Source organism: Rhodococcus yananensis (genome assembly GCF_020515525.1).
In the GTDB taxonomy this organism is placed as follows: domain Bacteria; phylum Actinomycetota; class Actinomycetes; order Mycobacteriales; family Mycobacteriaceae; genus Rhodococcus; species Rhodococcus yananensis.
Genome location: NZ_JAIYEP010000001.1, coordinates 115,343 through 166,343 on the forward strand (window position 1 = coordinate 115,343; position 51,001 = coordinate 166,343).

Here is a 51,001-nt window from a genome sequence, read left to right on the forward strand (position 1 = left end):
TTCCAGCACAGGCGGGTCGCGGCGGACGGTGTGGCCCCCCGTACCGGTACACCTCGGCGTCGACCTTGTTGCCGAACAATCCGTAGTAGGTGTCGAGGCCGAGCAGCCGGTCGTGGGCGACGAACGCCGCGACGGCGGCGAGACCCGCGACCACGAGCCACCACCGCGGGTGGTCGTGGCGGGGTCGGGGTTCGCCTTCCGGTCGCATCAACGACGAACCTATGCGCAGCATCCGGTTACCGGCGCGTTGTGACCGTCGCTCGTGTCGACAATCGCCGCGTCGGCGCGCACTCTGGACGCATGCGTGTCACCGAACCCGCGCCACCGCCGACCGGCCTGCGCCGCCACCTCCTGCGAGCGCCGATCCATCTGTACCGCCGACATCTCGGTGCTCTGCTGGGCCGCCGGTTCCTGCATCTCGAGCATCGGGGTCGCAAGAGCGGACAGTGGCGGCACGTCGTGCTCGAGGTGGTGAACCACGACGACACCCGCGACGGTTTCGTCGTGGCCGTCGGGTTCGGTCCGACGACGGACTGGTACCGGAACCTGAAGGCGGATCCGCACGCGTTCGTCGAATCGGGCCGGGAACGGGTCGCGGTCACCGCCGAGTTCCTCGGTGAGGGCGAGGGCGCGGACTTCATGGCGCACTATGCGTCGGAGCATCGCCGCACGGCGGCCAAGCTGTGCGCGGTGATGGGTTTCGAGGTCGACGGCAGCGACGCCGATTTCCGCGAGGCCGGACGTCGTATCCGGTTCGTCCGGTTGCGCCGGGCCTGAGCCGCGTTCAGGTCGGGTCGGTGAGGGCCTCGAACTGGCGGGTGAGATCGCGGAGGAACGATTCCAGGACGAGTTCGAAACTGTCCTCGTCGATCTCGGCGGCGTGCCGGCGCAGGCGGTGCGCCTGGGACAGGTGCGGATAGCGCTCGTCGTAGGTGCTGCGGTCGTCGACGAATCCTCCGGCGAACGACGCGATGGCCGACCCGAGCACGAGGTACTTGATCGACGCACCGATCAGCGTGGCGGTGCGCGGCGGCCACCCCGCGCGGGTCAACCCGCCGTGCACGGCGTCGGCGTGCACGAGCGCGAGCGGCCGGTCGCCGGGTGCGGAGGCGAGGAACGGAACCATGTTGGGATGCGCGGCCAGGGACGCCCGATACGAGCGGGCCCACGACCGGAGGGCGCCGCACCAGTCGTCGCCGGCGAAGCCGCTGACGTCGACGGCCGAGCCGATGTCGTCGGCGATGTCGTCGAGCAGTTCGTCCTTGTTCGCGTAGTGGCTGTACAACGACGGTGCCCGCACACCGAGTTCGCCGGCGATCATGCGCATCGACACGGCGGCGAAGCCGTGATCGTCGATCAGGCGCAGGGTCGTGTCCTTGATGGACTGCCGGGTCAACAGGGGTGTGCGTGGACGGGCCACCGTGGCTCCTCGGGTCGAATGCTGGACAGCCTAACACTGTCAGGTTACTGTTCTGTGGAGCGATCCCGGCTGATTCTCCGGGCTTCCGCACCCTCCCACCTGTGACAGAAGGCCAGCATGAACCTGAAGCTCACCGACGAGGAGCGCGCATTCCGCGACGAACTGCGCGACTTCTACACCACCGAATTCCCCGCGGAACTGCGCGCGAAGGTCGCCTCCGGGCAACACCTGACCAAGGACGACATCGTCCGCAGTCAACAGACCCTCAACGCCCACGGTCTCGCCGTGCCGAACTGGCCGGTCGAATGGGGCGGTAAGGACTGGACGCCGATCCAGCGCAACATCTGGCTCACCGAGATGCAGCTCGCCTCCGTGCCCGATCCGCTGCCGTTCAACGCCACCATGATCGGCCCGGTGATCGCCCAGTTCGCGTCGCAGGAGATGAAGGAACGCTTCCTGCCCGCGACCGCCAACCTCGATATCTGGTGGTGCCAAGGGTTCTCCGAGCCGGAGGCCGGCTCCGACCTAGCGTCGCTCAAGACCCGTGCCGTTCGCGACGGCGACCACTACGTGGTCAACGGCCAGAAGACGTGGACGACGCTCGGTCAGCACGCCGACTGGATCTTCTGCCTCGTGCGCACCAACCCCGACGCACCGAAGAAGCAGGCCGGAATCTCGATGCTCCTCATCGACATGACGACCCCCGGCATCACCGTCCGCCCGATCAAGCTCATCGACGGCAGCTACGAGGTCAACGAGGTCTTCTTCGAGGACGTCCGCGTGCCCGCGGAGAACCTCGTCGGCGAGGAGAACGCCGGCTGGTCCTACGCGAAGTTCCTGCTCGGCAACGAACGCACCGGCATCACCCGCGTCGGCGCCACGAAGGTCGAGCTGGCCCGCGCCAAGGAACTCGCCGCAACCACCCGCCTCGGTAGCGGCACCCTCCTCGAGGACCCGCTGTTCGCCGCGCGCCTGGCCGAACTCGAGAACGAGCTGATCGCGCTCGAACTCACGCAGCTGCGCGTCGTCGCGGGCTCCGCGGACGGCAAGCCGAACCCGGCATCGTCGCTGCTCAAGATGCGCGGCTCCGAACTACAGCAGGCCGCGACGGAACTGCTCGTCGACATCGCCGGACCGGACTCGCTGCCCTCCGGCGCCGCCGGCATCGACACGCCGGACTGGGCGCAACTGACCGCCCCGTCGTATCTCAACAAGCGCAAGGTCACCATCTACGGCGGTTCGAGCGAGGTACAGCGCACGATCATCGCCTCCTCGATTCTCGGACTGTGAGGTCTCAGGACAATGAACTTCGAACTCGACACCGAACAGGAACTGCTCCGTAAGACGGTGCGCGACGTGCTCGCCGATGCCTACGACGTCGAGAGCCGTAACCGCGTCGCGGAGAGCGATCTCGGCTTCGACCCCGGTGTGTGGACGCAGCTCGCCGAACTGGGTGTGCTCGGACTGCCGTTCGCGGAGGAACACGGCGGTATGGGTGCCGGACCGATCGAGGTCATGGCGGTCATGACCGAGATCGGTGCCGCACTCGCACCCGAACCCGTCCTCGCCGCCGTCCACCTCCCCGGCGGTCTCGTCGCGGAGGTCGGCACCGACGAGCAGCGCACCGACCTGCTGTCGCGTCTCTCCGCGGGCGAACTGTTCATGGCGTTCGCCCACGACGAACCGGGCAGCCGGTGGCCGCACACCGACGTCACCACCGTCGCCGCGCGCAGTGGCGACACCTGGACCGTCTCCGGACGGAAGAATCCGGTGCTGCACGGTGATTGCGCGCAGACGTTGGTCGTCTCGGCGCAGCTGCCGGAGGGCGGCATCGGGCTGTTCCTCGTCGATACCGCCGCCGACGGCGTCACCCGCACCGCGTACCGCACCCACGACGACCGCCGTGGCGCACAGATCATCCTCGACGGTGCCGCGGCCGTGCCGCTGGGTGCGCCCACCGACGCATCGGACGCGATCGCGGCGGCGCACGTGCGTGCGCAGGCCGCGCTGTGTGCGGAGGCGGTCGGTGCCGTGGACCGCACGGTGCGGCTGACGGCCGACTACCTGAAGCAGCGCAAGCAGTTCGGGGTTCCGCTGAAGACCTTCCAGGCCCTGACCCACCGCGCCGCCGACATGTACGTGCTGTACGAGCTGGCGTCGAGCATGAGCATGTACGCGAGCATGGCGCTGGCCGACGGCATCGTCGACCCGGTCGTCGCGTCCCGGGCGAAGCTGCAGGTGGACCGCTCGGCGCGGAAGGTGAGCCAGGAAGCGGTGCAGTTGCACGGCGGAATCGGTGTCACCGCCGAACATTCCGTCGGGCACTATCTGAGCCGGCTCACCGCGATCGAGCACACCCTCGGCACCGCGGACGACCATCTGCGTGTCCTCGCCGGTGGCGTCGCCGACCACGGACGTGTGGAGATCGCCGGGATGTGAGCCTCACCCGGTGATACCCGACATCCGGAGTACGAACACCGCCTCGGGTCCGATGATCTCGCCGACGAGTTCCAGGAACCGGTCGACGAACGCGGACCCGTGGGCGGGTTCACCGGGTTCGCCGAGATCGTCGGGTTCCCCCGGATCGAGATGATGGGCGAGTTCGTGCAGCACGACGAGTTCGCGGAACGCCCACGCATCGCCACCGTCGCGCTCCGGCAGTGCGATGGTGGCGCTGTCGTGTTCGTAGTGGGCGGCCGTGTGCCCGGCGCGCGCCCGGACGCGCACGGGAATCGTCGCGCGCGGCCAACGTTGCCGCACCCAGTTCAGGGTCAACACCGCGTCGACGTAACGCTGCGCCGCGTCGATCGAGCCGAACCGCCGCTCGACCGGCAACGTCACGTGCGATCCGCCGACCTCCACGACACGGCTGTCGCCGAGATCGGCGACGTCGAACATGCGGCGCACGAGGGTCTCCGCCTCGTAGACGGCGGTTCTGCGGGTGTCCCGGGCGCGTTTCACGACGTGAGCCTGCCCCGTGCGGCGGGCAACTCCGGCGAGTTCGACAGGCGCGCGCGTCGGCCGGCGCGGTCACCGGCGTGGCGGGCGTCGGTCGATCGGGCGACACCGGTGCGGTTGCCCCGCCACGTTCCGCGCGCCCGCGAGGTGCTGCGGTAGAAGTCGCGCAGTTCCATCTCCTTGTCCCGCAGTGCCAGTGCCGTTCCCGGTGAGGAGTTCTCGGCCTCCTTCTCGACCTCGGTGCGGGCCTCGGCGAGTCGCGCGCCGATCCGGGTCGCGAACGCCGACTGGAACTCGAGTCGGGCGGTGACCGCCGCGACGGGCTTCCGGACACGGGCACGCACCTGCCTGCCCCCACGCCGTTCGAGCACGGTGCGCACCGTCGTCTCCTGTCGGTAGGTGCCCGACCTCAGGTACGCGTCGGATGCGCGCACCATCTGCACGAGCAACGACGAGTACAGGGCCTCGCACACGTCGATGTCGTCACCGAACCCGAACGCGTGCACGACGGTGGAGGTGCTGGTGATGTCGCACTGCACGTCGTTGGCGTGCGCGATCGCGACGAACAGTTGCGCGTACGTACGCAGACCCTTCTTCCCGGCCTCACCGATGGTGATCAGCCGCTGCACCGGTCTCGCGCGGCGTTCGCGGGCGGCGGTGTGGGCGCGGGCCACGGCGAGATCCACCGACGCGGTGGTCGCGAGACGCTGCGCGGCCGTGAGGAACGCGTCGGCCTCGTGCGGGTTGTCGGTCGACTCGGCCTGGCGGAGGAGACCGCCGATCCGTGTCAGCATCCTGTCCGAACTCACGGATCGAGGGTAGTGCCTTCGCCGTACCCCGCGAGCCGACGCAGCTGCGCCGCCGACGCCGCGGACATGTCGGACGGCACCCCGAACCCGTCCAGCATCGCGGCGGTGGCACCCATCTCGTCGGCTCGTCGCGCCGCGTGCGTGATCGTCGCGTCGATGATCGGTAACACCGATGTCTCGTCGAGCCCGGCGAGTTCTCTGCCGATGTCGTCGACCGACCAGTCGCCGACACCCCGCGCCCGCGCGGCGGTGACGGCCTCGACGATGGCCGACGCCATGCCCTTGTAGAAGACGCTGCGCAGCAGTTTGCGTTCGGCGGCGGCTCCGGCCGGGGCGTCGAGAACGTCGACGTGCGCACCGAACCGCCCGAGGATCTCGGCGAACCGCGCGGCGTGCGGACCGCTCGCGATCATCGGTACCCCGATACTCCGACCGGGCACCCGCGCCATGATCGACACGTCGACGAAATCGGCACCGGTCGCGGTGACCTCCGCGTCGAGATCCCGCATGGCCTGCGGTTCGGCGGTGTTGAGGTCGGCCCACAGCAGCCCCGGCCGCAGGGCGTCCTTCGCGGCGTCGACGGCGGCGGCCGCGTTGCGGGCGGTGACGACGCTCAACACCACGTCGGCGGCGGCGGTCACGGCCCGTTCGTCGGTGCAGCGCACCGCCGGGGAGGGCGCGACCAGCGCCGGATCGAGGTCGTAGGTGTACACCTGCGCGCCGGCGGCGACGAGGCGTCCGGTGAAGTCCATTCCGGTCTCGCCGAGGCCGAGAACACCGAAGACCGGGGGTGCGGGGATGCCCTGCGCGCTCACGACGATGCGCTCCTGATCTCGGCAGCGGTGACGGATGTCGACGCTACCCGCGACACGGTCGCGGCCGCCGGTGATCCGAACGGCGTGATCGCCCGGAATTCCTGCGCGAGCGCCGGGTACGCGGCACGATCTGGGGATGGACACTGCGGTCGACTTCATCACCGATGTCAACGATCGGTTCTGGTACGCGGTCATCGCACTGCTGATCGGATCCGGTCTGTACTACACGATCCGATCGCGGTTCATCCAGATCCGGCTCGTCCCCGACATGTTCCGTTCGATCACCGAGAAGGCCGAGGACCTCCCGGACGGACAGAAGGGGATCTCGGCGTTCCGGGCCTTCTCGATCTCCGCGGCCTCCCGGGTGGGCACCGGCAACGTCGCGGGTGTCGCCATCGCGATCAGCCTGGGCGGGCCCGGCGCAGTGTTCTGGATGTGGGTGATGGCGTTGATCGGTGCGAGCACCGCCTTCGTCGAATCGACGCTCGCGCAGTTGTACAAGGTGCGCGACAAGGGCGCGTTCCGGGGCGGACCGGCCTACTACATGCAGTACGGGCTGGGGAAACGCTGGATGGGCATGGTCTTCGCGGTGATCATCACGATCACCTACGGGTTCGTGTTCAACGCCGTGCAGACCAACTCGATCGTCGATGCCGTCGCGAGTTCGGTGGGCGAGAAGACGACGACCCTGCAGGTCGTGCTCGGTGTCGTCGTGTCGGTGCTCGTCGCTGCCGTCATCTTCGGTGGGGTGCGGCGTATCTCGGGTGTGTCGCAGGTGGTGGTTCCGGTGATGGCGGGCGCGTATCTCGTCATCGGCCTGATCGTGGTGATCCTCAACATCGGTGAGGTGCCCGGCATGTTCCGCCTGGTGTTCGAGAACGCGTTCGGGCTCGAGGAGGTCGCGGGCGGCGGTATCGGTGCGGCGTTCATGAACGGCATCCGTCGCGGACTGTTCTCCAACGAGGCCGGTATGGGGTCCGCGCCGAACGCGGGCGCGACCGCCGCGGTCACCCACCCCGTCAAGCAGGGATTGGTGCAGAGTCTCGGCGTCTACTTCGACACGTGGCTGGTCTGTTCGATCACCGCGTTCATCATCCTGCTCTCCGACCCCGTGTTCGGATCGGGGATCGACGGTGCCGCACTCACCCAGAACGCCCTGGCGATGCAGTTGGGCGACTGGACCGTGCACTTCCTGGCGGTCCTCATCTTCTTCCTCGCCTTCACCTCGGTGATCGGCAACTACTACTACAGCGAATCCAACATGGAGTTCCTCACCGGGTCACGCCGGGTGCTGCCGTACCTGCGTTCGCTCGTGGTGGTGTGCGTGTTCCTCGGCGCCGTCGGGTCTGTGCCGCTGGTGTGGGCGCTCGCCGATCTCGCCATGGGGGTGATGGCCACCGTCAACCTGATCGCGTTGATCCCGCTGTCGGGTATCGCCTACGCGATGTTCCACAACTACACCGCGCAGCGGAAACAGGGCCGCGACCCGGTGTTCCGCCGCGGGGACGTGCCGGGGGTGCGCGGCATCCAGGAGTGGGGGGACGACGACGCCACTCTCACCGCGCCCCCGCGCTGACCGTCCGCGGCATCACCCGCCGTGTAGATTCCCCTACCGCACGCCAGTGACTCGGCTCCGGAAAGGACTCTCCATGGCCTCGGTGACCTTCGACAAGGCGACGTGCCTGTTCCCGGGCTCGGGGACGCCCGCGGTCGACGCCCTGGACCTCGAGATCGAGGACGGTGAGTTCCTCGTCCTGGTCGGGCCGTCCGGGTGCGGCAAGTCCACGTCGCTGCGGATGCTCGCCGGACTCGAGCAGGTGCACAGCGGCCGGATCCTCATCGGCGATCGCGACGTGACCGGGCAGGACCCGAAGGAACGCGACATCGCGATGGTGTTCCAGAACTACGCCCTCTACCCGCACATGTCGGTGGCCGAGAACATGGGGTTCGCGCTCAAACTCGCGAAGACCCCGAAGGCGGAGATCCGGGAACGGGTCACCGAGGTCGCGAAGATGCTCGACCTCGAGCAGTACCTCGACCGCAAGCCGAAGGCACTGTCCGGTGGCCAGCGGCAACGTGTCGCGATGGGTCGCGCGATCGTGCGGCAACCCCAGGTGTTCCTGATGGACGAGCCGCTGTCGAATCTCGACGCGAAACTGCGCGTGCAGACACGCACGCAGATCGCGCAACTGCAGCGACGACTCGCGACGACCACCGTGTACGTCACGCACGACCAGGTCGAGGCCATGACGATGGGCGACCGCGTCGCCGTCCTCGCGAAGGGCCTGCTGCAGCAGTGCGCCTCCCCGCGGGTTCTCTACAACCGTCCCGCGAACGTGTTCGTCGCCGGGTTCATGGGGTCGCCGGCGATGAATCTGTTCACCCTCCCCGTGGTCGACCGCGGCGTCATGGTCGGTGACGTGCACGTCCCCGTGCCGCGCGACGTCCTCGGGCAGGTCACCGAATCGGAGGTCGTGCTCGGTATCCGCCCCGAGCACCTCGAGATCGCCGACCGCGGTCTTCCGGTGGACGTACAGGTGGTCGAGGAACTGGGTTCCGACGCCTACGTCTACGGTGGTGCCGTGATCGGTGGGCGACCCCAGGAGATCGTCGCCCGCAGCGACTGGCGCACCCCGCCCCAGAAGGGCGACCGCCTGCACCTGGTGTTCGACCCCGATCAGGTGCACGTCTTCAAGGCCTCCGACGGTCTGCGGATCGGCTGAGCCGGTTCGTGCACCGGCTGCGGCTCGTGCACCGGCTGCGGCTCGTGCATCGGCTGCGCCGGGGGACACAGAACCGATCAAGGATGGGCGGAATGCCGACTTTCGACGGTGGTCCGTGCCACAGTAGGTGCCGATGTCGACGGCACATGGCCGATCGACAACCGGAGTTCGCTCACTGACAGGGAGTAGTTCATGGTTCTGAATTCGAAGGCGGTGCGCCGGGCCGCGATCGCCGCGTCCTCGGCGGCGCTGCTGGTGCTGACCGCGTGCGGCTCGGACGACGGTGGTTCCGACAACGGCTCCGAGGCGACCGGCGCAGCAGGTGAGGGCCGCGGTCCCATCACCATCGTCGAGGGCCAGGACCCCCTCAACGCCGCGCTCGAGAACATCATCGCCGACTGGAACGCCGATCACCCCGACGAGCAGGTCACGTTCAAGCCGCTCGCGAAGGAAGCGAACGACCAGTACGACGATATCGCCCAGCGCATGCAGGCGAAGAGCGACGAGTACGACCTCATCGCCGTCGACGTCACCAACACCGCGGAGTTCGCGGCCAACGGCTGGCTGACGCCCCTCGAGGGCGACTTCGCGATCGACACGTCGGGCCTGCTGCCCGCGACCGTCGAGTCGGGTACCTACAACGGCACCCTGTACGCGGCCCCGAAGAACACCAACGCCGCGTTCCTCTACTACCGCACCGACCTCGTCGACCAGGCGCCCGCCACGTGGGACGAACTGCAGGCGGAGTGCCCGAAGGCGGAAGAGGCCGGCATCGACTGCTACATCGGTCAGTTCAAGAACTACGAGGGTCTGACGGTCAACGTCACCGAGATCGTCAACGCCTTCGGCGGTGGCTTCGTCGCGGAGGACGGACTGACCCCGGACATCACCGACCAGACCGGTGAGGGACTGCAGTTCATCGTCGACCGGTTCGCCGACGGCACCATCCCGGCGGCCGCGCAGACCTACACCGAAGGCGAGTCGCAGGCCGCGTTCGGCAACGGTGATGCGCTGTTCCTGCGCACGTGGCCCGGTTTCTACACCGACGGCGAGTCCTCGTCGATCGCCGGCAACTACGGCATCGCCGTCCTGCCGGGTGTCGACGGCCCGGGTGTCTCGACGCTCGGTGGCTACAACGTCGGCATCAGCGCGTTCTCGGATGCGCCGGCGACCGCCCGTGACTTCCTCGAGTTCATGCAGACCCGCCAGTCGCAGACCTACTACGCCGAGGTCGGCGGCGCGCCGGTCCTCGCCGAGGTGTACGACGACCCGCAGATCCTCGAGCAGTTCCCGTACTTCTCGACGCTGAAGGAGGCGTTGGAGAACGCGAAGCCGCGTCCGTCCTCGCCGTACTACTCCAACGTGTCGAAGGCGATCTCCGACAACTCGTACGCGGCGATCCGGGGTGAGAAGACCGTCGAGCAGGCGCTCACGGACATCCAGGCCGGCATCGAAACCGCAGGTAACTGATCCACAGGGAGCAGTAGATGGCAGACCCGCAGGTCGGAACGACGGCGGATCCGTCACACGACACCGCGGTCGGGACCACAGGTCCCGGCCGCGGCCGTGTGGGCGGACGGCACCGTGCACCCGAAGCACCCGAGCCGACGGCGGTGCCGGTGAAGCGACGCCGGAAGGTCCCGGTGTGGGTGTTCATCGCGCCGTCGATGATCGTGCTGGCCGTGATCATCCTGTATCCGCTCGGCAGAGCGGTGTGGATGTCGCTGTACGGCGACGGGAGGACCCTCGACCCCGAGACCGGCCTGTTCGTCACCGGCGGGTTCGTCGGAATCGAGAACTACACCCGCTGGATCACCCAGACCTGCGGGACCGCCACCGGCGCGATCCCCTGCCCGCCCGGCACCCTGGGATCCCAGTTCTGGGAGTCGGTGGGCAACACCTTCTTCTTCGCGGTGGTGACCGTGTCGCTCGAGACCGTCATCGGACTCGGCATGGCCCTGGTCATGGCGAAGTCGTTCCGCGGCCGGGGACTGCTCCGCGCGTCGGTACTGGTGCCCTGGGCCATCCCCACCGCCGTCACCGCGAAACTGTGGTTCTTCATCTTCGCCAACGACGGCGTGGCCAACAAGCTGCTCGGCACCGACATCCTGTGGACCGCCGACCCGTGGCCGGCCCGGTTCGCGATCATCGTCGCCGACGTGTGGAAGACGGCGCCGTTCATGGCCCTGCTGATCCTCGCCGGACTCCAGATGATCCCGTCCGACGTCTACGAGGCAGCGAAGGTCGACGGTGCCAACGCCTGGCAGCGGTTCAAGATGATCACCCTGCCGCTCGTCAAACCCGCGCTGATGGTTGCGATCCTGTTCCGTACCATGGACGCGCTGCGCATGTACGACCTGCCGGCGATCATGATGGGCTCCAACCCGGCGACGTCCACCATCTCCGTGCTCGTCGTCGACCAGATGCGTCAGGGCGTGAACTCGGCGTCCGCGCTGTCGACGATCACGTTCCTCATCATCTTCGCGGTCGCGTTCGTGCTGGTGCGTTTCCTCGGCGCCAACGCGGTCAGCACCCAGGAGAAGCAGCGAAAGGGGGACATCGCGTGACGGTCACCGAGACGAAGCAGGCGCCGTCGGCGCCGCCCGCCCGCGCAGCCCGCAGCGGGTCGCGGTGGCGGACGGTGGGCACCTACCTCGGGGTCGCCCTGATCGTGGTGTGGGGTCTCGCTCCCTGCTACTGGATGATCGTGACGGCTCTGCGCGACCCGTCCGACACGTTCAGCACCGCGCTGTGGCCGGAGAACCCGACGCTGCAGAACTTCGCGGACGCGCTCGACCCCGACGCCAAGGTCAACTTCTCGCGGGCGCTGCTCAACAGCGTCATCATCGCCGGGGCCACCACGGTGATCGCGCTGCTCATCGGCGTGTTCACGGCGTACGCGCTCTCACGGTTCGACTTCCGCGGCAAGTACTTCGTCACCGGCATCATCCTGGGCGCGTCGATGTTCCCGGTGGTCGCGCTCGTCACGCCGCTGTTCCAGCTGTTCACCGACATCGGCTGGATCGGTAGCTACCAGGCGCTGATCATCCCGAACATCTCGTTCGTGCTGCCGCTGACCGTGTACACGCTCACGTCGTTCTTCTCCGATCTGCCGTGGGAACTCGAGGAGGCGGCCCGCATGGACGGGGCCACCCGTGGGCAGGCGTTCCGGCTGGTGATGCTGCCGCTCGCGGCGCCCGCACTGTTCACCACCGCGATCCTCGCGTTCATCGCGACGGTCAACGAGTACCTGCTGATGTCGCAGCTGTCCAACGAGAAGACGGCCCCGGTGACGGTTGCGATGGCGCGGTTCACCGGCACCGATCCGCTGGTTGTGCCGTATGCGTCGATCATGGCCGGCGGCACCCTCGTGATGGTGCCGTTGGTGATCATGGTGCTGATCTTCCAGCGTCGCATCATCGCGGGTCTGACGGCGGGCGGCGTGAAATCGTGACCAGGCTCCCCCGGCGGCAGCGACTCGAGATGCTGCTCGGCTTCCTCACCGTGTTCGCGGCGATGGCGCTGGTCGGCGCGGTCGCGGAGTTGCTGTCGCCGCAGCCGGGCATCGTGCCCGCGCTGGTGTTGCTCGGGTTCGCGGTGGCGTGGGGATTCGCGTTCCGGGCGTGGCGACGCGCCGGCACCTGAGCAGGCCGAGTCCGGTGACCGTGTCGTGTGCTGCGGCACAGTTGCCGCGAACTCGTACCATACTTGCGTCGGGGTTGTGAGAATTTCCCCGACCGGAACCCGGAGAAGTGAAACCCGGAGAAAGTGGTACGAGTGAGTTCCCCCGAATCGTCGACGCCTCGAAACGACCCCGCGGTCGGTGGCGGGAAGCCCCGTCGTCGCATCGTGACGTACGCGGCCCTCGTCGTGGTGGCCCTGCTCGTGCTCGTACCGCTGGGGGTGTTCGCCGGCGCGTACATCTCGGCGGAGGTGCCGCGCCCGGCCGACATGACCGCCAACCAGATCTCCATCCTGTACGCGGACGACGGCACCACCGAGATCGGCAGGGTCGTGCCTCCCGAGGGCAATCGCGTCGAGGTCGATCTCGACGAGGTACCCGAACACGTCCGCAACGCGGTGTTGTCGGCGGAGGACCGCAACTTCTACAGCAACCCCGGTTTCTCGGTGTCCGGGTTCGCGCGTGCCGCGCGCGACAACGTCATGGGCAAGGACACCGCCGGTGGCGGGTCCACCATCACCCAGCAGTACGTCAAGAACGTGCTCGTCGGTTCGGAACGCACCCTCACCCGCAAGATGCGCGAGCTCGTCATCTCGACGAAGATGGCGCGGGAATGGTCGAAGGAGGAGATCCTCCAGGCGTACCTCAACACCATCTACTTCGGTCGCGGCGCCTACGGGATCGCCGCTGCGGCGCAGGCCTACTTCGGTAAGCCCGTCGGTGACCTGACGGTGTCGGAGGGAGCGGTGCTCGCCGGAGTCATCCAGACACCGTCGTCCCTCGACCCCGAGTACAACCGGCCCGCGATCGAGGCCCGCTGGAACTACGTCCTCGACGGGATGGTCGAGATGGGTGTCCTCGACGACTCGACCCGCGCCGACCAGGTGTTCCCCGAGACGGTGCCGTCCGATCAGCTGGCTCTCGCGAGCGAGGCGACGGGACCCGAAGGACTGATCCGAACGCAGGTGGTGCGGGAACTGTCGGCGGCGGGTGTCAGCGAGCAGGCTCTCAACACCGAGGGGTTGCGCATCACCACGACGATCGACCCGGTGGCGCAGCAGGCCGCCGTCGACGCCGCGCGCGGCAATCTCGAGGGTGAACCGGAGGAATTGCGGACCGCGGTCGTCTCGATCGATCCGCGGTCCGGTGCGGTGCGCGCGTACTACGGCGGTGAGGAGGGTGCCGGGTTCGATTACGCGCAGGCACCGCTGCAGACCGGTTCGTCGTTCAAGGTGTTCGGTCTGGTCGCGGCGTTGCAGCAGGGGATCGGCCTGAACGCGAAGTTCGACAGTTCCCCGGTGCGGATCGGGAACCTGACCATCGGCAACGTCGAGGGTGAATCGTGCGGTACGTGCACCATCGCGGAGGCGCTGAAGCGGTCGCTGAACACGAGTTTCTATCGGCTGATGCTGTCGATGGACAACGGTCCGTCGAAGATCGCCGATGCCGCACACGAGGCGGGTATCCCGTTGGAGATCCCCGGTGTCGAGGGCACGTCGCTGACCGAGGAGAACGGGATCCCCGAGGGCGGCATCGTCCTGGGGCAGTACCAGTCGCGGGTTCTCGACATGGCGTCGGCGTACGCGACGCTCGCCGCGTCGGGCATGTACCACCAGCCGTACTTCGTGCAGAAGGTCACCACCGCAGACGGCACCGTGCTGCTCGACCGTGGCACGCCGGTCGGTGAGCAGCGTCTCGACGCGGCGGTCGCCGACAACGTCACCCAGGCGATGATGCCGATCGCCGCGTACTCGCGCGGTCACGCGCTGGCCGGAGGTCGCCCGTCGGCCGCGAAGACCGGAACCACGCAGCTCGGCGAGACCGGCCTGAACAAGGACGCGTGGATGGTGGGGTACACCCCGTCGCTGTCGACGGCGGTGTGGATCGGCACGGCGGATGCGGGTGCGATCACGAACCTGTGGGGTGGGTCGATCTACGGATCGGGGCTGCCCGCCGACATCTGGAAGGACACGATGGACGGTGCGCTCGAGGGCACCGACGTCGAGAGCTTCCCGTGGCCGGACCCGATCGGTGGTCAGGCCGGTGTGCCGTCCGATCCGGGAATCACGACGACGACCACCGGGCCCGCCGTCCCGGAGCTGAGACTCCCGGACTTCGGTGACCTGCCGAACCTCACGATCCCGGCGCCCCCCGTCGATCTTCCCCGGAACATCCCGGATCAGATCCAGGTGTTGCCGGGGTTCACGATCGAGATCCCGGGGTTCTGAGCACGGCGGTGTGCAACACGGAGATCGCGTAGTCGACGACGTCGTCGACCGTCATCTCGTCGGGGCGTGCGGTCCGGTCGATCGCGAGTGATTCGACCATCGACCACCACGCGCGCATCCGCATCGTCGTGGTGGCGTCGACGGTGACGCCGGCCGCGGCCGCGGTGCGGTCGACCATCGTGGTCTTCACCGTGTCGTGGATGGTGCGGATCTCGGGATCGGCACCGAACCCGCCGTGGAAGAAGGCCTGATAGTTGTCGGTGTGGCGGTCGACGAACGACACGAAGGCGTGCAGCACCGAACGCAGGGGTTCGGGATCGTCGGGTGCGGGGATCGCGGCGCGCAGCATTCGACGGGAGGCGGCGCCCACCACGGCGACGTAGAAGTCCTGTTTCGTGGGGAAGTACCGGAACAACAGGCCGCGGGAGATCCCGGCGATCTCGGCGACCCGGTCGACCGACAGGGCGTGGATGGGCCGGGATGCGAGTTCCTGCAGTCCGATCGCGACGAGTTGACGTCGCCGTTCCTCCGGTGGGAGGCGGCGTCGGCGGTCGGGGTCTTGTCGCGCGGTACTCACACCGCTAGTCTAACTGAGCATTGCTCAATTACGGGTCGGAGGGATCCATGGATTTCGGACAGACCGAGCGGAGCCGCGAACTCCTCGAACGGCTGCGCACATTCATCGCCACCGAGGTCACACCGCTCGAGCAGCGCATCCGCGCAGCGCGCAGCGAGACCCCGGAACAGCGCCGCGACGTCGCGGCCGCCGACCTGTGGTCGGTGTCGCCGGAATATCGGGAGCTCCAGCGCAAGGCCCGCGATCAGGGTCTGTGGAATCTCTTCCTGCCCGACGCCGAACTCGGTGCAGGACTCACCAACGTCGAGTACGCGCCGCTCGCCGAGGAGATGGGGCGGTCGCCGTTCGCGTCCGCGGTGTTCAACTGCGACGCCCCCGACACCGGCAACATGGAAGTGCTGTACCACTACGGCAGCGAGGCGCAGAAGCAGAAGTGGCTGCGTCCCCTGCTCGACGGTGAGATCCGCTCCGCGTTCTGCATGACCGAACCCGGTGTCGCCTCCTCCGACGCGACCAACATGGCCGCCACCGCCGTCGTCGACGGCGACGAGGTCGTCCTCAACGGCCGCAAGTGGTGGAGCACCGGCATCGGTCACCCCGACTGCCGCATCCTGATCTTCATGGGCCTGACCGACCCGGACGCCCACAGGTACCGGCGACACTCGATGGTCCTCGTCCCCATCGACACCCCCGGCGTCGAGGTCGAACGGATGCTCTCGACCATGGGCTTCTACGACGAACCCGGCGGGCACGGAGAGGTGTCGTTCACCGACGTGCGGCTGCCCCTCGACGCCGTCATCGCCGGCCCCGGACGCGGCTTCGAGATCGCCCAGGGCCGGCTCGGTCCGGGGCGCATCCACCACTGCATGCGTCTCGTCGGGCTCGCCGAGCACGCCCTCGAACTCGCGTGCCGTCGCGGGCTGGAGCGCACGGCCTTCGGGAAGCGGCTCATCGACCTCGGCGGCAACCGGGAACGCATCGCCGATGCGCGCATCGCGATCAACCAACTGCGCCTGCTCGTCCTCAACGCCGCGTGGCTCCTCGACACCCAGGGGCTCGCCGGGGCACGGTCGGCGGTGTCGGAGATCAAGGTCGCCGCGCCCCGCGTCGCCCAGCAGGTCGTCGACTTCGCCATCCAGATCCACGGCGGCGCAGGCATGTCCGGTGATTTCCCGCTCGCCGGTGCCTGGACCGCCGCGCGCGCGCTGCGTCTCGCCGACGGACCGGACGAGGTGCACCAGGGACTCGTCGCCCGATTCGAACTCGCGAAGTACACGGAGGCCGTCAAGTGAGCGACCTGCCCGACAACGCCCGCGCCGTCCGCGACGAGGACGCCTTCGACGTCGCCGCGGTCGCCGCGTGGTTGCACGACCACGCCGGCATCGACGGGGTCCCCGAGGTTCGTCAGTTCTCCGGCGGCGCCTCCAATCTCACGTACCTGCTGCGCTATCCCGATCGCGATCTCGTGCTGCGACGTCCGCCGGCGGGAGCGAAACCGTCGTCCGGGCACGACATGTCGCGCGAGTACCGGATCCAGTCACTACTGTCCACCGCCTACCCGCACGTGCCCGCCATGATCGGGTTGTGCACCGACCCCTCGGTGCTGGGCAGCGACTTCTACGTGATGGAACGTGTGCGCGGAACCATCCTGCGCGGCGACGCCGCAGCGGCACACGAACTCACCCCCGAGCAGGTCCGCACCCTGTGCACGCGCATCGTCGATCTGCTCGTCGAACTGCACGGTGTGGACACCGCCGCAACGGGACTCGACGAGTTCAGTCGCGGCAGCGGCTACGTCGCGCGGCAGGTCGCGGGCTGGACGGCCCGCTACGCGAAGGCCCGCACCGACAATGTGCCCGACTTCGCGCGGGTCACCCGGTGGCTCGACGGGACACAGCCCGCCGACGTCGCCTCCGTGCTCGTGCACGGCGATTTCCGGCTCGACAACGTCGTGCTCGACGAGAACGATCCGCTGACACCCGTCGCGGTGCTGGACTGGGAACTCGCGACCGTCGGGGACCCGCTGATGGATCTCGGCTCGTCCCTCGCCTACTGGGTGCAGGCCGACGACGATCCGATGCTGCTCGCCACGAAGCGTCAGCCGTCGGACCTGCCGGGGATGCTCACCCGACGGGAGATCGTCGACTACTACGCGGCGAAGACCGGCCTGTCGGTGGACAACTGGGGATTCTACGAGGTGTTCGGGCTGTTCCGCCTCGCCGTCATCGCCCAGCAGATCTACTACCGCTACCACCACGGACAGACGACCAACCCCGCGTTCAAGGACTTCTGGATGGTCGTCGGATACCTCGACAGCCGGTGCAACGCGCTGATCGACCGTTACGAGAAGGAGAACCGATGAGCCGGCCCACGCGCCAGAGGATCCTCATCACCGGTGCCAGCTCCGGGCTCGGTGCCGAGATGGCACGTCAGTTCGCCGCGCGCGGACACGATCTCGCGCTCGCGGCACGTCGCACCGACCGCCTGGAAGAGTTGCGCACCGAACTGATGGGCGCGAACCCCGGTATCACGGTCTCGGTGCGGGCACTCGATGTCAACGACCACGACGCCGTCTTCCGCGTCTTCCGTGAATTCGACGAGGAACTCGGGGGTCTGGACCGGATCATCGTCAACGCCGGACTCGGCAAGGGGCAGCCGCTGGGTACCGGATACTTCCGGGCCAACGCGCAGACCGCGAACACCAACTTCCTCGGTGCCCTCGCTCAGAGCGAGGCCGCGCTGGAACTGATGCGCCCGCGGAATGCCGGTCACCTCGTGTTGATCTCGTCGATGAGCGCGATCCGCGGTATGCGGGGCAACATCACCACCTATGCGGCGTCGAAGGCGGCGGTCGCGTCGCTCGGTGAGGGCATGCGTTCCGATCTCGCCGACACCGGCATCACCGTCAGCACGATCTTCCCCGGCTACATCCGCTCGGAGATCAACGAGAAGGTGAAGAAGGTCCCGTTCATCGTCGACACCGAAACCGGCTGTCGCGCGCTGGTGGCGGCGATCGAGAAGGAGCCGGCGAAGGCGTATGTGCCGGGCTGGCCGTGGATTCCGTTGGCCTACGCGATGAAGGTGCTGCCGCTGTCGCTGGTCCGCCGCATCTCCTGACGCACCCGCGCGCACTTCTGGTAGTTCCCACTACCAGAAGTGCGCACGGCTCGGGTGCGGGAAGGTTACTTCTCGGCGCCGATGATGAACGCCTCGAGCTCGGCGCGGGCCTTGTCGTCGGCCATCTGGACCGGCGGGGACTTCATCAGGTACGCGGAGGCCGGGAGGATCGGGCCGCCGAGACCGCGGTCCTTGGCGATCTTCGCGGCGCGGATCGCGTCGATGATGATGCCGGCGGAGTTCGGGGAGTCCCACACCTCGAGCTTGTACTCGAGGTTCAGCGGTGCGTCACCGAACGCGCGACCCTCGAGCCGGACGTACGCCCACTTGCGGTCGTCGAGCCACTCGACGTAGTCGGACGGGCCGATGTGGACGTTGCGGTCGTGAACCTTGCCGGACAGCGGGCCCTCGAGGTTGGAGGTGACGGCCTGGGTCTTCGACACCTTCTTCGACTCCAGACGCTCACGCTCGAGCATGTTCTTGAAGTCCATGTTGCCGCCGACGTTCAGCTGGTAGGTGCGGTCGAGCACGACACCGCGATCCTCGAACAGCTTCGCCATGACGCGGTGCGTGATGGTCGCGCCGACCTGCGACTTGATGTCGTCGCCGACGATCGGGATGCCGGCCGCGCGGAACTTCTCGGCCCACTCGGGGTCGGAGGCGATGAACACCGGCAGTGCGTTGACGAAGGCGACGCCGGCGTCGATGGCGCACTGGGCGTAGAACTTGTCGGCCTCGTCGGAGCCGACCGGCAGGTAGGAGACGAGGACGTCGACCCGGGCGTCCTTCAGGGCCTGCACGACGTCGACGGGCTCGGCGTCGGACAGCTCGATGGTCTGGCTGTAGTACTTGCCGATGCCGTCGAGGGTGTGTCCGCGCTGCACGGTCACACCGGTCGGCGGAACATCCGCGATCTTGATGGTGTTGTTCTCGCTGGCGTTGATCGCCTCGGAGAGATCGAAGCCGACCTTCTTCGCATCGACGTCGAACGCGGCGACGAACTTGACGTCGCGGACGTGGTACCTACCGAACTCGACGTGCATCAGGCCGGGGACGGTCGAGCTCGCGTCCGCGTCCTTGTAGTACTCGACGCCCTGGACCAGGGACGAGGCACAGTTTCCCACGCCCACAATGGCCACGCGTACAGCGGTGTCGGTGCTGTTCTCACCCATGGTCGGGTTCTCCTTCTTTCCTGCTTGCTGCTGACGACTGCTCGGCGGCGATGAGTTCGTTGAGCCAACGCACTTCGCGTTCGCTGGACTCGAGCCCGAGCTGATGTAGCTGTCGGGTGTACCGGTCCAGCGTGCCGCTGGCCCTCCCGATCGCGTCGCGGAGGCCTTCTCGGCGTTCCTCGACCTGGCGCCGCCTGCCTTCCAGGATCCGCATCCGCGCTTCGGCGGGGGTGCGGCTGAAGAAGGCGAGGTGGACACCGAATCCGTCATCGGTGTAGTTCTGCGGTCCGGTGTCGGCGACGAGTTCGGCGAACCGTTCGCGACCGGCGGCGGTGAGCTGATAGACGCGTCGTGCCCGGCGTTTGACCGGGCCCGGAGCACCCGAATCCTCCTCGATCAGGCCGTCGGACTGCATCCGACGCAGCGTCGGGTACAGCGAGCCGTACGAGAAGGCGCGGAACGCGCCGAGCAGGCCGGTGAGGCGCTTGCGGAGCTCGTAGCCGTGCATGGGTGACTCGAGCAGCAGCCCGAGAATTGCCAGCTCGAGCAAGTGGGCCACCTCCCGGACAATCGAACCCAACCGAATGATACGACGACAGACTATATCGCATCGATATATACGACCGTACGCTCATCCGATACATCGCGTGGGTGGCGCCGCGAAACCGCAGGTGAGCGAGTGGCGGGGGTGGTTCGGCGTCGTGTGGGGCTTCGGCGACCGGAGGCGGCGGCCTACCGTGCGGGGCCGGTATCGGTCGCCGACGTGTCCGCCCCGGACGCGGGTCCGGTCGTCACGGTCGCCACCGTCGGCGCCGACGTCGATCCGGCGGGCGGTGTTCCGCGGGCGGGCAGTACGAGCCACACGACCGCCGCGGCCGCGACGAGCGTCACACCCGCGACGGTGATCCGCAGCAGACGGGAACCGGACGGCCGATCCGCGGCGGCGGCGGTGCCCGCTGCGGGTACATCGCGGACGAGTTCGGCGAGTTCGCGCAACGTCGTCGCTGATCGGGCGCGTGCGTGGAGGTCGCGATGATCGGCGGTGGTGAGGTGGCCGTCGGCGTGGGCGGCGTCGAGGCGCGCACAGGTGTGCGCACGGTCGCTGTCGCGCACTCGGGTCTGCGGCGTGTGTCGGCGGGCCACGCACGAAGGGTAGTTCGTCCCGGATGTGCCCGTATCGACGGTGTCCGGGGGCACGCACCACTCACGTTCCGATGCGGCGCACGTACTCTGGACCCGTGCGAACTCAGCGGCAGGTGGTGGACTACGCGTTGCAGCGACGGTCGCTGCTCGCCGAGGTCTACTCGGGGCGACGCGGCGTGGCGGAGGTCTGCGACGCCGGTCCCTATCTGCTGCGAGCCGCGAAGTTCCACGGTCGGGGCAGCGATGTCGTGTGCCCCATCTGCCGCAGGGAGCAACTGACCATCGTGTCCTGGGTGTTCGGAGACAAACTCGGTCCGGTGTCCGGATCGGCGCGGACACCCGAGGAACTCGTGCGCCTGGCAGCCGGTCAGGAGGAGTTCTCGGTGCACGTGGTCGAGGTGTGCCGCACCTGCCGTTGGAACCACCTGGTGCAGTCGTATGTCCTCGGTGCGCAACCCGCACCGAAACGTCCCCGTCGTCGTTCGGCGGGAACGGATCGACGCACTGCGAGCGAGTGAACGGACACCGGGCGTGATCACGACGTTCCAGTGGAGTTCACACGTGTACGAGACCGAACGACCGGGTCGTCGAGTACCCGTCCACCGACGGATTTCGAGGATGCGGCGTAACGCGTCGCGCAACCATTTGGAGAAACGTACGTGAGTTCCCCCGACAACGAGCCCGACGAGAACCGGCCGGTGCCCCCTCGCGGGGACGGCCCGGCGGCGGGAGTGCCGCCGCGGCGTCCCGCACCCGGCGACGCTCCAGACCGGGGTCGCCCGCTTCCGCCCCCGGCGGGAGGGCAGGGACGGCCCGGTCCTTCGCAGATGCGTCCCGGGCCGCAGGGTCGGCCGGCGCAGCCGGGTCCGCAGCAGGGTGGCCGACCGCCGATGCCCCCGCAGCGCGGGCCCGTGCCGCCCCCGCAGCAGGGCCGCCCGATGCCGCAGGGCAGGCCCGGTCAGCCGGGGCAGCCGGAACGTCAGGGGCGCCCCGGACCGCCGCCGGGTCGGCCGGGGGATTCACCCTCGCAGCAGCCACGCCCGCAGGGCCGGCCACCGCAGGGTCAGCCACCGCAGGGCCGGCCTCCGCAGGGGCGCTCCCCGCAGGTCCCGCCCGCCGATCGTCGTCCGGGGGCCGCCGGCGCCGACGCCACTCGCCGCATCTCGCACAGCCCCGCCCCCGGATCGGTGTCCGCGGGAGACCAGGCCACGCCCGCCCGTCCGGTGCCCGACCGGCCCGCGACCGCCTCGGCGACCGGTGGTCCGCCGACGAAACCGCCGACCGGCGGTGGAAACGGGAGCGGAAGCGGAAGCAGCGGCGGCGGAAGGAAGAAGCCGTCGCGGTGGCGCACCGTCCGCAGGGTGTGTTACGCGCTGGTCGGTATCGGCATCGTCGTGCCGATCCTGGGTTTCATGCTCGCGTACATCGTGCAGGACGTGCCGAGGCCCGGTGAGCTCGTCACCAACCAGGCGGCGACCATCTACAACTCCGACGGATCGACCGTCATCACCAAGGTGATCCCACCCGAGGGCAACCGCACCGAGGTGGACCTGCAGCAGATCCCCGAACACGTCCGCAACGCGGTGCTGGCCGCCGAGGACCGCGATTTCTACACCAATCCGGGCTTCTCGGTCACCGGATTCGCACGTGCCGCCCGCGACAACATCCTCGGCCGCGACAGCGCCGGTGGTGGTTCGACCATCACACAGCAGTACGTGAAGGTCGCGGTGGTCGGTTCGGAGCGCACGCTCACCCGCAAGATCCGCGAACTCGTGCTGTCCACGAAGATGGCGAACCAGTGGTCGAAGGACGACATCCTCGAGGCCTACCTGAACACCATCTACTTCGGTCGCGGTGCGTACGGCATCGCGGCGGCCTCGAACGCCTACTTCGGTAAGCCCGTGTCCGATCTGACGATCGAAGAGGGCGCCGTGCTCGCGACGTCCATCAACCTGCCGTCGCTGCTCGATCCGGAGACGAATCCCGACGGTGCGCGGTCGCGGTGGAACTACGTCCTCGACGGCATGGTCACCGCCGGCACGCTCGACGCCACCACCCGGGACGCGATGCAGTATCCGGCGTACGTCCCGCTCGCCGAACTCGACAACGGCGACGACACCAACGGACCCGAAGGTCTCATCAAGACCCAGGTCATGCAGGAGTTGTCGGCGGAGGGCATCGACGAGAACCTGCTGAACACCGCGGGACTCGAGATCACCACCACCATCGACGTACAGGCCCAGGCCGCCGCGCTCGACGCAGTCCGTTCCAATCTGGAGGGGGAGCCGGAGGAACTGCGGACCGCCGTGGTGTCCGTCGATCCGCGTTCCGGCGCGGTGCGCGCGTACTACGGCGGGGAGAACGGGGTCGGTTTCGACTTCGCCCAGTCGGGGTTGCAGACCGGCTCGTCGTTCAAGGTGTTCGGTCTCGCCGCCAACCTGGACCAGGGGGTTCCCCTGTCGCAGACGTACGACAGCGGTCCGCTCACCGTCAACGGCATCAGCATCGGCAACGTCGAGGGCGAGCAGTGCGGTGAGTGCACCATCGCCGAGGCACTCAAACGGTCGTTGAACACGAGTTTCTACCGGATGATGCTCGACATGGAGAACGGCCCGCAGGCCATCGCCGACATGGCGCACACACTCGGTGTCGCCGAGGAACTGCCGGGTGTCGGCCCGACCCTCACCGAGCCCGGTGGCGCCGGACCGAACTACGGCATCGTGCTCGGCCAGTACCAGTCGCGGGTCCTCGACATGGCATCCGCGTACGCGACCCTCGCCGCGTCGGGTATGCACTACGACCCGCACTTCGTGCAGAAGGTCGTCACGTCCGAGGGCGAGGTTCTCCTCGACCGCGGTGCACCGCAGGGGGAGCAGGTCGTCGACGAGGCCGTCGCCGACAACACCACCGCCGCGATGGTGCCGATCGCCGCGTACTCCCGCAACCACGGGTTGGCCGGCGGGCGCCCCTCGGCCGCCAAGACCGGTACCGCGCAGCTCGGCGACACCGGATCGAACAAGGACGCGTGGATGGTCGGGTACACCCCGTCGCTGTCGACCGCCGTGTGGGTCGGCACCGAGCAGGGTCTCCCCCTCGAGAACAGCTGGGGCGGGATGATCTACGGCTCGGGTCTGCCCTCGGACATCTGGAAGGACACGATGGACGGGGCCCTCGAGGGCACCGACATCGAGAAGTTCCCGACGCCGGGCAAGATCGCCGGGGTGTCCGGTGTGCCGACGTGGAGCGTGTCGACGACCGCTCCCCCGACGACGGAGTCGTCCACGACCCGCACGATCCCGACGCTGCCGGACATCCCGGACATCACGACGCAGAACGTCGAGATCCTGCCGGGGGTGACGATTCCGATCCCGGGTGTCGCACAGCAGCAGACGACGACACCACCCCGCGGGCCGGGACAGTCCGGAAATTCCGACACCACCGAATCCGAGACCGAATCCGAGACCGACACGGACACCGGACCCGGTGACGGTACCGATACCGGCGACGATTCGGCTCCCGCCACGACCACGAACCGGGTGCCGCAGTTCGACGATCCGGGCGGGCAGTTCGGGGGTGGACGCTAGCCCGGTAGCCTCGCGACGTGACCGTGAACGAGGACGTCGAGCGCACACCCCGGGTGTCTCCGGCGCCGCTCACCGACGATGTGCGGTCCGTGGACTGGCGCGACACCCCGGGCCGCACCGATCCGATGGTGGCGCGTCTGTCCACGGTGATCGGTGGTCCCGTGGGCCGGCACGCGCTCATCGGCCGGGTGCGGTTCTTCACGCCGCTGCGCGCGATGCTGCTGCTCGCGATCGTCGTGCTGGCGTTCGGCTGGTTCGGTAAGGCCGCCTGCATCCAGCAGGGGCCGGTCGGGGCGGACGGTGCACTCGGCCTGGACTGGAGCGACAACCGCCAGTACGTCGCGATGTGTTACTCCGACATCGTTCCGCTGTACGGCGCGGAACGACTGTCCGAGGGCGCGTTCCCGTACGCCACGTCCTGGCAGGAACCCGGTCCGGACGGTGCGACGCAGACGCGGTACATGGAGTACCCGGTGCTCGCCGGTCTGTACCAGTACGTGTCGATGCGAGTGGCGAAGGCATGGGATTCCGCATCGTGGCTGCCCGGCGGCCTGCAGGTCGCCATCTACTTCGACGTGGCGGCGTTCGGCCTGGCACTGGGGTGGCTGGTGACGCTGTGGGCGACGGCCATGTCCGCAGGCCGGCGGGTGTGGGACGCCGCGCTCGTCGCGGCGTCCCCGCTGGTGGTCGTGCACGCGTTCACCAACTTCGATGCGTTGTCCACCGCGTTCGCGGCGTGTGCCCTCCTGGCGTGGGCCCGACGCCGCCCGGTTCTGGCCGGGGTGCTGCTCGGGCTCGGTGCCGCGACGAAACTGGTCCCGCTGCTGCTGCTCGGCCCGCTGCTCGTGTTGTGTCTGCGCGCAGGGAAGATGCGTTCGTTCGCGCGCGCGGCGGCCGGGGCCGCCGCGGCGTGGCTGGCCGTGAACCTGCCGATCATGGTGCTCTACCCGCGCGGATGGCTCGAGTTCTTCCGACTCAATTCGGATCGGGGTGCCGACCCCGACTCGATCTACAACGTGCTGCGTTCGTTCGTCGGATGGCCCGATCTCGCACCGTCCACATTGAACGTCGTCTCGTTGGTGTTGTTCGCAATGGCGTGCGCCGCGATCGCGTGGCTGGCGCTCACCGCGCCGCGCCGACCACGGTTGGCGCAGTTGTGTTTCCTGGTGGTCGCAGCGTTCCTGATCACCAACAAGGTGTGGAGCCCGCAGTATTCGTTGTGGCTGGTTCCCCTCGCGGTGCTCGCGGTTCCGCACCGCCGCGCGTTGCTGGCGTGGATGACGGTCGATGCGCTGGTGTGGGTGCCGCGCATGTACTACTACCTGGGGCCGGCCGACAAGGGTCTGCCCGAGCAGTGGTTCACCGCGACGGTCGCGCTCCGCGACATCGCGGTGCTCGCGCTGTGCGCCGTCGTGGTGTGGCAGATCCGTCGTCCCGACCGGGACCGGGTGCGGTACGGCTTCATCGACGACCCGGTGGGTGGGGTTCTCGATCAGTCCCCCGACGACCCGCCACGATGGTTGCCGGCGTGGTTGCGGCCACCCGGTTCGCAGTCCCCGTGTCCGATGTCATCCGATCGGAGGATGTCGCCGAGCGTCGGGCGACACTAGGGTCGCGAGCGGGGTTCGAGGTGGAGGGGAGGCCACTGTGGTGACGAGAGGCGAGAAGGATCCGGCCGGACGACGAGGTGAGTTCACCGTGTGTGATCTCGCCGATGCCGTCGTGTCGGGTGACGCGGCGGCGATGCCGGCGCTGTTGCGGCGGATGCTGGCACCGGTGACCTCGTACTGCCGCGCCCGCGCACGCTGCGCCGGGTTCGCGTTCACCGACGCCGACGATCTGGCTCTCGAGGTGTGCCGGGAGGTTCTCGCCGGGTTGTCGCGGACACCGGGGGTATCGGGCACCACCCTTGCCGGCCGATCCGTCGTCGGAGGACCGTTCCTCCGCTACACCTACCGGATCGCGTCGGCCTCGGCCGACACGAAGTTCGGTGCGGGTGGCGACACGACCATGACGCACACCCAGCAGGAGGTCCTCATCCTGCGGACCATCATCGGACTCGACACGGTGCAGACCGGTGCCGCGCTCGACGTCACCCCGGGCCGTGTCCGAACCGAACAGCACGCCGCGCTCAACTCGTTCCGCGCGGCCTGATCGGTTCAGATCCGCAGCGCGGTGAACGGCGCCACCGGGATGTTGCGGACCACGAACCACGCGGTGACGGCCACGAGCACGATGTGCGGTGACCACCGGTAGCGATCCCACCGAGGCATCGGTGTGCCCCGCAGACGACCACCCACCCACAGCACGTAGGTACCGGCGAGGAGCACCACGGCTGCGACACCGAGCGCGTTGTAGTGCAGTGCCGAGGCGACGTCCAGGCGCAGCAGCGAGTACAGCATCCGGGAGGTCCCGCACCCGGGACAGTAGATCCCGAGCAGGGTGTACGTGGGGCACGGGGGGATCACACCACCGGGAGTCGTGGGGTCGGCCCACGCCACGAAAGCGCACACACCCGCCGCGCCCAGCCCGACGAGAGCGGGGGTGCGCAGGCGTGCGGCGAGTGCGTGCACGGCGATCAGGTGTTGGAGGCGCTCATGGCGGCGGCGATCACCACTAGCAGGATGATCACGCCGTACTGCAGCAGCGACGCCACCACAGACCAGATCGCCCATGTCTGCGCCGACTGAGCCGCGCGGCGCGCCTCGTCGAACTGGCCCTGCCCCCACAGGTTGTTCACCCGCGACGACTGGATCAGGGAGATGATGCCGAACGGAAGGCAGCACAGAACGGTGGTGATGATGCCCCACACCATGTAGTTGTCGGGTGGTGGCGTGTACGTCGGGTAGCCGCCGTAGGCGGGATTCGGCGGGACCTGCCCACCCGGTGGTGGTGTCCACCCCCGCCCGTCGTCGGGGTACTTCGGGTATTCGGTCAAGTCCTCCCCCTCGTGGTGGTGAGCCGATGTTCGGCGGATGCAGTTCCGTCCGTGCCGGACCCGGTGTACGGGGACGAACGGAGGAACACGACGAACAACGCGGCCAACAGTAGCGCGCGGCCCCACACTCCGACGCCGACGAGAACGAGCGCGGTGGACTCGTCGCCGTCGCCGGCGGTGGCGGCGAACCAGCGGAAGATGCCGATGCCCATCGACAGATCGACCACCAGGTACGCGGCGATCCACTGCCAGGGGATGTTCAGGAGCACGAGCAGCGGCAGCAGCCACAGGGTGTACTGCGGTGAATGCACCTTGTGCAGCAGCAGGAACCCGCACAGCATCGCCGCCGACACCGCCAGCCACGGGAACGTGCCCTCCCGCAGGTAGCGTCGCCATCCGAGCCACATCGCGAGCGCGAACGACGCCAGGACCAGGGTCGGTGAGACGAGGGAGACGAGGTCGTCGTACTCGGCGGTGACGTCGTATCCGGTGCCGCCGCCGATGAGGGGCCGCAGCCCCCAGAACCAGATCGAGTTGCTCGTCGGGTCCGCGGACCGATCGAACTGGAACACGAACGACGCCCGCCACCCCTCGTATCCGAGGACCGCGAACGGCAGGTTGACGAGGATGACGGTGCCGATCGCCGTCGCCGCGACCGCGAGGGCGCCGCGGGTGTCGCGGCGGTCGCCGTCCTCACCCCCGGTGTACACGTAGGCGAGCAGCGGCAGCACGAACAACCCCGGATAGATCTTCAGACAGAAACCGATCCCCAGCAGCGCCGCGGCCGCGATCCCGCGGGTACGCAGCGACCATCGTCGGATCCCGACGACGACGATCGCTGCGACAGCCACGGCCACCACCGGAAGATCCCAGTTGAGGAACGCGTACAGCACCAGCGGTGGCGTCGCCGACCACCACAGCGCCCGCCATCCGGTGCGGCGGGCGAGCATCCACGCGACGGCGAGCCCGAACGGGGCGAGCAGCAGCGCGCACTGGCGGAGGAACTCCGCGTCGGTGTGTGCCCCCACCGCCCCCAGCCACATCAGGACGCCGCTGAGCACGGGATATTCGACGCTGCCCCCGGTGAGCTGCCCGGCCTCGTTGAGTCCCCCGGTCAGGAACGGGAACTGGTGCAGGTTGATGCCGCGGCCCAGCCACAGCTGCTGGATGTCGGAATAGCAGACGTGTGCGTCCTTGACCTCGTCGAACCGCATGGAGCGGCCCAGCAGGTCGAACGGCGGTCCCGCGCAGCGGGCCTTGGACAGGTAGCCGAGCCACATCGTCGCTGCGCACAGCAGCACCGCGACGGCCGTGGCGGTGCGGCGGCTGGTACGCATGGGCTCACCCTAGGACAATTTCGCTGGTCAAGCGGAGGTCATGTACTCTGGTCGGGTTGCCGACGCAGGTGACCCTCTCGTCACGGATCGTCCGTGACCGTTCACAGTCCATGGGAGGTGATGAGGTCTTATGCGTCATTACGAATTGATGATCATCCTGGACCCCAGCCTGGATGAGCGCACCGTCGCTCCCTCGCTGGAGACGTTCCTCAACGTGATCCGCCAGGAAGGCGGCAAGATCGACAAGGTCGACGTGTGGGGAAAGCGCCGTCTCGCATACGAGATCGCGAAGAACACCGAAGGCATCTACGCGGTCGTCGACATCAACGCGACGCCCGCCGCGGTTGCGGAGCTGGATCGTCAGCTCGGCCTGAACGAGTCGGTGCTCCGCACCAAGGTTCTGCGCCTCGGGAAGTGAGCCTGTCAGCGCCGAGCCGTAGGCTCTGGCGCAGCAGGACTCCACACACAGCAGGAGGAACCACATGGCAGGCGACACCGTCATCACCGTGGTCGGCAATCTGACCGCCGACCCCGAGTTGCGTTTCACCCCGTCGGGTGCCGCGGTCGCGAACTTCACCGTCGCGTCCACCCCCCGGATCTTCGACCGTCAGTCCAACGAATGGAAGGACGGCGAGGCCCTGTTCCTGCGCTGCAACATCTGGCGTGAGGCAGCGGAGAACGTGGCCGAAAGCTTGACCAGGGGCTCGCGCGTCATCGTGCAGGGCCGGCTCAAGCAGCGCAGCTACGAAACGCGTGAAGGCGAGAAGCGCACTGTCGTGGAGCTCGAGGTCGACGAGATCGGCCCGTCGCTCCGCTACGCGACGGCCAAGGTCACCAAGGCCGGTCGCGGTGGCGGCGGCGGTGGTGGCTTCGGTGGTTCCTCCGGCGGATCGGGCGGTGGGCGTCCCAGCGCCAACCAGGGTGCCGGCGGAGACGACCCGTGGAGCAACGCTTCGCAGGGTGGCTCCTTCGGTGCCGGTGGGGACGACGAGCCCCCGTTCTGATCCGACCTTCGATCGGAACATCACACAACGGAGAAGACCATGCCCAAGTCGCCCGCGCGCGAAAAGGTATTGAAGAAGAAGGTCTGCGCGTTCTGCAAGGACAAGCAGGTGCAGATCGACTACAAGGACACGACGCTGCTGCGCAAGTACGTCAGCGATCGCGGCAAGATCCGCGCTCGCCGCGTCACCGGCAACTGCGTTCAGCATCAGCGCGACATCGCTGTCGCGGTGAAGAACTCGCGTGAGGTTGCTCTGCTCCCTTACGTCTCGACGACTCGCTGAGGAAAGGGAGGGAACATCATGAAGCTCATCCTCACCGCCGATGTGGACAACCTCGGTGCGCCTGGCGACACCGTTGAGGTCAAGGACGGCTACGGCCGCAACTACCTGCTGCCCCGCGGCCTGGCGATCGTCGCCACCCGTGGTGCCCAGAAGCAGGTCGAGGGCATCCGCCGCGCCCAGGAGGCCCGCGCTGTCCGCGGCCTCGAGCACGCCCAGGAACTCAAGGCCGCCATCGAGGGCCTCGAGGACGTGTCGCTGTCGGTGAAGACCGCAGCCGACTCGGGCAAGCTGTTCGGCTCGGTCACCGCCGCCGACGTCACCGGCGCCATCAAGGCCGCCGGTGGCCCGGTCGTCGACAAGCGCATCGTCGAGCTGCCGAAGGCGCACATCAAGGCGACCGGAAAGCACCAGATCGTCGTGAAGCTGCACCCGGACGTCACCGCGAAGTTCACCCTGAACGTCGTCGCTGCCTGACACCGGTTCACGAGGAGCCCCGCGCACCTGCGCGGGGCTCCTCGCTGTCTGTGTACAGGCTGTGGATAAACCCTGTGGGAAGAGCGTCGTATTGTGACCTGCCGCATATCTCCACGTGAACGAACTGGTGGACACGCCCGGGTGTGCGACGCGCCGCGACACGCCGAAATCGGGGTATTCCACAGGCATGAACACGGATTTATGCGCTACCACCTGCGAAAACGAGAAATGTGAGATGTGTTCTCCCCAGGTTGTCCACATACGGTGCACAACGTTGTCCACGCCTTTCCACAATTCATCCACAGATGTGTGCACAACCCGATTTGGTGACGGCGGTTTTCGCTCCTAACGTCGTGCGCACGACTCACCGAAAGATGTCGGTGTGGACCGGTAGAACGTGGGTGTGAACCCGGCGCCCACCGGACCGCCGGAACAGCAGTCCGGGACGTGTCGGCCACCCCACCGGGCGTGGCACTGAACTTCGGGAAGGGCGGGGCAACGCGTTGGCAGTTGTGGACGATCGTGGCTACTCCGAGTACCCCGGTCCGGACGACGAGCCGGGCGGCGACATCGGTCGTCAGCCTCCGCAGGACATGGTCGCCGAGCAGTCCGTGCTCGGCGGCATGCTGCTCAGCAAGGACGCCATCGCCGACGTTCTCGAGGTCCTGCGTCCGGGAGACTTCTACCGGCCCGCCCACCAGAGCGTCTACGACTCTATCCTCGACCTCTACAGCCGCGGTGAACCCGCCGACCCGGTCACCGTCTCCGCCGAACTCGACCGCCGCGGCGAACTCAAACGCATCGGCGGCGCCGCCTACCTCGTCACCCTCACCCAGACGGTGCCGACCGCCGCCAACGCCGGCTACTACGCCGAGATCGTCGCGGAGAAAGCGATCCTGCGTCGCCTCGTCGAGGCCGGCACCCGCATCGTCCAGTACGGGTACGCGGGGTCGGAAGGTCAGGAGGTCGCGGAGGTCGTCGACCGCGCCCAGGCCGAGATCTTCGACGTCGCCGAACGCCGCACCACCGAGGACTTCGTGCCCCTCGAAGAACTGCTGCAGCCCACGATGGACGAGATCGACTCCATCGCCAGCCGCGGCGGCGTGTCGCTCGGTGTTCCCACGGGCTTCGCGGAACTCGACGAACTCACCAACGGTCTCCACGCAGGCCAGATGATCATCGTCGCGGCGCGACCGGGTGTCGGCAAGGCGCTGGCCCTCGACACCGAACTGCCCACCCCCACCGGTTGGACCACGATGGGCGACGTCGCCGTCGGCGACGACCTCCTCGACTCGCACGGCAGGCCCACCCGGGTGGTCGCCGCGACCGACGTCATGGCCGACCGCCCGTGCTTCGAGGTCGTGTTCTCCGACGGGACCGTCCTCGTCGCCGACCGCGACCACCAGTGGCGCACCTCCGACGGCGTCGTCCGCACCACCGGCGAACTCGCCGCCACCGTCGATGCCGCGCACACCGTCACCAACACCGACGCGCTGGACCTGCCCGCCGCCGCCCTCCCCGTCCCCCCGTTCACCCTCGGTGCGTGGCTGGGTGGCCCGTGCTCCGACCCGCACGTGCACATGCGCGTCGAAGGCCTCGGCGGCTTCACACAGGACATCCTCGCGTTCGGCGCCCACATCCCCGCCGAATACCTGCGGGCCTCCGAACAGCAGCGCCGCGAACTGCTCGCCGGTCTCCTCGACGCGGGCGGCACCATCGGCGACGACGGCACCGTGCGGTTCGCGTCCGCGTGCACCCGGCTCGTCGACGACGTCACCGAACTCGTCGCCGGACTCGGCTACACCCGCACCGTCGACGCCACCGGCCTGACGTTCACGGCCGGCGACGACGTGTTCGTGCTCCCCAGCAAGGCGCTGCGCCACAAGGAACGTCGCGGCGACGTCGTGCGGGCGCGGCGGATCGTCGACGTGCGGCCCGTTCCGTCGGTGCCGGTGCGGTGCGTCGAGGTCGACGGCGAGCACATGTACCTGGCGGGTCGGTCGATGGTGCCCACCCACAACTCGACGCTCAGCATGGACTTCATGCGGTCGTGCTCCATCAAGCACGGCATGGGATCGGTGATCTTCTCCCTCGAGATGGGCAAGACCGAGATCGTCATGCGGTTGCTCTCCGCCGAAGCGAAGATCAAACTCGCCGACATGCGATCCGGTCGCATGACCGACGACGACTGGACCCGCCTCGCGCGCCGCATGAGCGAGATCAGCGAGGCCCCGCTGTACATCGACGACTCCCCCAACCTGACGATGATGGAGATCCGCGCGAAGGCGCGGCGCCTCAAGCAGAAACACGACATCCGGCTCATCGTCGTCGACTACCTCCAGCTGATGACGTCCGGTAAGAAGGTCGAATCACGTCAGCAGGAGGTCTCCGAGTTCTCCCGAAGCCTCAAACTTCTCGCGAAGGAACTCGAGGTTCCGGTGGTCGCGGTGTGTCAGCTCAACCGTGGCCCGGAACAGCGGACCGACAAGAAGCCGATGGTGTCGGACCTTCGCGAGTCGGGATCCCTGGAACAGGATGCCGACATGGTGATCCTGCTGCACCGCCCCGACGCATTCGAACGCGACGACCCCCGCGGCGGCGAAGCCGACCTCATCGTCGGCAAGCACCGCAACGGACCGACCGCGACGATCACGGTTGCCCACCAGTTGCACCTTTCACGGTTCGTGGACATGGCGCGCGGCTGAGTCGCTGTCGAGATGCAGCGATAGATCTGCTGGCTGATTCCTACTCTCGACGACACCGGGCTCGGACGACAGCACCGCCGAGAGCTGGGCCGGTGCGGACGGGATCACCCGGTAGCACACCCGGGTGCCGCGGCGCTCACAGTCGAGCAGTCCGGCTTCGCGCAGCACCTTCAGGTGGTGCGAGATGGTCGGCTGGGACAGCTCGATATATCGCCTATCCCCCCAGTTTCCCGAAAGTCAGCGCAACGTCCCACGGCTGCGCACCCCACGTCGAGATCGCCGACGCCACGAATATCCCGGATCCGGGCAACGACTGCGCGGTGGCGGGCGCCGTCACCGTGGCGCCGGGCCGGCCCTCGGGAACATCGGGCCAGACGCCGGTGCCACGCGGCGCGGGAGCGGCCTCGATCAGCGATACCGGACCGTCGCCCCGATCCAGGACCGCGAAGAGGCAGTACGGCTCGGGCATCTCCTCCCAGCCGCCCAACTCCGCCACGAAGTACTCGCCACGGTCGGCGGCCGACATCGCCGCCGCCGACAGGAACCCCTCCAGATCGCGCCACGGGTTGCTCTCCGGCCGTACCGGATCACCGAGTTGGAAGACATTCGCCTCCACCTGCATCGACTCCCCCGAGGCGGTGGCGGCGAACCGGTTCTGCACCACCAGTGTCCCGGTGTTCGCATTCAGGTAGGCGGCCTCACGGAAACGATCGTCCTGCCTCGGTGTACGGCCGACGATTCCGCGACCCAGAATCCCGGACAGTCCGTCTGGATCCTCCACGGACCACAACTGCGACCCCCGGTCGGTCCAGGTTCGGATCAGCCCGCCCGCGACCGGGCTCAGCATCGCCGTGACCATCGTCGCCCCCGGTTCGACTCCCCGACGCGCCTCATTCGTCATCATGTCGCTCCCTTGCCCTCCGACACCGGGCGCCGGCCCGGGGTCACCCACCACTGGGCAACACGCCAACGTAGCTGCCCCCACTGACAGGTGACGGTCGGCACCTGTCGGTCGCGCGTGTGTTCGCCGTGCCGGGTGCCTGTCGACGCAGGAAGAGACTTCCATATGCTTGACAGTGCGCGCGTCGTTGTCCGCGACATGGCGAACGACGCGCACGTCGACCGGACCGGCGGGCCCACGAGCACGCACATGAGCCAGAAAGCCAGAGGGAGCGCAGTGAGCACAGCGGAACTGACCCAGTGGAACTCCGAGGAAGCCCTCGCGGAGGCGATGATTCCGATCATCGGGGGCCTGCACCGGAAGCATTCGGTGACCATCCTGCTGCACAGTCGCTCGCTGGTGAACAAGTCGGTCATCAAGATCCTGCGGACGCATCGTTTCGCCCGGCAGATCCGCGGTGACGAGCTGTCCGTCGAGGAGACCTTCCCCTTCCTCCAGGCGCTGACCGACCTGGACCTGCGGCCGTCGAAGATCGACCTCGGCCTGTTGGTGTCGGCCTACCACGAGCACGGCGGCGGAACTCCGATCCCCGAATTCGTCGCGGAGCGCCTCGCCGACCTGGTCGGCGGCGCCCAGGACAGCCCCGCGAAGCCCCAGGACGTCGTCCTCTACGGTTTCGGCCGTATCGGCCGGCTCGTGGCGCGCCTGCTCATCGAGAAGGCCGGTTCGGGCAACGGTCTGAACCTGCGTGCCGTCGTCGTCCGCAAGAGCGGTAAGGACGACCTGGTCAAGCGTGCGTCCCTGCTGCGCCGCGATTCCGTCCACGGCCAGTTCAACGGCACGATCAAGGTCGACGTCGAGAACAGCACGCTCACGGCCAACGGCAACGTCATCAAGTTCATCTACAGCAACGATCCGACGACCGTCGACTACACCGAGTACGGCATCGACAACGCCATCCTCATCGACAACACGGGTATCTGGCGCGACCGCGACGGGCTGTCGCAGCATCTGCGCCCCGGCATCGCGAAGGTCGTGCTGACCGCGCCCGGCAAGGGCGACGTCCCCAACGTCGTGCACGGTGTCAACCACCGCGACATCGACCCGGACGAGCGCGTCGTGTCGTGCGCGTCCTGCACCACGAACGCCATCGTTCCGCCCCTGAAGTCCATCGACGACGAGTTCGGGGTCGTGCGGGGCCACGTCGAGACCGTGCACTCGTTCACCAACGACCAGAACCTGCTGGACAACTACCACAAGGCCGACCGGCGCGGTCGTTCGGCGCCGTTCAACCTGGTCCTCACCGAGACGGGCGCGGCCTCCGCCATCGCGAAGGCTCTCCCCGATCTGAAGGCCAAGATCACCGGAAACTCGATTCGCGTCCCCACGCCGGACGTGTCCGTCGCGATCCTCAACCTCCAGCTCGGGCGCGAGTCCACCCGGGACGAGGTGCTCGAGCACCTTCGCCAGGAATCGCTCACCGGAGCGCTGAGCCGGAACCTCGACTACACCGCGGCGACCGATGCCGTGTCGAGCGACTTCATCGGCTCGCGCGCGGCGTGCATCATCGATGCGAACGCGGCGATCGTCGACGGCGACACCGCCATCCTGTACGTCTGGTACGACAACGAGTTCGGCTACTCCTGCCAGGTGGTCCGCACCGTCCAGTACCTGTCGGGCGTGGAGTACCCCATCTACCCGTTGGTCGACGCGCCCGCGGACGCCGCGGTGAATGCATAGGCGAGTGAACGCCCGGCCGTCCGTTCGGTGACCGCGTTGTCGCGGTGCACGTGCGGGCGGGCCACGTGAGATTCGGGTCGGTGTGTGCGTATCCGCACGCTCCGACCCGAATTTCGTGTCTCACGGGGCACCGATCGTGAGCCGTGCCCCGATCATGCCGGTGGCGTCGCGACGGCACCGCCGACCTGCGCCCTATGCTCGGACGGTACGAAAGGTGTGGGATGGCGTTCATCAAGATGTGTGGGCTGCAGGACGACGCGACGGTGGATCTCGCCGTCGAACTCGGTGTCGACGCGATCGGGTTCGTGTTCGCCGACAGCCCGCGCAGGGTGTCCGCTGACCGGGCCGCGCGGCTGCGGGCGCGGGTGCCGGAGGGAACCTTGTCGGTCGGCGTGTACGTGAAGATGACGCTCGACGACATCGTCGCCACCGCGAAGGCCGCGAACCTCGATCACGTGCAGGTTCACGATCTGCGGTCGGCGGACGACGTGCGGTTCCTGCACGAGGCGGGGTTGACCGTGATCCGTGCCGTGAACACGGGCGGTGCCGAGGCGTTGTCCGACGACTTCGGTGCCGATCTGTTGCTCGTCGACGGTGCCGTCGCCGGGGCCGGCAGAACATGGGATTGGCAGGACCGCAGTGCGCTGCCGGCGGGCCGGTGGGTGCTCGCGGGTGGCCTGACCCCCGACAACGTGGCACGGGCGTTGACGACGTCCGGCGCGTGGGGTGTCGACGTGTCCAGCGGCATCGAATCGAGCCGCGGCGTCAAGGACCCGGCGCTGATGCGGGCCTTCGCTGCGGCGGTGCGCGCCGCCGCCGCATAACAGCGCTCGGTGGTGATCGCAGCGCAGAATTCACCGCCGCGATCACCATTCGGCGCAGTTGTGCTTCCAGCGGGGTCAGTGGGCCGCGGCGTCGTGCTTCTTCCGAGTCGGGATCAGGTGCACGATCAGCACGACGATCGCACCCAGGACGAGTCCGACGAGCGCCGACACCACCGTTCCCGACGTCCACGACAGGACTCCGCCGAACCCACCGTGTACGAGTTCGCCGGCCCAGTGCTCGAGGTCGTGCAGTCGGTCGGCGGGCCAGTGGAAGCCGGCTTCGCCGACGTTGACGATCAGGATGTGGCCACCCACCCACAGCATCGCCGCGATTCCCACGACCGTCAACACCGACATCACCTTCGGCATGGCCGTCACGAGGCCGCGTCCGATTCTCCGGGCGAACGTCGACCTGCGTTCGGCGAGAGCGAGACCCACGTCGTCCATCTTCACGATGAGCGCGACCACACCGTAGACGAGCGCGGTGATGAGGAACGCGACGACGATGAGCACGGCGAGCCGGGTGAAGAACGGTTCGTGCTCGACGGACGACAGGGAGATGACCATGATCTCCGCCGAGAGGATCAGGTCGGTGCGGATGGCGCCGCCGACCATGGCCTTCTCGAACTCGGGTCCCTTCTGTCCGGCGGGTGCGTCGTCGTGGTGGCCGCCGGTGAGCGCTTCGTACACCTTCTCGGCGCCTTCGAAGCAGAGGAACAGGCCACCGGCGATCAACAGGTACGGGAGTGCCCGGGGCAGGAACTCGCTGAGGATCATCGCGACCGGCAGGATGATCAGCAGTTTGTTGCGGATCGATCCGAGGGCGATCTTGCGGATGATCGGCAACTCGCGGTCGGGGGTGAAACCGTCGACGTAGCGGGGGGTGACGGCGGTGTCGTCGACGACCACACCCGCGGCTTTGACGCTGGCCTTGCCCGCGGCGGCACCGATGTCGTCGAGGGACGCCGCAGCCGCTCTCGCGAGCGTTGCGATGTCGTCCAGCAGGGCGACGAGTCCACCGGCCACGGGTACCTCCCAGGGTTCGGCTCCGCGGAACCGAGCTGCCGACACACGGTTGCGTGTCGGCACGAAACGGTACAGAACACGTGGCCGGACGGGGCAGGCACAGGCTCCGACACCGAGTGTCCGCCCTACTCGCGGGTAGGGGAATCTGCGATGGAGTCGCCGTCGTAGGGATCGCTAGAGTGGGTCGGTGTGGCCGTCGAGGTGGCCGCGGACCGAACGAGAGCAGGACATGAGCGAGAAGAAGCCGGCCGATCGTCCACTCCGTCTCGTCGTCGACGAAGAACCCGTCGACTACGACGTGGCGATGGGACGCATGCAGGAGATGTACGAGGAGCGTCGGGAGGGCACACGCCCCGACACCCTCTGGCTGCTCAGCCATCCGTCGGTCTTCACGGTCGGTGCCCGCACGAAACCCGAACATCTGCCGTCGACCGACGGCATCCCCGTCAAGGAGACCCGCCGCGGCGGGCAGCTGACCTACCACGGTCCGGGACAGATCGTCGGCTACCTCGTCGTCGCGTTGCGTGCCGGTGAGGGGGTCGTCGACTACGTGCGTGAGGTTGAGCAGCGACTCGTCGACGCGCTCGGTGCGCTGGGGGTTCCCGCCGAACGTCGCGATACCCCGAAGGGTGCCGAGCTGCTCACGGGAGTGTGGACGAAGCAGACGGGCCGCAAGATCGTGTCCATCGGGATGCGTTCGGGTCGCGGGATCACGACGCACGGGTTCGCGCTCAACGTCGAAGGCGACATGCAGCCGTGGCACCTGGCGGTCGCGTGCGGGCTCCCGGACGTGCAGATGACGAACGTCGAGACGGAACTGGCGGAAGCGGGCCTGCCCTCCCCCGGGCTCGCCAGGACCCGTGAGGTTCTGGCGACGGCGTTCCAGGCATCCGCCCGATCGACGGGAACGCCACGACCGGTGGCGTGAACGACCGGCGGACGACCCCGCACGCGACAGCCGTGAGCGCCGTCGCGGCGGTCCACAGGGTTCCCGGACCGGGGCCGGCCGTCCGCGCGTGATCCGTGCACGGTTCCCTGATCGGTGTCCGTCGGGAAGGATCGGGACACCACCGCATCCGAGAGGGGACTCTGTGACCGACACCACCGCGTCCACGCCCGCCGGCCCCGGCCGCGACCGACAGGGAGTCGTCTACCGCGACGGCGCGCTGGGCAGACGGCCCGCCGTGCCGACCTCGTTCGGTGAACTCGAACGTGCGGCGCGTCGCGCGAGTTCGGCACGGGCCTGGGCGTACGTCGCGGGCGGGGCCGGTGAGGGCCGGACGATGGTCGACAACCGGCGTGCCTTCGAACGGTGGTCGATCGTGCCACGGATGGCGCACGGCGTCACCGAACGCGACCTGAGCACCACCGTCGTGAACACCCGGTTGTCGGCACCGGTGATGTTGGCGCCGGTGGGTGCCGGCGCGTCGATGGCCCCGGACAGCGACCTCTCGATCGCGCGGGCGGCCGCCGCGACCGGGGTGCCGTACATCTTCTCCAACCAGGGCTGCAATCCGATGGAGGACTGCGCCGCCGTGATGGGCGAGACGCCACGCTGGTTCCAGCTGTACTGGAGCGCCGACGAGGATCTCGTCGACAGCCTGCTCCGTCGCGCCGAGACGATCGGCGCCGAAGCGGTGGTCGTCACCCTCGACACGACATCGCTGGGCTGGCGTCCGCGGGACCTGGACCTCGGATCGTTGCCGTTCGCGAGGGGCGAGGGCATCGCCCAGTACACGTCGGATCCGCGGTTCCGCGACATCGTGCGGGCGCGGATCGACGCGGCGCGGGACGTGATCACCGAACGGCCCGAGGTCACGTTCGGGGCGATCCGCACCCTGCTGGCGATGACCCGCAACCATCCGGGTGGGTTCCTCGACAACCTGCGCTCCGCCGTGCCGCGCGCTGCCGCGGAGACGTTCCTCGACATCTACTCCAACCCGGGTCTGAGCTGGGAGCATCTGGCGACGCTGCGCGAACGCACGTCGCTGCCGATCGTGCTCAAGGGAATCCTGCATCCCGACGATGCCCGCCGTGCCGTCGATCTCGGTGTCGACGCCGTGGTGGTGTCGAATCACGGCGGACGTCAGATCGACGGGGCGATCGCGTCGCTCGATGCGCTGCTCGATATCCGGGCGGCGATCGGACAGGAACCGACGCTGCTGCTCGACAGTGGAATACGCAGTGGCGCCGACGTCTTCGTCGCTCTCGCGCTCGGTGCGGACGCCGTGCTGCTGGGCCGCCCCTACATGTACGGGTTGGCGGTCGCGGGGCAACGCGGGGTCGAGGAGGTGATCCGCAACGTGATCGCCGAATTCGACCTCACCATGGCGCTGACCGGGGCGCGGTCGATCGCCGATCTCGACGAGCGGTTCGTCCGACCCAATCCGTCGTTCTGAGAAGGGATCTGCGGTAGATGTCCACAATCGTGGTGTACGGGGCCGGCAGTGTCGGCTGTCATATCGGGGGCCGACTGGCCGGGGCGGGTGCCGACGTCGTGTTCGTCGGGCGGCAGCGGATCGCGGAGGAGGTGCGTGAGCACGGCCTGCACCTGACGGATCTGGACGGCAACGCCGTGCGGGTCGCCTCCGTCGACTACCGCACGGACCCGGCCGTGGTCGCCGACGCGTCGCTGGTACTGGTGACCGTGAAATCCGCTGCGACACCGGACGTGGCCGCGGTGCTGGCTCCGCTGCTGCGCGACGACGCGGTCGTCGTCAGCCTGCAGAACGGTCTCGCCAACGCGGCGGTGCTGGGCGAGCGGATCGACCGGCCTGTCCTGACGGGCATGGTGCCGTTCAACGTCGTCGCGCAGGGCGCCGGACGATTCCACCGGGGCTCGGAGGGGGACGTCGAGGTCGAGGACAGCGACCTGCTCACCCCGTATCTGCCGGTGTTCGCCGCGGCCGGTCTGCCGTTGACGCTCCGATCGGACATGGCTGCGGTGCTGTGGGCGAAGCTGCTGCTGAACCTCAACAACCCGGTCAACGCGTTGTCGGGTATTCCGCTGAAGGACGAACTGTCGCAACGCGACTACCGGCGCTGTGTCGCTGCCGCGCAACGGGAGGCGCTGGCGGTGGGGCGGCGCGCGGGACGGGTGCCGGCGCGCCTCACCCCGCTGCCGCCCGCATGGATTCCGCGTCTGCTCACGGTGCCCGACGCCGTGTTCCGCACCGTTGCGTCGTCCATGCTGGCGATCGACCCGCACGCCCGGTCGTCGATGTGGGAGGACCTCGAGGCCGGTCGTGTCACCGAGGTCGACTGGATCAACGGCGAGGTCGTGCGGATCGGCCGCGAACTCGGCGTCGCGACACCCGTCAACGAGAAGCTGATCGCGTTGATCCGTGACGCCGAGCGCGGTGGACGGCGCGATTGGACGGGCCCGGAGTTGCTGAGCGCGTTGACCGCCTGACTCGGTTCAGTTGCGACGCAGCAACACGATCGTGTCGGTGAGGACGGCCCGTGTGCCGTCGGGGCCGACGGCGTCCCGGTCGCGGGTCTCTGCGAGCACGGTGTCCCAGGCCGCGGGGTCGAGGGCGAGTTCGTCGATCTCCTCCTGCGGGCTCAGGAACCGGTGGTCACCGTGGTCTTCCGCGTCGCGGTCGGGGACGGTCGCCCACGGCGGGAACGCGGCATGTCCGATGAGCAGGAGGTGCCCGCCGGAGGCGACGAGGTCGGCTGCGTCGCGCAGCACCCGGGTGCGGGGGAACTCGACGGGTGAGTGCAGGAACGACGCGGTGACCAGGTCGTACGCACCGTTCCCCCGCCAGGTCGCGAGGTCGGCGGCGATGAACTCCGCCCGGTCGTCGGGGACGCCCGCGGCCCGGGCGGCGTCCGCGGCGCGGCGCACCGCGGTGGGTGAGAGGTCGACGCCGGTCACCGCCCAGCCGCGTGCTGCGAGCCATACGGAATCGCCGCCTTCGCCGCAGCCGAGGTCGAGTGCGCGGCCGACGGGCAGGTCGGCGACGACTTCGACGAGGACGGCGTTGGGTCGGCCGGACCAGAGACCGTCGGCGTCGGCGTAGCGGGCTTCCCAGAATTCGGCGGGTGTGGGGTTGTCGGACATCGGCTGGCTCCTCGACGGGGGTGGGTTCACCGTCGATGATGCTGTGCGGGGCCGACACGTGATCGGGCGGCCTCGGGTCGGTCGGCGATCCGGACGGGGAGCGCCCGGACTCGGTGGGCGCATCTCGGCGAGTTCGCGATCTACCGCGCACCGCGGCGGTGTGTGTGGTCCGATGTGAGGGTTGCCGTTCGTCGAGACGAGTCCAGTGGAGGAGAACGACGGTGCGATTGTCCGGAATATTCACTGCGGCTGCGATTTCCGCCGTGGTCGCGCTCGGTCCCGTGTTCGCAGTACCGGCTGCTGCGGAACCTGCACCGGTGCCCGTCGACACACTCACGTTCGCGTTGCCGGCCGTCGGTGGTCTCGAAGCCGGGCCGGCGGGGGTGCCGGGCGGATCGTTCAGGCCGGTGCTGGTCACGGCGTCCCCGGAATCCGCGGGGTCGGTGCGGTTCTCGGTGCCGGATCCGGCGCCGTACTACTACCAGTACCACTACCGCCATCTGGCGGTGGACTGGCGCAACCTGCAGACCGGTGCGACGGGGCGGGTGGCGCTGAGGCACTGGCAGACGATGAACCCGGTCGAGGACCGGTACGCGGAGAACCTGCCCACTTCCGCGACGGCCGACACCGGTTCCGGTCCGGTGGTCGCGACGGTCACGGTGCTGCGGGACCAGTGGGAGGCGCCGCCCACGGTGATCAGTGTGATTCCGGGTGTCTCCGCGATCCTTGTCCCGTGACGGCTCGGCCCCCGTGACGACTCGGTCCCGTGACGACTCGGCCCCGTGACGACGCCGTTCCGTGACCGGGCGGTGGTGGTCGCTCACGCGGTCCGGACCGTCGCCGTTCCGTCGAACACCGCCGCGCCGTGACCGTTCGTGGTGGTGACGGCGACGTCCGCGACCGTGCCCTGCGTGTCGTCGTACACGTCGGTCACGCGGGCGCGCGCGGTGAGCGTGTCGCCGGGCCACACCTGCCCGGTGATGCGCCCGCCGAAGGCGAGTACTCGTTCGTGGCCGACGACGTCGGTGACGGCGCGTCCGCTCATACCCATCGTGTACATGCCGTGCGCGAACACCCCGGGGTAGCCGCGCCGGCGGGCGTACACGTCGTCGCAGTGCAGGGGGTGGAAATCGCCGGAGGCACCCGCGTACATCGCGATCGTGGCGGGGGTGACCTCGTCGATCAGCGGGATCGTCCAGTGCTGCCCGACCGCGACGACATCCGCGGGCGGTGTCCCGGTTCCGCGCGGTGTGCGTGACGGGTCGGTGCCGGGTGCGGCAGCACGGGACGTCGGGTCGGGTCGGCGTTCGACCGCGGCCTGCACCCATCGGGTTTCGACGACGAGTCGGCCCGTCGGATCGTGAAAGTGGAGGTGGGTCTCCGAGAACGTCATCGTTCCCGCGCGGCGCCCGGTCTTCTGCCAGCTGCCGCCCGGTCGCCGGGTGACGGTGAGCCGGTCGCCGGTGCGGACGGGGCGATGGAACACGAAGTGCTGTTCGGTGTGGAAGCCCACCGGTTGCGTGGGGCTGGGCTCCTGCGTGCCCGCCCACGACGATCCCGGACGCGGTCGCCGCGCGTGGTCGGGGTCGAAATGGTCGGCGGCCATCAGGAAGGTGGGTGGGGCAACCAGCGTGTCCGGGCCGGTCGCCGACAATCGGTCGACGTCGTAGAACGCCGCGGTGCGGTCGCCGACCGCGCGCGCGAACTGCATGACGTGGGAGCCGTGCACCACCAGCGTGTACATGTGATCTTCCTGTCGGATCAGAGCGAGAGAACGATCTTGCCGAAGAAGTCGGACGATTCCATCAGCTCGTGTGCCGCCGCGACGTCGTCGAGGGGAAACACCGAGTGCACCTCGGGGACGACGAGACCGCGCTCGACGAGGCCGAGCAGTCCGATCACCACCTCCCGTACCCGGCGCTCGTCGGGCCTGCCCACCCCGAGGATCGACAGGCCCTTTTCGAACACCCGGCCCAGGTGCAGTTCCGCGAGGTGGCCGGCGGTCACCCCGGTCGTGACGTATCGGCCGAACGGGCGCAGGGACCGGATCGCCGCGGAGAACACGGGTGCCCCCACGTGATCGAGGACCACGTGTACGCCCAGGCCGCAGGTGAGTTCGCGGACGCGTCCGGCGATGTCCCTCGGTGCGGTGGTCGACGACGGCGTCGGCGCCCAGCTCGAGTGCCCGACCGAACTTCCCGGGCCGACCCACCGTGGTGAGGACACGGCAGCCGGTGGCGCGGGCGATCTGGATCCCGAAGCTCCCGACGCCGCTGCCGCCGGCGACGACCAGGACGTCCTCGCCGGGCCGGATCGCGGCGCGGTTCACGAGCGCGTCGTAGGCGCTGCGACCGGCGGTCGGTAGCGCGGCGGCCTGCTCGAACGAGCACGCCCCGGGTTTCGGGAAGGTCCACACGGCCGGCGCGACCGCGAACTCCGAGTGCGCACCGCGGCGTCCGATCGCGACCACGTCGGTGCCGGGAGCCAGCTCCGGGTACGTGCGCGCGGCGACGTCCCCGAGGGCGACGACGGTGCCGGCCATGTCGCGTCCGCCGATGTGCGGTGGTGTCACCCGCATGCCGTGGGAGCCCTCCCGCCAGTACACGTCGACGCGGTCGAGTGCGGCGGCCCGCACCCGGATCAGGACGTCGGTGGGCCCGGGGGCCGGGGCGGGTAGCTCGTCGACACGTAGAACGTCGACACTGCCCTGTTCGGTGTGGAAGGCGGCGCGAACGGGTGTCCTCCTGCGTGTCGGGGTGGGGCGTCCTCGGGGCCACCCGAATTCCCTATTACGTTACATGTCAACTCGTTATATAGGAGCGGGTGGTAAGTCCTCGACCCCGGGGCCGGTCGTCGTCTCGGATAGCATCGAGCGGCGTGACCGACACCGACATCGCCGCCGACCACCCGAGACCGCCGGAGGTGACGCCACCCGCTGCATCGTCCGGGCCCGCGGCGACACGGGCGCGGATGCTCGCTCTGATCTGCGCGTCGATCGGTGTCCTCGCTGCTCTCGCCGTCCCGTTCCTGCCGGTCACACAGACACAGGCATCGATCTCGTGGCCGCAGGCGGGCAGCACCGCCAGCGTCACCGCGCCGCTGGTGACCTACGCCCCCGTCGACCTCGACATCGCCGTCCCGTGTGAGATCGCGCAGACCGCGACGGGTACCACGATCGTCTCGACCTCCCCGCCGGGTGCACCCGACGCCGAGCGCTACGGACTGGTTGCGCGGGTCACCGCGGGGGACGACCGTCCCGCGACGCTCGAGGTGATCTCCCGGAACATGATGCTGGCGTCCGTCCCCGTCGACGACCTGTCGGGTGCCGGGTGCGCAGTGACCGTGCACTTCACCCCGGAACGGACGGTCGCCGCGGTCACCGGTTCGGCCGGCGCCGACACCGAGCAGGTGTTCGATCGTGATCTGCGTCCGCAGATGGTCGGTGTGTTCACCGGACTCGACGGTGACCTGCCCGACGGTCTGTCGGTCACCGCGGACCTCGACACCCGGTTCACGTCGTCGCCCACCTGGATCAAACTCGTCGCGATGATCGTCGCGGTCCTCGCGACGATCGTGTCGCTGTGGTCGCTGCACCGGCTCGACGCCCTCGACGGCCGCCGGTCACGCCGGATCCTTCCGGCGTCCTGGTGGTCGTTCCGGCCGGTCGACGCCGTGGTCGTCGGCACCCTGCTCGTGTGGCACATCATCGGCGCGAACACCGCCGACGACGGCTATCAGCTGGGCATGGCCCGCGCGGCCGACGAGGCCGGGTACATGGCGAACTACTTCCGCTGGTTCGGTGTCCCCGAGGCCCCGTTCGGTACCCCCTTCTACGACGTGCTCGCGCTCATGACCCACGTGTCCACGGCCAGCGTGTGGATGCGTCTGCCCGCCCTCGCCGCGGGTCTGCTCACATGGTGGGTGATCAGCCGTGAGGTCGCGCCGCGGATCGGTGCCGCGGTGCGGCGCACGTCGATCCCGCTGTGGACGGGCGCGCTGGTGTTCCTCGCGTTCTGGTTGCCGTTCAACAACGGGTTGCGGCCCGAGCCGATCGTCGCGGCCGGTGTGCTGCTGACCTGGTGCTCGGTGGAACGCGCTGTCGCGACACGCCGGTTGCTGCCCGCCGCGGTCGCGGTCCTCGTCGGAGCGATCACCGTCACCGCGGGGCCGTCCGGCATCATCTGTTTCGCCGCGTTGATCGCCGGCGCCCGGCCCATCGCCCGTATCGTGCTGGACCGCGGCCGGCAGTTCGGTTTCGTGGTGGTGCTCGCCCCGATCGTCGCCGCCGGCACCGTCATCCTCGCCGCGGTGTTCGCCGACCAGACCCTGGCGGCCGTCCTCGAGATGCAGAAGACGCACGCGGTCGGCCCGAACGTGCCGTGGTTCCAGGAGTACCTGCGCTACCAGTATCTGCTGCAGGTCACCGTCGACGGGTCGCTGTCGCGTCGATTCGCGGTGTTCACGATGATCCTGTGCCTGGTCACCGCGATCGTCGCGATGCTCCGCCGCGGCGGGCACATCCCCGGAACGGCGCAGGGGCCGACCCGACGGCTGGTCGGCATCACCCTCGGCGCGCTCGTCCTGATGATGTTCGCGCCCACCAAATGGACGCACCACTTCGGTATCTACGCGGGTCTGGCGGGTGCGCTCGCGATCGTCGCCGCCGTGGCCGTCGCCCCGGCGGTCCTCCGGTCGCGCCGCAACCGCGCGCTCTTCGCCGCCGCCGTGTCGTTCACCCTGACGATGTCGTTCATCGGCCCCAACGGCTGGTGGTACGTGTCCAGCTACGGGGTGCCGTGGTGGGACAAGCCGCCGTCCGTCGCCGGTTTCGGGTTCTCCACCGTGTTCTTCGGGCTCACGGTTCTCGCGCTGCTGCTCGCCGCGTGGTGGCACATCCACCCGGTGGCCAACACGCGCACCGACACGCCGTCGCGACTGTGGGCGATCCCGCCGTTGACGGTCGCGGCCGCGGCGATGGTGCTCTTCGAGGTGCTCTCGCTCGCGAAGGGCGCCGTCGCCCAGTACCCCGCGTACTCGGTGGCCCGATCCAACCTCGATGCGCTGACCGGTTCGTCCTGTGGGCTGGCGAACGATGCGCTGCTCGAGATGGATCCGAACGCCGGGATGCTCACACCGCTCGGCGGTGATCTCGCGGCGGCGCTCGCCGTGTCCGGGGACGACCGGTTCACCCCGGACGGGGTCGCGAACGATCTGTCGGCGGACGACGAGAGTGCGGGTGCGGGCACCGCGAACACCGTCGACGGTGACTCGGCGACGACCTCGGGCACCGCGGGCACCGAGGGCGGTGTCGGACGGGTCGGCGCCAACGGCAGCCGTGTCGCCCTGCCGTTCGGGCTCGACCCGGCCACGACGCCGGTCCTCGGCAGCCACGGCAGCGGAACGGGGCGGGTCACCACCGACTGGTACCGCCTGCCGGATCCGGACGCCACCGGTTCGCGCGGCGACATCGTGTCGATCGCGGCGGCCGGCCGGATCTTCACCGTCGACGCGGACGGCGTCGAGACGTACGGCCAGAGTCTGCGTCTCGAGTACGGCACCGTGGACGGATCCGGCTCCGTCGCGGTGCTCGGATCGGAGTTGCCGATCGACATCGGGCCGACCCCGTCGTGGCGGAACCTGCGGGTGCCGCTCGACCGGCTGCCCGCCGAGGCCGACGCGGTGCGCATCGTCGCGGTCGACCACGACATCGCGCCGGAGCAGTGGCTCGCGTTCACCCCACCGCGGGTGCCGCGGACCCAGACCGTGCAGGAGGTGCTGGGAACCGACACGCCGGTGCTGCTCGACTGGGCCGTCGGCCTGAACTTCCCGTGCCAGGACCAGATGCTGCACAGCAACGGTGTCGCCGAGATCCCCGAGTTCCGGATCCTGCCCGACCGGGTCGGCGCGACCTCCACCAACCAGTGGCAGGACCACCACGGCGGCGGCCCCCTCGGCTGGACCGACATGCTGCTCGGAGGCCGCACCATCGCGTCCTACCTCGACGGCGACTGGGATCGGGACTGGGGTTCGGTGGAACAGTTCACGCTGCGGGGCGAGTCCGCGGAACCCGCCAGGATCGACACCGAGTCGATCACCCGATCGGGACTGTGGTCACCGGGGCACATCAACATCGCGTACTGATCGGCACGTGCGTGGTCCGGATGCGGATCCGGTCGGCTCAGCCCGCGCGGCGAGCCGACCGGATCGCGGCGACGACCCCGCCGTCGACCAGCAGATCGGTGCCGGTGATGAAGCTCGAACGGCGGTCCAGCAGGAACTCCGCGGCCGAGGCGATGTCGTCGGGGGTACCCAGGCGTCCGGTGGCCGACATCGCGACCATCGACTTCATGCCCTGCCCGGATTCACCGTCGAGTTCCCGGCGACCCATCGGGGTGGAGATCACGCCCGGGCTGATCGAGTTGATGCGGGCGCCGCGCTCACCCCACGCGGAGGCGGAGGCCTGCACGCGCAGGACGTTCGCGTGCTTGGCAAGCGCGTACGCGATGCCGGCGTTCCCGAGTGTCTCCGGGGCCAGGAACGGCAGCGACAGAAGCTCCGCGGTGGCCGTACCGGCGAGGGCCCCCGCCTGCTCGTCCGGCACGGGAACCATGTGCCCGCCCATGCTGGCGACGACCACACCGGCGCCGCCGGGCGCGACGACGCGGGCGAACTCGTCGAGTACCAGCGCCACACCCAGCAGATCCACCTTCAGAACAGCCTCGGTGGACGCCTGTTCGGGCGACAGTCCCGCCGTGTGCACGACGTGGGTGACGGCGCCGAGTGCGGCTGCGGCGTCGGCGAGTGCCGCGACGGAGGCCGGATCCGACACGTCCACGAGCTGCGATGTCACGTCGTGTCCCTCGCCGTGCAGGGTCTGTGTGACGCCGTACAGGGTGGTTTCGTCGAAGTCGGCGAGCAGGACCTTCCGGCCGCTGCCGAGCCGCCGCGCGACGGCCGTGCCCATCCCTCCGACTCCGATGACGACCAGCACGTCCTGATCCATGAACGTTCTCCCATTCCCCGATGACGAGACCTCTTGGCGGTCGGGATCGTACGGGAGCCTCACGCGGGTCGTGCGGCTCCCGTCCCACCCCGACGGACGTGGCGGATGGGACGCGTGGGCCGCGAACGGCCCCGGGGCTGGATTCGGTGCGCGCGTGTGGGCTACCGTGTCCTGCGGTGTGCCGGAAGCCGGCTGAGAACCCGGACCATGTCGTACCTACGAGAGAAGATCCAAACATGCCGTTCACCTGTGAAGATGCCGCCGCTGTCGGTACCGACCGGGTAGGTGGGTGACTGGAATGCTCACGAAGACCCCGTACCGCTGTCCCGGTGACGACAGCGTCATCCACCAGGCCTGCTCCGGGCTGCTGTCGCAGTGGACAGGACCCGTCGACGAGCACGTGACGCGGACGTCGCTCGGTGAAACCCACCTGATCGGTGTCGGACCGGCCGCGGGCAGACCGATCGTGGTGCTCGCGGGCGGCGACCTGCCGGCAGCGGGTCTGCGCGAGCTGGCGGGCTCGTTCGACACATCCACGCGGGTGACGCTGGTGGACCTGCCGGGGCTGCCCGGTTCGAGTGCGTGCGAACGACCCGATTCCAACGTCCACGCCGCGTACGGTCGCTGGCTGACCGAGATTCTCGATGCACTGCAGCTCGAGCGGACCCCTGTCCTCGGGTTGGGCTGGGCGGCGTCGGCAGCTGCGGCGATCTCCGATGTCGACCGCGTCGGCAAACTCGTGCTCGCGGCTCCCCTGGGGCTCGTTCCGCGGGCGCGGTGGCATCGCGGTGTCATCGCGGGCCTGCAGTGGCGCAACGAACCGAGCATCGAGAACACCGAGCGGTACCTGCGGTCCCTCGCCGGTGAAGGTTTCGAGCCCGACGACTCGACGGTGCGGTGGTCGTGCCGGATGGGGGCGTACTGCCGGTCGCAGTCCGGGATGCCGCGCATCTCCGGTGCGCTGTGGAAGCGGTGGCGCGGACGCGACGTCGAGATCGTCGTCGGTGAGCAGGATCCGCTCGTCCAGGTGTCGGCGCTGCGGCGGATGGGCGCGGAGATCGACGCGCACGTCGCGGTCGTCCCCGGCGTGGGACACCTGATCGCGGTGGAGGCACCCACCGCGGTGGCGCGCGCCGGGCTGGCGCCGTCGCACTGACCGCACGCCCGTACCGACGTCGGCGCGGACCCGTCCCGTCGTGCACGGCCGCGTGCGCGTCGCGTCGGTCACCGTGCGGCCCCTTTCGTGGAATGGACCACGGGATGACCTGCAACTCCCGGGGTTCGTGGTGCGTATGTGACTGATGTCGCAGTCGGAAACGTGTCGTCCGGTGGTAGACCCGAGGTAGCAGACAGTCTGTATGGTCGGGGATCCGAGTGCCTCCGGCCGGTGAAGCCGGGCTGTTCTCGATGCTGCCGCAGCCCCACGAAAGGTACGACATGCTCTTCACTGCGCTGTTTCCCCTGGCCGGACGTCGTCCCGGTGCCACCCGCTCGGCGAACCCGTCGACGCCCGCGACCGGCCCGTCGGCGGACTCGCTGCGCGTGACGGCGAGGGCGCTGCGCGCGTGGGGTGCCGAGGTCGACGCGGAGGACCTCGAGAACCGCGCCGCACGGGTGTCCTCGTCGTAGTCGGTCCGGTCGGGCGCGGCGCCGGACCGCCCCCGACGGGCATGTACTCGGCCCGGCGCCGCGAGTCGGAAGTGGAATTCGTTCTCTCCACCACCGACCGTAAGCCAATATAACGAAAAGGTCACGCAGAGGTCTCGGCCGTGGCTCGCCCGCGACGTGATGACGTGACGCGTGTGCAGGTCGACACCGGTTTCGTACCGGACGGCAACGGCGGGAAACCCGGGTGTGTCGGTCGTCGGATCAACGTCGGCGAGTTACTCGCCCGGCATCCGCTCGATCCGGCACGTCGGACCAGTCGATCACCACCGACCGCGCACCGGAACACGCCAGCAGCGTCCTCAGCGGGCCGCCTCGGCGCAACTGATGCCCGAGCTCGCGGACGGTGGGATCGTCGTCGCCGGCCGTGCCGACGAGGATCTCTCCGGGGCACCGGCTGTGCGCCGCGGCCAGCAGGAGACGCTCTTCGTCGACGGTGCGGACGGGCACATCGTCCGATCCCGTCACCCGGCCCACCACGACTGCGACGTAGTCGTGGTCGGCGACGGGATCGTGCAGAGCCAGTAGTCGTTGGGTGACGCCCTCGGCGCACACGCGGCGGTCGAGCGTGACCTCCCGCTCGGGGTCTTCCCGTCCCCGAGTGCGTGATTCACAGCCCGCGAGACTCACTCGCCGTGACGTCCAGCCGAAGTGGACCTCGATGTTCGCGTACATCGCACGTGCGCCTCCTCGGTCGCTTCGAAGCGAGGGTCGTGCCTCACCTTCGATTGTGTACCCGGGGTCCGACACGAGGTGGGTGATTCGGAGCAGCACGACGACCGGCGTCCACGGAGAACGAGTCGGGCCC

Annotated in this window: 50 protein-coding genes and 2 pseudogenes (1 of these 52 only partly in view); 31 read left to right on the forward strand and 21 right to left on the reverse strand. The window is 68.7% G+C overall.

Features of this window, described 5'->3' with window-relative positions:
* On the reverse strand, positions 1-208 hold the 5' portion of the coding sequence (locus tag LDQ05_RS00530; RefSeq protein ID WP_226434989.1) for a hypothetical protein. It extends 41 nt beyond the left edge of the window; 208 of the gene's 249 nt are visible here — the first part of the coding sequence; the start codon lies at positions 206-208; its stop codon lies beyond the left edge, outside the window.
* Positions 209-300: 92 nt separating this feature from the next.
* Between LDQ05_RS00530 and LDQ05_RS00535 the strand changes: the two genes are divergently transcribed.
* On the forward strand, positions 301-777 hold the full coding sequence (locus tag LDQ05_RS00535; protein WP_226434934.1) for a nitroreductase family deazaflavin-dependent oxidoreductase: 477 nt from the start codon (positions 301-303) through the stop codon (positions 775-777).
* A gap of 7 nt (positions 778-784) precedes the next feature.
* Here the strand turns inward: LDQ05_RS00535 and LDQ05_RS00540 are convergent, their stop codons facing one another.
* Positions 785-1,420, reverse strand: coding sequence for a TetR/AcrR family transcriptional regulator (locus LDQ05_RS00540; protein WP_226434935.1), 636 nt, complete (start codon positions 1,418-1,420; stop codon positions 785-787).
* Positions 1,421-1,537: 117 nt separating this feature from the next.
* Between LDQ05_RS00540 and LDQ05_RS00545 the strand changes: the two genes are divergently transcribed.
* Positions 1,538-2,710: an acyl-CoA dehydrogenase family protein gene (locus LDQ05_RS00545; RefSeq protein ID WP_226434936.1), complete on the forward strand. Its 1,173-nt coding sequence runs from the start codon at positions 1,538-1,540 to the stop codon at positions 2,708-2,710.
* A gap of 12 nt (positions 2,711-2,722) precedes the next feature.
* Complete coding sequence (locus tag LDQ05_RS00550) at positions 2,723-3,859, forward strand: acyl-CoA dehydrogenase family protein (RefSeq protein WP_226434937.1); 1,137 nt, start codon at positions 2,723-2,725, stop codon at positions 3,857-3,859.
* Between the two features lie 3 nt (positions 3,860-3,862).
* On the opposite strand, the gene LDQ05_RS00555 is transcribed toward LDQ05_RS00550, so the two are convergent.
* The 3 genes from LDQ05_RS00555 to LDQ05_RS00565 are packed head-to-tail and all read right to left on the reverse strand — an operon-like array spanning position 3,863 to position 6,002.
* Positions 3,863-4,381: a TIGR04338 family metallohydrolase gene (locus tag LDQ05_RS00555; protein ID WP_226434938.1), complete on the reverse strand. Its 519-nt coding sequence runs from the start codon at positions 4,379-4,381 to the stop codon at positions 3,863-3,865.
* Positions 4,378-5,187, reverse strand: coding sequence for a DUF2786 domain-containing protein (locus LDQ05_RS00560; RefSeq protein ID WP_226434939.1), 810 nt, complete (start codon positions 5,185-5,187; stop codon positions 4,378-4,380). Before LDQ05_RS00560 ends, LDQ05_RS00555 begins: the two co-directional genes overlap by 4 nt.
* Positions 5,184-6,002, reverse strand: coding sequence for an NAD(P)-dependent oxidoreductase (locus LDQ05_RS00565; RefSeq protein WP_226434940.1), 819 nt, complete (start codon positions 6,000-6,002; stop codon positions 5,184-5,186). Before LDQ05_RS00565 ends, LDQ05_RS00560 begins: the two co-directional genes overlap by 4 nt.
* A gap of 136 nt (positions 6,003-6,138) precedes the next feature.
* Here LDQ05_RS00565 and LDQ05_RS00570 point away from each other — a divergent pair, with 136 nt between their 5' ends.
* The 7 genes from LDQ05_RS00570 to LDQ05_RS00600 all read left to right on the forward strand — a co-directional run bounded on the left by LDQ05_RS00570 (position 6,139) and on the right by LDQ05_RS00600 (position 14,635).
* Positions 6,139-7,578, forward strand: coding sequence for an alanine/glycine:cation symporter family protein (locus LDQ05_RS00570; protein ID WP_226434941.1), 1,440 nt, complete (start codon positions 6,139-6,141; stop codon positions 7,576-7,578).
* A 73-nt stretch (positions 7,579-7,651) separates the two neighbouring features.
* Positions 7,652-8,725, forward strand: a complete 1,074-nt coding sequence (locus LDQ05_RS00575) for an ABC transporter ATP-binding protein (RefSeq protein ID WP_226434942.1) — start codon at positions 7,652-7,654, stop codon at positions 8,723-8,725.
* Positions 8,726-8,917: 192 nt separating this feature from the next.
* A complete protein-coding gene (locus tag LDQ05_RS00580) occupies positions 8,918-10,195 on the forward strand; it encodes an ABC transporter substrate-binding protein (RefSeq protein WP_226434943.1) in 1,278 nt (425 codons plus the stop codon).
* Positions 10,196-10,212: 17 nt separating this feature from the next.
* On the forward strand, positions 10,213-11,292 hold the full coding sequence (locus LDQ05_RS00585; RefSeq protein ID WP_226434944.1) for a carbohydrate ABC transporter permease: 1,080 nt from the start codon (positions 10,213-10,215) through the stop codon (positions 11,290-11,292).
* Between the two features lie 74 nt (positions 11,293-11,366).
* Positions 11,367-12,179 (forward strand): carbohydrate ABC transporter permease, encoded by an 813-nt coding sequence (locus LDQ05_RS00590; protein ID WP_226434985.1) that lies wholly within the window; start codon positions 11,367-11,369, stop codon positions 12,177-12,179.
* Positions 12,176-12,370 carry a hypothetical protein gene (locus tag LDQ05_RS00595; RefSeq protein WP_226434945.1) on the forward strand — a complete coding sequence of 65 codons (195 nt, stop codon included), beginning with the start codon at positions 12,176-12,178 and terminating at the stop codon, positions 12,368-12,370. The genes LDQ05_RS00590 and LDQ05_RS00595 overlap by 4 nt, the downstream gene beginning before the upstream one ends.
* A gap of 132 nt (positions 12,371-12,502) precedes the next feature.
* Entirely contained in the window at positions 12,503-14,635 is a 2,133-nt protein-coding gene (locus LDQ05_RS00600) for a transglycosylase domain-containing protein (protein WP_226434946.1), read from the forward strand.
* Here the strand turns inward: LDQ05_RS00600 and LDQ05_RS00605 are convergent.
* Positions 14,610-15,212, reverse strand: coding sequence for a TetR/AcrR family transcriptional regulator (locus tag LDQ05_RS00605; protein ID WP_226434947.1), 603 nt, complete (start codon positions 15,210-15,212; stop codon positions 14,610-14,612). The two genes, LDQ05_RS00600 and LDQ05_RS00605, sit on opposite strands and share 26 nt — an antisense overlap.
* 47 nt (positions 15,213-15,259) lie before the next feature.
* Between LDQ05_RS00605 and LDQ05_RS00610 the strand changes: the two genes are divergently transcribed.
* From LDQ05_RS00610 to LDQ05_RS00620, 3 genes are read left to right on the forward strand one after another with little or no spacing between them, the layout of a single operon-like run.
* The gene (locus LDQ05_RS00610) at positions 15,260-16,504 is read left to right on the forward strand and encodes an acyl-CoA dehydrogenase family protein (RefSeq protein ID WP_226434948.1); all 1,245 of its coding nucleotides are present in this window, start codon (positions 15,260-15,262) and stop codon (positions 16,502-16,504) included.
* Positions 16,501-17,574, forward strand: coding sequence for a phosphotransferase family protein (locus tag LDQ05_RS00615; RefSeq protein WP_226434949.1), 1,074 nt, complete (start codon positions 16,501-16,503; stop codon positions 17,572-17,574). Before LDQ05_RS00610 ends, LDQ05_RS00615 begins: the two co-directional genes overlap by 4 nt.
* The gene (locus LDQ05_RS00620; protein WP_226434950.1) at positions 17,571-18,329 is read left to right on the forward strand and encodes an SDR family oxidoreductase; all 759 of its coding nucleotides are present in this window, start codon (positions 17,571-17,573) and stop codon (positions 18,327-18,329) included. The genes LDQ05_RS00615 and LDQ05_RS00620 overlap by 4 nt, the downstream gene beginning before the upstream one ends.
* A 65-nt stretch (positions 18,330-18,394) precedes the next feature.
* Here LDQ05_RS00620 and LDQ05_RS00625 read toward each other — a convergent pair whose 3' ends face one another.
* The 3 genes from LDQ05_RS00625 to LDQ05_RS00635 form a co-directional block, all read right to left on the reverse strand.
* Entirely contained in the window at positions 18,395-19,501 is a 1,107-nt protein-coding gene (locus LDQ05_RS00625) for an inositol-3-phosphate synthase (RefSeq protein ID WP_226434951.1), read from the reverse strand.
* The gene (locus tag LDQ05_RS00630; RefSeq protein ID WP_226434952.1) at positions 19,494-20,051 is read right to left on the reverse strand and encodes a PadR family transcriptional regulator; all 558 of its coding nucleotides are present in this window, start codon (positions 20,049-20,051) and stop codon (positions 19,494-19,496) included. The genes LDQ05_RS00625 and LDQ05_RS00630 overlap by 8 nt, the downstream gene beginning before the upstream one ends.
* Positions 20,052-20,233: 182 nt before the next feature.
* A complete protein-coding gene (locus LDQ05_RS00635) occupies positions 20,234-20,644 on the reverse strand; it encodes a DUF1707 SHOCT-like domain-containing protein (RefSeq protein WP_226434953.1) in 411 nt (136 codons plus the stop codon).
* Between the two features lie 71 nt (positions 20,645-20,715).
* Here LDQ05_RS00635 and LDQ05_RS00640 point away from each other — a divergent pair, with 71 nt between their 5' ends.
* The 4 genes from LDQ05_RS00640 to LDQ05_RS00655 all read left to right on the forward strand — a co-directional run bounded on the left by LDQ05_RS00640 (position 20,716) and on the right by LDQ05_RS00655 (position 26,382).
* The gene (locus tag LDQ05_RS00640) at positions 20,716-21,162 is read left to right on the forward strand and encodes a DUF5318 domain-containing protein (protein ID WP_226434954.1); all 447 of its coding nucleotides are present in this window, start codon (positions 20,716-20,718) and stop codon (positions 21,160-21,162) included.
* Between the two features lie 420 nt (positions 21,163-21,582).
* Positions 21,583-24,228 (forward strand): transglycosylase domain-containing protein, encoded by a 2,646-nt coding sequence (locus LDQ05_RS00645; protein WP_372460997.1) that lies wholly within the window; start codon positions 21,583-21,585, stop codon positions 24,226-24,228.
* A gap of 125 nt (positions 24,229-24,353) precedes the next feature.
* Complete coding sequence (locus LDQ05_RS00650; RefSeq protein ID WP_226434986.1) at positions 24,354-25,838, forward strand: glycosyltransferase family 87 protein; 1,485 nt, start codon at positions 24,354-24,356, stop codon at positions 25,836-25,838.
* A 40-nt stretch (positions 25,839-25,878) separates the two neighbouring features.
* Positions 25,879-26,382, forward strand: coding sequence for an RNA polymerase subunit sigma-24 (locus LDQ05_RS00655; protein WP_226434956.1), 504 nt, complete (start codon positions 25,879-25,881; stop codon positions 26,380-26,382).
* A 5-nt stretch (positions 26,383-26,387) separates the two neighbouring features.
* On the opposite strand, the gene LDQ05_RS00660 is transcribed toward LDQ05_RS00655, so the two are convergent.
* From LDQ05_RS00660 to LDQ05_RS00670, 3 genes are read right to left on the reverse strand one after another with little or no spacing between them, the layout of a single operon-like run.
* Positions 26,388-26,801, reverse strand: a complete 414-nt coding sequence (locus tag LDQ05_RS00660; RefSeq protein ID WP_226434957.1) for a DUF2752 domain-containing protein — start codon at positions 26,799-26,801, stop codon at positions 26,388-26,390.
* A gap of 5 nt (positions 26,802-26,806) precedes the next feature.
* On the reverse strand, positions 26,807-27,166 hold the full coding sequence (locus LDQ05_RS00665; RefSeq protein WP_226434958.1) for a CD225/dispanin family protein: 360 nt from the start codon (positions 27,164-27,166) through the stop codon (positions 26,807-26,809).
* Positions 27,163-28,503 (reverse strand): glycosyltransferase 87 family protein, encoded by a 1,341-nt coding sequence (locus LDQ05_RS00670; RefSeq protein ID WP_226434959.1) that lies wholly within the window; start codon positions 28,501-28,503, stop codon positions 27,163-27,165. The genes LDQ05_RS00665 and LDQ05_RS00670 overlap by 4 nt, the downstream gene beginning before the upstream one ends.
* A gap of 130 nt (positions 28,504-28,633) precedes the next feature.
* Between LDQ05_RS00670 and rpsF the strand changes: the two genes are divergently transcribed.
* From rpsF to dnaB, 5 genes are all read left to right on the forward strand, one after another.
* Entirely contained in the window at positions 28,634-28,921 is a 288-nt protein-coding gene (gene rpsF / locus LDQ05_RS00675) for a 30S ribosomal protein S6 (RefSeq protein ID WP_226434960.1), read from the forward strand.
* A 64-nt stretch (positions 28,922-28,985) separates the two neighbouring features.
* On the forward strand, positions 28,986-29,507 hold the full coding sequence (locus LDQ05_RS00680) for a single-stranded DNA-binding protein (RefSeq protein ID WP_226434961.1): 522 nt from the start codon (positions 28,986-28,988) through the stop codon (positions 29,505-29,507).
* 39 nt (positions 29,508-29,546) lie between these two features.
* A complete protein-coding gene (gene rpsR, locus LDQ05_RS00685) occupies positions 29,547-29,789 on the forward strand; it encodes a 30S ribosomal protein S18 (protein WP_226434962.1) in 243 nt (80 codons plus the stop codon).
* A gap of 18 nt (positions 29,790-29,807) precedes the next feature.
* Positions 29,808-30,263, forward strand: a complete 456-nt coding sequence (rplI, locus tag LDQ05_RS00690) for a 50S ribosomal protein L9 (RefSeq protein ID WP_226434963.1) — start codon at positions 29,808-29,810, stop codon at positions 30,261-30,263.
* Between the two features lie 503 nt (positions 30,264-30,766).
* Complete coding sequence (dnaB, locus tag LDQ05_RS00695; protein WP_226434964.1) at positions 30,767-32,968, forward strand: replicative DNA helicase; 2,202 nt, start codon at positions 30,767-30,769, stop codon at positions 32,966-32,968.
* Here dnaB and LDQ05_RS00700 read toward each other — a convergent pair.
* Together LDQ05_RS00700 and LDQ05_RS00705 are read right to left on the reverse strand one after the other, a co-directional pair.
* A pseudogene (locus LDQ05_RS00700) lies at positions 32,939-33,172 on the reverse strand (ArsR/SmtB family transcription factor); the annotation flags it as partial. The gene dnaB and the pseudogene LDQ05_RS00700 sit on opposite strands and share 30 nt — an antisense overlap.
* A gap of 10 nt (positions 33,173-33,182) precedes the next feature.
* Positions 33,183-33,872 carry a hypothetical protein gene (locus LDQ05_RS00705; RefSeq protein ID WP_226434965.1) on the reverse strand — a complete coding sequence of 230 codons (690 nt, stop codon included), beginning with the start codon at positions 33,870-33,872 and terminating at the stop codon, positions 33,183-33,185.
* A 273-nt stretch (positions 33,873-34,145) separates the two neighbouring features.
* On the opposite strand from LDQ05_RS00705, the gene LDQ05_RS00710 reads away from it, so the two are divergent.
* Together LDQ05_RS00710 and LDQ05_RS00715 are read left to right on the forward strand one after the other, a co-directional pair.
* Positions 34,146-35,609, forward strand: coding sequence for a glyceraldehyde-3-phosphate dehydrogenase (locus LDQ05_RS00710; RefSeq protein WP_226434966.1), 1,464 nt, complete (start codon positions 34,146-34,148; stop codon positions 35,607-35,609).
* A gap of 221 nt (positions 35,610-35,830) precedes the next feature.
* Entirely contained in the window at positions 35,831-36,433 is a 603-nt protein-coding gene (locus tag LDQ05_RS00715) for a phosphoribosylanthranilate isomerase (RefSeq protein ID WP_226434967.1), read from the forward strand.
* A gap of 75 nt (positions 36,434-36,508) precedes the next feature.
* Here LDQ05_RS00715 and LDQ05_RS00720 read toward each other — a convergent pair whose 3' ends face one another.
* Positions 36,509-37,459 (reverse strand): DUF808 domain-containing protein, encoded by a 951-nt coding sequence (locus LDQ05_RS00720; RefSeq protein ID WP_226434968.1) that lies wholly within the window; start codon positions 37,457-37,459, stop codon positions 36,509-36,511.
* 229 nt (positions 37,460-37,688) lie between these two features.
* Between LDQ05_RS00720 and lipB the strand changes: the two genes are divergently transcribed.
* From lipB to LDQ05_RS00735, 3 genes are all read left to right on the forward strand, one after another.
* On the forward strand, positions 37,689-38,387 hold the full coding sequence (lipB, locus tag LDQ05_RS00725) for a lipoyl(octanoyl) transferase LipB (protein ID WP_226434969.1): 699 nt from the start codon (positions 37,689-37,691) through the stop codon (positions 38,385-38,387).
* Between the two features lie 163 nt (positions 38,388-38,550).
* Positions 38,551-39,858 carry an alpha-hydroxy-acid oxidizing protein gene (locus LDQ05_RS00730; RefSeq protein WP_226434970.1) on the forward strand — a complete coding sequence of 436 codons (1,308 nt, stop codon included), beginning with the start codon at positions 38,551-38,553 and terminating at the stop codon, positions 39,856-39,858.
* 17 nt (positions 39,859-39,875) lie between these two features.
* Positions 39,876-40,871: a 2-dehydropantoate 2-reductase gene (locus LDQ05_RS00735; protein ID WP_226434971.1), complete on the forward strand. Its 996-nt coding sequence runs from the start codon at positions 39,876-39,878 to the stop codon at positions 40,869-40,871.
* A 6-nt stretch (positions 40,872-40,877) separates the two neighbouring features.
* Here the strand turns inward: LDQ05_RS00735 and LDQ05_RS00740 are convergent, their stop codons facing one another.
* A complete protein-coding gene (locus LDQ05_RS00740; RefSeq protein WP_226434972.1) occupies positions 40,878-41,525 on the reverse strand; it encodes a class I SAM-dependent methyltransferase in 648 nt (215 codons plus the stop codon).
* Between the two features lie 317 nt (positions 41,526-41,842).
* On the opposite strand from LDQ05_RS00740, the gene LDQ05_RS00745 reads away from it, so the two are divergent.
* Positions 41,843-42,262: a hypothetical protein gene (locus LDQ05_RS00745; RefSeq protein WP_226434973.1), complete on the forward strand. Its 420-nt coding sequence runs from the start codon at positions 41,843-41,845 to the stop codon at positions 42,260-42,262.
* A gap of 83 nt (positions 42,263-42,345) precedes the next feature.
* Here the strand turns inward: LDQ05_RS00745 and LDQ05_RS00750 are convergent, their stop codons facing one another.
* The 3 genes and pseudogenes from LDQ05_RS00750 to LDQ05_RS19905 form a co-directional block, all read right to left on the reverse strand.
* Positions 42,346-43,269: an FAS1-like dehydratase domain-containing protein gene (locus tag LDQ05_RS00750; RefSeq protein ID WP_226434974.1), complete on the reverse strand. Its 924-nt coding sequence runs from the start codon at positions 43,267-43,269 to the stop codon at positions 42,346-42,348.
* A gap of 17 nt (positions 43,270-43,286) precedes the next feature.
* Complete coding sequence (locus LDQ05_RS19670; protein WP_308013136.1) at positions 43,287-43,751, reverse strand: zinc-binding dehydrogenase; 465 nt, start codon at positions 43,749-43,751, stop codon at positions 43,287-43,289.
* Positions 43,729-44,172 (reverse strand): annotated as a pseudogene (locus LDQ05_RS19905) (quinone oxidoreductase family protein); the annotation flags it as partial. The gene LDQ05_RS19670 and the pseudogene LDQ05_RS19905, both read right to left, overlap by 23 nt.
* Before the next feature lie 323 nt (positions 44,173-44,495).
* On the opposite strand from LDQ05_RS19905, the gene LDQ05_RS00760 reads away from it, so the two are divergent.
* Complete coding sequence (locus tag LDQ05_RS00760) at positions 44,496-47,666, forward strand: arabinosyltransferase domain-containing protein (RefSeq protein ID WP_226434987.1); 3,171 nt, start codon at positions 44,496-44,498, stop codon at positions 47,664-47,666.
* A 37-nt stretch (positions 47,667-47,703) separates the two neighbouring features.
* Here the strand turns inward: LDQ05_RS00760 and LDQ05_RS00765 are convergent, their stop codons facing one another.
* Positions 47,704-48,528, reverse strand: coding sequence for an SDR family oxidoreductase (locus tag LDQ05_RS00765; RefSeq protein WP_226434975.1), 825 nt, complete (start codon positions 48,526-48,528; stop codon positions 47,704-47,706).
* A gap of 298 nt (positions 48,529-48,826) precedes the next feature.
* On the opposite strand from LDQ05_RS00765, the gene LDQ05_RS00770 reads away from it, so the two are divergent.
* Positions 48,827-49,684, forward strand: coding sequence for an alpha/beta fold hydrolase (locus tag LDQ05_RS00770; RefSeq protein ID WP_226434976.1), 858 nt, complete (start codon positions 48,827-48,829; stop codon positions 49,682-49,684).
* 281 nt (positions 49,685-49,965) lie between these two features.
* Positions 49,966-50,157 (forward strand): hypothetical protein, encoded by a 192-nt coding sequence (locus tag LDQ05_RS00775; protein ID WP_226434977.1) that lies wholly within the window; start codon positions 49,966-49,968, stop codon positions 50,155-50,157.
* 240 nt (positions 50,158-50,397) lie between these two features.
* On the opposite strand, the gene LDQ05_RS00780 is transcribed toward LDQ05_RS00775, so the two are convergent.
* The gene (locus LDQ05_RS00780; RefSeq protein ID WP_226434978.1) at positions 50,398-50,868 is read right to left on the reverse strand and encodes a hypothetical protein; all 471 of its coding nucleotides are present in this window, start codon (positions 50,866-50,868) and stop codon (positions 50,398-50,400) included.
* Positions 50,869-51,001 lie beyond the last annotated feature (133 nt).

Bases quoted from the DNA above. Each gene is read 5' to 3' on its own strand.
- LDQ05_RS00535 (WP_226434934.1), top strand. From the start codon at position 301: ATGCGTGTCACCGAACCCGCGCCACCGCCGACCGGCCTGCGCCGCCAC.
- LDQ05_RS00545 (WP_226434936.1), top strand. From the start codon at position 1,538: ATGAACCTGAAGCTCACCGACGAGGAGCGCGCATTCCGCGACGAACTG.
- LDQ05_RS00550 (WP_226434937.1), top strand. From the start codon at position 2,723: ATGAACTTCGAACTCGACACCGAACAGGAACTGCTCCGTAAGACGGTG.
- LDQ05_RS00570 (WP_226434941.1), top strand. From the start codon at position 6,139: ATGGACACTGCGGTCGACTTCATCACCGATGTCAACGATCGGTTCTGG.
- LDQ05_RS00575 (WP_226434942.1), top strand. From the start codon at position 7,652: ATGGCCTCGGTGACCTTCGACAAGGCGACGTGCCTGTTCCCGGGCTCG.
- LDQ05_RS00580 (WP_226434943.1), top strand. From the start codon at position 8,918: ATGGTTCTGAATTCGAAGGCGGTGCGCCGGGCCGCGATCGCCGCGTCC.
- LDQ05_RS00585 (WP_226434944.1), top strand. From the start codon at position 10,213: ATGGCAGACCCGCAGGTCGGAACGACGGCGGATCCGTCACACGACACC.
- LDQ05_RS00610 (WP_226434948.1), top strand. From the start codon at position 15,260: ATGGATTTCGGACAGACCGAGCGGAGCCGCGAACTCCTCGAACGGCTG.
- LDQ05_RS00620 (WP_226434950.1), top strand. From the start codon at position 17,571: ATGAGCCGGCCCACGCGCCAGAGGATCCTCATCACCGGTGCCAGCTCC.
- LDQ05_RS00625 (WP_226434951.1), bottom strand. From the start codon at position 19,501: ATGGGTGAGAACAGCACCGACACCGCTGTACGCGTGGCCATTGTGGGC.
- LDQ05_RS00640 (WP_226434954.1), top strand. From the start codon at position 20,716: ATGCGGCGCACGTACTCTGGACCCGTGCGAACTCAGCGGCAGGTGGTG.
- LDQ05_RS00645 (WP_372460997.1), top strand. From the start codon at position 21,583: ATGCCGCAGGGCAGGCCCGGTCAGCCGGGGCAGCCGGAACGTCAGGGG.
- LDQ05_RS00650 (WP_226434986.1), top strand. From the start codon at position 24,354: ATGGTGGCGCGTCTGTCCACGGTGATCGGTGGTCCCGTGGGCCGGCAC.
- LDQ05_RS00670 (WP_226434959.1), bottom strand. From the start codon at position 28,503: ATGCGTACCAGCCGCCGCACCGCCACGGCCGTCGCGGTGCTGCTGTGC.
- rpsF (WP_226434960.1), top strand. From the start codon at position 28,634: ATGCGTCATTACGAATTGATGATCATCCTGGACCCCAGCCTGGATGAG.
- LDQ05_RS00680 (WP_226434961.1), top strand. From the start codon at position 28,986: ATGGCAGGCGACACCGTCATCACCGTGGTCGGCAATCTGACCGCCGAC.
- rpsR (WP_226434962.1), top strand. From the start codon at position 29,547: ATGCCCAAGTCGCCCGCGCGCGAAAAGGTATTGAAGAAGAAGGTCTGC.
- rplI (WP_226434963.1), top strand. From the start codon at position 29,808: ATGAAGCTCATCCTCACCGCCGATGTGGACAACCTCGGTGCGCCTGGC.
- LDQ05_RS00705 (WP_226434965.1), bottom strand. From the start codon at position 33,872: ATGATGACGAATGAGGCGCGTCGGGGAGTCGAACCGGGGGCGACGATG.
- LDQ05_RS00715 (WP_226434967.1), top strand. From the start codon at position 35,831: ATGGCGTTCATCAAGATGTGTGGGCTGCAGGACGACGCGACGGTGGAT.
- lipB (WP_226434969.1), top strand. From the start codon at position 37,689: ATGAGCGAGAAGAAGCCGGCCGATCGTCCACTCCGTCTCGTCGTCGAC.
- LDQ05_RS00735 (WP_226434971.1), top strand. From the start codon at position 39,876: ATGTCCACAATCGTGGTGTACGGGGCCGGCAGTGTCGGCTGTCATATC.
- LDQ05_RS00740 (WP_226434972.1), bottom strand. From the start codon at position 41,525: ATGTCCGACAACCCCACACCCGCCGAATTCTGGGAAGCCCGCTACGCC.
- LDQ05_RS00750 (WP_226434974.1), bottom strand. From the start codon at position 43,269: ATGTACACGCTGGTGGTGCACGGCTCCCACGTCATGCAGTTCGCGCGC.
- LDQ05_RS00760 (WP_226434987.1), top strand. From the start codon at position 44,496: ATGCTCGCTCTGATCTGCGCGTCGATCGGTGTCCTCGCTGCTCTCGCC.
- LDQ05_RS00765 (WP_226434975.1), bottom strand. From the start codon at position 48,528: ATGGATCAGGACGTGCTGGTCGTCATCGGAGTCGGAGGGATGGGCACG.
- LDQ05_RS00770 (WP_226434976.1), top strand. From the start codon at position 48,827: ATGCTCACGAAGACCCCGTACCGCTGTCCCGGTGACGACAGCGTCATC.
- LDQ05_RS00775 (WP_226434977.1), top strand. From the start codon at position 49,966: ATGCTCTTCACTGCGCTGTTTCCCCTGGCCGGACGTCGTCCCGGTGCC.
- LDQ05_RS00780 (WP_226434978.1), bottom strand. From the start codon at position 50,868: ATGTACGCGAACATCGAGGTCCACTTCGGCTGGACGTCACGGCGAGTG.